Consider the following 57,671-nt stretch of genomic DNA (forward strand, 5'->3'; position numbering starts at 1 on the left):
CGACCATGTTATTCCTTGCTACCCGCGTAAGATCTTTGTTGGGCGTGCCGGCCCCGCGCGCGAGGGGCGATCTCAAGACCAATAATGGATTGACGGCCGAACGATTTCGGGAATTGCGATGCTGCAGGTGAATAAGCGGAAATCGGAGGTCAACCGCGAGTTGAGCGAGTTCGAAAGCTCCGCCTCCCAGCCTCTCACCTCCTATCTCGACATCGTGCGCCGCCAGTTCCCGGCGATGATCGCCATCATTTCGGCCTGCCTCATCCTCGCGTTGCTCTATCTCTTTACCGCCGCGCCGCAATTCACCTCGACCGCCTCGATGGTGATCGACACCCGCAAGGTGCAGCTGTTCCAGCAGCAATCGGTGCTTGGCGATATCGCGATCGACTCTGCAACCGTCGAAACCCAGGTCGAAATCCTGAAGTCCGAAAATATCAGTCTCGCCGTAATCCGTGATTTGCATCTGATCGACGACCCTGAATTCACGGGCAGCGGTGGTGGCCTGCTTGGTGCGATGATCGGCTCGATCGCCGGGATGTTTTCGACTGGCCATCCCTCCTCCGAATTCGAGCTGACACGGAAAGCGCTGCAGCACTTCGAGCGCAGCCGGACGGTCAAGCGGTTGGGTCTCACCTATGTCATGGAGATCGGCTTCACCTCGCGGGATCCGGCCAAAGCTGCACGGATCGCGAATGCGATCGCGGATTCCTACATCGTCGATCAGCTTGAGGCGAAATATCAGGCGACGCGCCGGGCCAGCGTCTGGCTGCAGGACCGTATCAAGGAGCTGCGTACCCAGGCCTCGACGGCGCAAAAGGCTGTAGTGGATTTCAAGCAAGTCAACAACATCGTCGACACCGGCGGCCGGCTGATGAATGAACAGCAACTCGCGGAGGTCAACAGCCAGCTCATACTTGCGCGTGCCGCCACTGCCGAAGCCAAGGCGAGGCTCGATCGCATGAATGACATCGTCAAGCAGGAAATCCCTGACGCCTCTGTTGCGGACGCACTCAAGAACGACACCATCGTCAAACTGCGTGGGCAATATGTCGATATGGCCGCAAAGGAGGCGATCTGGGCGGCGAAATATGGCTCCGATCACCTCGCCGCGGTTAACCTGCGCCGCCAGATGACTGAGATCAAGAAGAACATTACCGACGAGTTGAGGCGGATCCAAGAATCCTACAAGAGCGATTACGACATTGCCGTCACACGTGAAGAGAGCATCAAAACCAGTCTCGCCAGCGTCGTTTCGGAATCGCAGCTCACCAATCAGGCGCAGATCCAGCTGCGCGAGCTTGAGAGCACCGCGCAATCTTATCAGGCGATGTATGACAATTTCCTGCAACGGTACATGGAAAGCGTGCAGCAGCAGTCGTTCCCGATTACCGAGGCGAGGGTGATCAGCGCGGCCACAACACCTTTGGTGAAGAGTTCTCCCAAGAGCATGGTCATACTGAGTTTAACTTTGCTCGGCGGATTGATGCTGAGTTTTGGCGTCGCTATGGCACGCGAGCTCACCGACAAGGTATTCCGGACCACGGGGCAAGTGGAAGAAGTGCTCGGGACGAACTGCATCGCGATTCTGCCGACGCTGGACGACGCTGCAGCGCCTTCTCTCGGTAAGAGATCAGACAACCCGCAGCCCAATCTCCTGCGCTACGTCGTCAACACACCGCTGTCCCGCTTTGCGGAGGCCGTCCGTTCGTTGAAAGTGGCGATGGACCTTAATTCCATTGTTCGGGAGAACCAGGTGCTGGCAGTCACCTCGACCCTGCCGAGCGAGGGCAAGAGTACACTCTCAAGCAATCTCGCGCAGCTGATGGCGCATAGTGGCGCCCGCGTCATCTTGGTCGATGCCGATTTGCGCAATCCGTCGCTGTCGCGCGCGCTGGTGCCGCACGCAGAGATCGGGTTGGTCGATGTCATCGCGCAGAAAGTCCAGTTGGAAGACGCGCTCATAGTCGATCCCGAAACCAAGCTCTCGGTGCTGCCCGCTGGCAAGACTGCGAAACTGCTGCACACCAACGAGATCCTCGCCTCGCAGCCGATGCGCGACCTCGTGACGCTGCTCCGTTCGAAATACGATTACGTCGTGCTCGACATGCCGCCGATGGCTCCGGTGGTGGACGTTCGCGTCACCTCCTCGTTCGTCGATTCCTACGTCTTCGTAATCGAGTGGGGTAAGACCAAGATGGACGTCGTCAAACACAATTTGCGCGGTGCGCCGGAGATTCAGGATAAGCTGCTCGGGGTGGTTCTGAACAAGGCAGATACCAAGCTACTGGCGCGCTACGAATCCTACCACGGTCGCTACTATTACCAGAAGTACTACGCCCGCTATGGATATGTGGAATAGCCGCCGGATCGCGCGGCAAGCGTGGAGGCGCGCGCCGATGCTGCTGCTTGGCATGGTTGGCGTGATCTGGTCGTTGGCCGCGCTGCCGTCGTTCTGGCGGGTGATGCCCGCCCGCGAGCTTTCGACGCGAATTCTGCTGGATGATCGCTTTAAACCCGGTGGGCTGAGCAGGGTGCTCGCACCGATGGAGCAGCAGCCCGCTCCGTTTTTTGTGCCGCATGAACTTGCGCGCGCGGAAGCGCTGATACGGCTTCGACTTGCGGAAGAGGCCATCGAGCGGGCAAGTTCGGAGGACGCTGATCGCGAGGTGGTTTTGACTTTGAAGAGTGTCAGGTCGTCTCTTTCACTCGATCCGACTGACTCCTTTCTTTGGCTGATGCTCTATTCGGTCGAGACCACCCGGAACGGCTTCGACCGCAACAACGTGAGCTATCTCGACCGATCCTACGCACTGGCGCCGCGGGAAGCTTGGATTGCGCTCCGCCGCAACAAGTTAGCGCTCGCAATCTTTCCGGAGCTTAGCGACCTGGTACAGGCAAAGGTTACGTCGGAATTCGCCGGCATGGTTGACGGCGATTTCATTGACGATGCGGCCATGAACTTGAAGACGGGGGGCTGGCTCCATCGGGACCGCCTCCTCGCGAGCTTGGAGCAGGTGAATGTCATTCAGCGCAGGGCGCTGGCAAAAAGATTGGTCGGCGATGGCTTGAAGGTCAGGGTTCCCGGCGTTGAGACGGATGAGAGACTGTGGCGGTGATAGTCAAAATTTCTTCCCGATCCATCTGTGCGGTCGCCATCTATTCCGTTTTTCTACCTGTATTGGGCGCCCATGCGCAAGCGACGGGCCAGAGCCGATCTCGCGTTACGATGCAGGGACCGGCAGAACAGTCTTACCAGTCGGTGGTTCGCGACGCATTGGGACGACCTTGCCTCGACGTTGAAGCTGCGGCTCGAGTCCACGTCATCAATCCGGCCTTGGTCGATCACGTCGTCAGCGTAAAGAATAGCTGCCCGCGATCGATAAACGTCAAAGTCTGCTATTTGAACTCGGACAAGTGCAACGCGTTTGATGTGGCCCCGTACAAGCGAGTCGACACCATTCTTGGAACGATCAGCGGAATAAAGAACTTCAAATACGTCGTTTTGCAGAAGTAGTTTCCTGCAAGGGAATTCCCTCTCTTGCTTCGAACACTTCCTAGCGATGATCAATGGATTCCGCCGTCTGACCGCGGCGCTGCTTCGGCGGATCGAAGGCAGTTCGCCTTGTCAGCGGTGATCACGTCGTCGTTGCGTTACAAGCTGACGAGAATGGCTTTTGCGCGGAAGGGCGGGACTACAATGAAACCAGGAATCAGCACCCGAACCAAACGACGGCGCAACGATCAGAGAAACGGGTGATTTTTGTCATTGCTTTGCTCAGCAAGCAAAGTGCGCACTGCAGGAATCGCCGGATGGGTCGGGCACGATCGCGAGGAACTGTGAGCCGCGGACACCAGCGATTCACGCTGCTTATTCTGGCCGTGGCGGCTGTGGTTGGCGTGGTGATCCTGGCGCTCACACGGGAGCCGTTACCGGTGACGAAACGCATGGAAGGGGCCACGCACCTTAATCTGCTGCTGGATGGCCCATTCGGGGCGCGGTTCGCCGGAGAAATGACCGCCCACAAGCGAGAATACTTCCCTCCGAACGTCACGGTGCGGGCCGATCCGAACGATCCCGATTTTGTCGCGGCAGTTGCGCGTCAACACGCGATCGGCGTGACAAGCGGCCATAAGTTCCTCTTGGCCGCTTGGCGCGGCGTTCCGGTTACCGCATTCGCAGCAAGCTTCCTTGATACGTCGATCGCAATCTTTACGCTGGAGAGTTCCGGATTGCGCCGGCCGGCCGATCTGGTCGGCAAGCGCGTCGGCTACCGCCGAGCCACCGAGGGCGAGGTCATCTTTGATGCCATGATGGCGCAGCTCGGCCTGCCGCGGAGCCAGATTGCCAAGGTAGTCGATCGCGACACCTTCGACGCGCTTCGAGCCCACGAGGTGGAAGCCATCATCGCTCCGATCGATGATCAGCCAAGTCCGTCCCTTACGGGCGGCGACGTCCGGCTAAATGTCATCAAGCCGCAGGATTACGGGATTCACGTTCCGGGGCTGGTCTATTTCGTCAGCAATGATCTTATTCATGACCAGCCATCGCTGATCAAGGACGTGCTCGAGGGTATGATCCGAGGCTGGCATTTCGTCTATACGGACTATGCACGGAGCGTGCCTATTCTTGTCGGATTCGACCCGGAAAGGCTGAACCCAGACCGCGTCAGATTTGAGCTGCAGCAACAGCGGGACCTGATTCTGCCGACAGGTGGGCGGATCGCTGACTATGACCAAAGCCGCTGGAGAACTCTTCGTGACATTCTGATCTTTGCCAAGCTCGGTGAGGAGGTGGTGCCCCTTGCCCAACTGGTCAATTATCAGCTGTTGCGGGACGTCTATCGTCGCTCGCTTGCCAAATCGGGGGGCGTGAGGGGCGAGAACTAGGTCGAACATGCCACAGTTCCGGGCCATTTCGCCTCAGGGGGCGATTTCGTCTAGTGCCCCGGTTGCCTAATGACCCGACGGGTTGATAATCTGCTTTGGCTATGTGAGCCGGGTGGATGGGTCACGGAGCTCGGTGGCTGCTGGGTTCGTCCGCTTTGACAATCAAACGGGCTAGCGGCGAATTCGGCTGGGGCAAGGGAGCTTTACGAATGTTGCAGACGTTCGCGCGGGTGGGTCTTCTGAGCTTGGCTGCATCGTTTGGTGTGGCCAGCGGCGCAAGCGCTGCTATGCAGATGCCTGCGAGTATAGCTCTGCTGACGGGTGACGGCCCGGCAACACCGGCGACCTTCTGGGCACAGCCTTACCCCTATCGCTACGTGCCATCGCGCCGCTGTCCGAGGGTCCGCGTCGAGACACCGTATGGTTGGTACTGGGATCACGTTTGTGCGCCTGTAGGCCCTGTCCTCCGCCGCGCATACTGAGCGTCAAGCCGGCCCCCAATTGGGCCGCCTGATTCAAGAGGCGGCATCGTTCCCGTGGGCGCTGCGCTGACGCATTATCTGTGGCGCCACCGTCCCTAAGGGGTGAAGTGACTCTCGGTTGCTTTGCGGCTGCCTGGATCGGGGCCGAACGTTGGTCGGTCTCCGCCAACGGCCTCGCCAGCACCCGCCCATTTTGCTGCGGGAAAGTCTGGACCTCGATTTCAAATCGGAAATCATCTGCGAGCAATTCTGGCCGCCCGCGATATGCGCAGCTATATAATCCAGCCTTGCTTTAATAACATTTATAATTTAATTTGATTATATCGGTATATTATTTGCGTGCGATCGGCAAGGGGACGCAGACCACAAACTGCCCACAATAGGAATCATACTACGCTGGCGACTTGGGATGGGGCAGGCGACAAAGCGAAAGGCCCGGCATTGAGCGATTTGCCAAATGTGACCACCCTGGCATTGCTGAACCTCATCCGGCTGCTCGCTGCAGAACTGGTTGCGGGAGAGCATCGCGACGACTGCGCCAAGTTGATCGAGGCGATGGACAGGCAGCTAACCGCGACACCCTTGCCAAGAGGCATCGACGTCAACGACGCCCGCGCCGGCATTGCCGAGGCGCGAAAGCTCTTGGGACCCTACATCAAGCATGTTCGAGATCAGGCCCAAGCCGCGCGAGCCCGCGATCAGGCGGCGCAGGTCGAAGGCAATCAAGGCACGAGTTTGCCCAGGTCGAAATATCTCCAATAGTTAGCGCCGCTCGAACGAGCAAATACGATCAAGCGGCGAGAGGCTTGCGCTGCGGTTCGCGTGTGCCGTTGTTCCGTGCGCGCGTTCTTGCAATCGATCGACGATGGAAAACGGCCTCGCTCCAAGTATCCGAAAACAGTATTTTGATTTATCCCCGGTTACACCAGGGAGATTATCGCGGTCAGTCAGGCTGTATATTTTTTCCTGGCGCCATAATCAGGTTGTCGGCAGATGGGAAGCGTCCACCGTTTGCAGGATTGCCTCAAGCACGGGCTCGCTCAGTCCGGCAAGCTCCGTCGAGATCGCGTAACCTCGGGGCAGCATGCCCGCCGAGAAAGCGCGAACGTACGCTAATCGCGAAGCTATTGGGCCGCAGACCGTCTCTCCCAGTTCGCCGAGCGCCTCGACGATTTGCTGGCCTTCCAACGTTCGGGGATCGACCCGATTGGGAACGAGAAAGGTGGGGACGTCGACGTGGCGTTTGCTGCGCGCGAAGGCGATGGCCGAAATCGTTTCCTCCGTGGCACTCAGGTCGAGACCTGATGGTGTACAGGGCAGAACGACAATGTCGGCGACCGCGACCGCAGCGCCAACCGCGTATTCGTGCGGCGGCGTGTCGATGATTGTGACGCTCCCCGGCGATGAGCCGATCAGCTTGGCCCAGCGGGCGGCCTCACCATAACGCAGCGGCACCTCGGAGACCCGAAAGGGAAGCCGTCCAGGCGCGGCCCATTCGGCGGCAGATCGCTGTGGATCGGCATCGATGACATCCACAAAAATGCCGCGCCGATGCAAATCGCCCGCCAAGCTTATGGCAATGGTCGTTTTGCCCGCCCCACCTTTGCGTTGGACGACTGAAATAACCGAGCGCATATGGCTTTTCTCTATCCGAGCAGAGCGCTCTTTCCGCCGATCGTTTCTCATCAATCTAACGAATGATTTTCTCATTCAAGTCCCGGCAAATTGTGCGGGAGTTTTGCCGACTGAGTGTTGCATTCTTGCCTATTCAGACGTTGTAGGCGCGACTCCGGCGCCGTGCGCGATGCCGCATTCCAGCAAACGACTCGCCAAACCCTGAAGCTGCCACTATAACGTGTCCTTAATTTTTTCTTAATCTGGTTACAGGTGAGTCATTCTTGTGGCTGACATTACCGACTTTCGGATGTCCCGCGAAGCCCGGCGTGGGGCCACGGTCTCGGCCCGGCGACTTGGCATTCCCGACTATTTGGTTGGTCCTGCAGTATTTTTCGTCGATCTTTGCCTGCTGGTCGGTGCGAGTCTGGCTTCGGCGGTCGGCTATCATCGCACGATGCTGCAGGAGGTCGGGGACCTCACGACCTTCATCGGTCTGGCCTGCGCCGTAGCTTTCTATCTTTCGATCCTTCTGGCCTACCGCGGCAATTATTCCGTCAGGCGGCTGATGCAGCCAGCCTATCAGTGCCGGGCGGTTACGATGGCGTGGATTGCAGTGTTCCTTATGCTCGTCACGCTGGCGTTTCTGCTGAAGGTCGGTCCGAACCTGTCCCGTGGCGCGACCATCGCGTTCTTTCTGACCGGCTGGATTGCGCTGGTCGGCTGGCGCGCCTTGCTCGGCGCCCAGTTGCGCCATGCTCGCGCCCTGCGTGTGATAGCGCCGCGGCAGGTGGTGGTCGTCAGCGATCGAGCCGTCGAAGAGGCGCGCGGCCATCTGCAGGATCTCGCCTGTCACGATTACGAGGTTGCGCAGTTTCGGATCATCCCGGCGTCAGACGATTTCGACGGATTTGCCCGCGAACTGATCGATGTCGCGCGCCCGGAGCATCGGATCGACAGCTTTTTTCTCCTGATGGATTGGGGCAGGGCCGATCAGATTGACCGTTTGGCGGAAATCCTGCGTGCGGTGCCGCTGCCGGTGCGCCTATTTCCGGATCCCAAAGTTTCGCGCTTTCTTGGTCAGCATGATTTGTCGGTCGGAGGGGTTTGGGCCACCGAGATCCAGCGCGCTCCGCTGAGCCTCGAGGAGCGCCTTGCGAAGCGCGCCCTCGACATCGCGGTCTCCGCCGTACTGCTCCTTGCAGCTTCGCCGCTGATGCTGGCGTCTGCGCTGCTGGTCAAGCTCGGTTCAAGAGGTCCTGTGTTGTTCACGCAGGCCCGCACCGGCTTTAGCGGAGTGCCGTTCAGGATATTCAAGTTTCGTACCCTCACCACGATGGATGACGGCCGGGTGGTGAAGCAGGTCTCGCGCAATGACAATCGCCTGACCCCCGTGGGGCGCTGGCTGCGACGGACCAGCATCGACGAGCTGCCGCAGTTGATCAACATTCTGCGCGGCGAGATGTCGTTGGTGGGACCGCGGCCCCATGCGGCGGCGCATACGGATTATTACGGACAGCTCATCGCCAATTACGCCTATCGGCATCACGTCAAGCCTGGGCTGACCGGGTGGGCGCAGGTCAATGGGTTTCGCGGCGAGACCACGCTCTCGCAGATGAAGGCGCGAGTCGATCACGACCTCTGGTACATCGACAATTGGAGCCTGTGGCTCGACGTCAAAATTCTGCTCAAGACCTGCGTCGTCCTGCTCAGATCCCCCGCCTATTGAATGTGGCTACTTGTCGGTAATTGTAAGGAATTCAACCAAGGGATGCGTTTGCTGCATGGCCGAGGAGTGAAGGTTCCGTAAATCTCCGTGTTCACCATCCGGCGCAAAAGCATGCCCGCAAATCGGGCGAGTCGCCCACTGGGGCAGCATGACATGGCCGAACCTTTACGTAACCAGCTGAAAACAAATAGAAATTTTTTAAATTGCAATGCACAATTATAACAATTGACTCCAATACCTCCAGCCAGCTATCTAACCAATAATTAAGCATAGCTCGTGATCCGCCTTCGTTTTGACCAGGAGGCGCCGGCGAGGACGAGAGGCGACTTTGTGGAAATGAACCGAGGGTTGTTGCAACCCCCGGTCGGAAGGGGCAGTAACATGTCTACTTATGACTATACCGAAACTCAGTTTAACGCGCTCATTGGGCCTCATGTTGATTCCGCGACGCTTACCGAAATTGACAATTATCTGATTTCGAAGGGATTTTTCCCCACCGCAAGCGATACAATTCGAGTTCAGGGGCTGAACGGCTATCAACCCGTCGATCCGACGGCGAATGTCCTCATCGAAGGGGACTCGCCGGCTGGCCTGACGACGGACGCCAATGATGCGCTGATCGTGGTCGAGCCCGGCGGAAGCCTTGCGGTCCACGGGACGCAGGATGTCGGCATTGTGATTGCCGACGGTGGTCCCGCCAAGGTCACGTTGCTCGACAGCGGCAACGATGTGGTGTGGGGCAGCTCAGGCAACGATACGATTACCGCAGGCGCCGGCAACGACACGATCCACGGCGGCGAGGGCAACAACTTCTTGATCGCCGGAACGGGCAATAGCTCCATTTACGGGGGCTCCGGCGATGATGTGTTCTACGACGGCAACGGCGGCAGCAACCATTTCATCGGAGGCGGTGGCAACGACACGTTCTATGGTGGTTCGGGTAACGATACGCTCGAGGCGACCGGGAATGGCCACAACGAGCTCCATGCCGGTAGCGGCAGCCAAACCCTGATCGCGGGCAATGGCGGCGATACCTTGTGGGGCGGTGCCGGCAATGACTCGATGATCGGCGGCACAGGCAACGACCTGATCGTTTCGCTCGGGGCGGGCAGCAACACCCTGATCTCGGGCGGTGGCAACGATACCCTGCAATCGGCTGGCACGGGCAACGATTTGCTGATTGGCGGCTCTGGCAATAGCACCCTGACTGCTGGCGCCGGCAACGACACCCTGACCGGCGGTACGGGCAGCGAGCTGCTGACCTCGTCTGCCGGTGGCAACACGACGATGACCGGTGGCGGCGGCAACGACACGTTCTACGCCTCGGGCTCCGGCAATGTGTCGATGACCGGTGGCAGCGGCAACGATACTATGTATGCGGGTGGTAGCGGCAACGATACGCTGGTGGCCGGCTCTGGCGCCACCTTGATCTATGCTGGTGGCAGCTCGGGTACCGATACGTTTACGCTCAATGGCAACGACACGCTGTTCGGCGGCTCCGGCATTGATATCGTCAACATCAGCGGCTCGGGTAACCAGGCCAACTTGGACGGCGCTTCGGTGGCGATTGCGACCGTCACCGGCGGCGGCGCAAACACACTTTGGGCCGGTTCTGGCAACGATACGATCGATGCCTCTGCGTCCACGGGCAACAACCTCTTCATCACCGGTTCGGGAACGGCTTCGATCGCTGGCGGCTCGGGCAACGATCAGTTCGAGGTTACGTCGCTCACGAACAGCACGATCGATGGCGGCTCGGGCAGCAACGTGGCCTTCATGGATGGTATCAGCAGCGGCAGCGTCACGATCAATACGGTCGCAGGCGTCACCACTGTTACATCTGGCGGTACCACGATGACCTTCACGAATGTGCAGGACATCCTCTTCACCGATACCGACTACAAGCCGTAATTCCGTAGCGAGGAGCGTAGTCAGAAGCGCCCCCGGTTTCGGGGGCGTTTTGTTTTTTTTGCCAATGGGTCGCTGGGTACGGGCTCGCCGGCGATCGCGGGCGCTGGGCGAAACCCGGTGCCTGTTTCGCCTGGCAAATCTTCCGCAGGCCTTACTCGGTGAAGTCGAGCCCGCCGTTGCGCAACTCGCCGAGGATTTGAGCTTTGTCCGCCTGTGGCATCAAAGCCAGGGCATAGAAGTCGTAGCAGTTGCCCTTGATCAACAGCACTTCGTCGAAGCGCGCTTCCAACAGCAATCGTGCCATCCGCTCTTCGGTAAAGCCGGTATTGTGGGCCATGAAATAGTTGCCCCTCTCGATCGATGCGGCGTGCCCGTAAATCATGTCGAGGGCTGTGATGGGACCGAGCGGGGATTCGTAAGCGACTTCCTCGCCGCGCCCCTGGGCAACCAGGGCGGCGATCGGCTCCAGATCGGGCGAGGTGATCAGGGCGAAGCCGTCAGGCTTGAGCACGCGGACGATGCCGCGCAGCGCAGAGCGGACGTCGTGCGGATGAAGGTGTTCAAGGCTATGCGAACAGTAGACCGCGTCAAAGCTCTTGTCGGCGACCTGACTGAGATCCTCGAGCGAGCCGACGATGTCGGGAGCGACTCGCGGATCGACATCCATCCGCACTTCCTGCCAGCCCCCGTTGCGGAAGCTCCGTTGCAGCCGCTCGGGATTGACCGGGCCGCTGCCAGCGTTGAGGACCTTCTTTACCATTGCATCAAACCTACGAAATGAATGACTTCTGCAGCCGCTCGCTTAGTTTCAAACACGTGCGGTTCCTTCCTATCCTGGAATCCTGACGCCGAACCGCAAGGTGCTCGGCGCGGCCGCAAACCCCTGATGCGGCTAGAAAAAATCGCGGTGAATTTCAACGGCATCGTTCAGAACCCGGGGGGGAGTTCAACAGCCGAAGGAGCACGGTTGACGCGAGGGTCTCGGCCTCGCGGCGGCCAGGCCAGCGCCGAAAACGGCACTGCGTCCAGCGAGAGGTTGGGGTTGTAATAGGGGTCCTCGAGGAGATGTTCACCCCATTTGTTACGGAGATTGCGCAGCTCGCGTTCGAAGCGCGCGGCCTTATCGCCGATCTGATCGCGCCCGCGACTCGCCGATTCATGATGGTAAAGTCGTGCAGCTGGCGTCCATACGACGCGCTTGCCTCGGCTGCGTAAGGTCAAGCAGTAGTCGACGTCATTGAAGTTGACGGGAAAGCGCATCTCATCGAGCCCGCCCGCGTCGAGATAGTCGCTGCGCCGGGTCAACAGACAAGCCGCTGTGACCGACCCGCATTCACGCGCAACTCTCAGCATGTCGCCATAACCAGGATCGCTGGCGAGCCGGTCGTTGCCGATATGTTGTGCGGCAAAACTCGCACCTAGCGTTACGCCGGCGTGCTGGATCATGCCGCTTGGCCACAGCAGCAGCGCGCCAACGGCGCCCACGTCGGGCTCTGCCAGTCGGCCCTGCATCTCAGCTAGCCAGACGGTATCCATCGCCCTGATATCGTTGTTCAGCAACAGCACGTCGTCGCTGTCGCACGCCGCCACCGCGAGATTGTTCAGCCGCGCGAAGTTGAAGGCACCCGGGACAGCGAGCACATCCGTTCCGCTGCGTTTCAGTATCTCGAGATAGTCGACCATGTCGGCGTCACTCGAGTCGTTGTCGACGACCAGAACGCGCGCTCGCGCTTTGGTCAATACCGGCGCGATACTGGAAAGGCAGGCTGCCAGCAAGTCCCTGCGGTTACGGACCGGGATGATGACCGTGAGCGTGCGCGGCCTGGATTTCCTGGTCACGCCGGCTGCCGGCAACAGCGCGCCGCGCTGAGCCTTCGTTTCTGCCGCGATGCCACGCGCGGCAAGATGGGTGAGGCTGGCCTTGGCCAGCAGATGGCTGTGCACGATCACGTCCAGCGGCGGCATGCGCCCGAGCGCGACCGGAACATGGATAATTTGTCTGTGACGCGGCGCGCCGTTGTCGAATTGGCTGTTGAAAAGACGATACAGATTCGTCGGCCTTGCCGCGAGCGCGGCCAGTACCGTTGCGCGGTCCATGGCAAAGAGTTGCGCGCAATACCCCTGCTCGAGCATCCGTTCATAGTCGAAGGCGGGGAGAGCCAGCGGCCATGGACGAGCATCCTCGCCAGAGATCTCCAAATCGCAATAGGCTGTTCGAGCCTGCGGGATCGTCGCGAGCCCCTGTGCGAGCCCCTTCAGCGCAAGCTGGTCGAACACGGTGCCGGCAGGGGCGAATACCACGATCTCTGCGTCGCTTCCGTCGTGAGCGAGGAAGTCGCGCAGTTCGTCTGGATCAAAGCTGCCCGGTCCATCCAGCGCCGGAAGAGCGGCCGCGACCCAGTTGTCGTGCTGTTGCTGGTCGAGGCTTTCCAGCGAGATCTCTTCATTGCCGCCTGCGATCAGCACCACGGCCGTCGGACGATCGATGGTCACAATCGGAGAAGGCGATTCATCCCAGCGCTTGCGCCAGTTTTCATAGCTCGCAAAGGGAGCAGATGCCGGCAACAGCCGGTCGAGCATCTGGCCGCGCAGGCGATCAGACTCCGTGTCACTGAAGCTTGCGAAGAACCGTTCGACCGCATCCGGAAAGGCTACGAACGTCACGGGAGCGACCGTCAATTGCCATTCATCCTCCGTGATGAAGTGCACGCGGCGCACCCGCCCATCCGCGTAATCCGTCGGAAGATGAAGGTCGAAGGCTTTGACCAGATCGGCATTGTCGGTGCCGCCAACATGGCTGAAGCCGCTGGCGCGCGCTTCAGCGATTGGCTCGCCGTCGACGACAGCGCGCACCATCGGTGACTCCGTTGCCGGGCAACGTACCCATCCGCGAAACCGCAAGCCGCCCATCCATTCGGCCGCTCCAAGGCCACGGCGGTCTGTCATCACCTCCGCGGCTGCATTGAGCCGAATTGAAGCGCCGATCGGGCCGAGATCGTTGGCGAGGCGAACTTCGGCAAGCCGGCTGTCGCTGACGAGTTCCGGCGTCAGAGCGAACGAGAAGCCGTAGCAGGCATCGCCGATGCCCTTCGCAGCGAGCTCGGCAACGTAACATTCCGCGCGAGCCAGTCGGACCGGCAGCCCATCGAGCAGGAGTTCGACCACGAATCGGCGGGTCAGGTCCTCCGGATCATAGACGAAGCCCCAGAATCCGGTCTCCTCGTCGCGTGCAAATTCGTGGCGCAGTTCCCCGGGAGATGGGGACGACGCGGCGGCACTGACTCGGGCGGAACGGCGCATTTTCACCATTGTCTTGCCATCCAATCCAACAGTTCTCTTGCCGTGGCGGCCGCGTCACTCGCGGGAGCCAGCGGTAAGTCGGCCTCGTGCGCGCCGATATTGCCGAACGACCAGTCGAAGAAGGCCAGCGGGACGGCGACGTCGCTCCACACCGCTTCGATTATCGGGTGACCAAACAGTGGGCCGCGTCGGGCAATCAAGAGCCTGCCCAATCGATGAAGTGCCGCGACATCACGCAACTCGTCGACCGAGATGCGCCCGGTGACCGTCACACCGCCGAGCGCCATCAGTGCCAGGTCATCCAACGTTTCGCCCAAGATGACAATTGTCGCGTCCGGGCGACCCTGCCGCACGCTACGCACAATGCCGCGCAAGAAGCCGAAGTCTCCGGTGCCGTGCCCAATGGGAAGCAGGCCGAGCGCCGTCCCTCGCGAGGCGACAGCTTTCGGCCGGGTAGGGCTGCAGTTGTCTGAACGGCCGACGAGCCGTACCCGGTGGACGAGATTTGAGGGGAGATGGCGACGCAAGAAGGCCTCGGCGGCCATATCGGGCGCGAGAAGGCGGCTCTCGCGCGTCAGCAGATCGAGCCAGCTCTCGATCGTCTTGCCGCTGCAATTGCAGGTCTCGGCACCCAGCAGCGTCGGACAGAGGCGGCCCTTCTCATCAAGACCGCCGCGACTGCAAAGCAATCCGCCATCCGTCACCAAGAGATCGAACGCCGCACGGCCGTCGATCAGATTCCGAACAAATGCTGCCGGTATGTTCGCGGGATCGGCCAATACAATGCGCGAGGGACCAATCGCGGCCAGGGTCTCGGTGAGTGCCGATTGATCGGCCGGAAGCTTGAAATCGAGTGATTGCGGAAAGTCGTCGCCGGGATCGCGCAACGCGAGCGTCGTGCCGTTTTTGTTTGACAGCGCGAGGAGCGCTGGTTCGACGGCATGGCCTGCGAAGTGTTCTGCCACATCCGCTGCGGCGCCCGGGCCGGACAACACGATCGTCTTCGGCTGGCCGGCGATGAGTTCGCGTTCGATGGCGCCGCGGCTTGACTTCAGCGGATCGAGTGCTTTGAAGGTCGCGCTCTCGCTGCGATAGTCGGGGAAGCGCAGGCGCAGCCTCGCGAGGTTGAGCACGACCAGCGCGCGTTTTTCGGCCTTGAAGGACGCCGAGCCGGCATGTCCGACATAGACCGAAGTGGCGCAAACGTTGCGAAAGCCGTGCTGGCGTGCGCGCAAACAAAGATCGACGTCCTCGAGATAGCCGCGATGGTAATGGTCGGATAGTCCCCCGACGGCATCCAGACATTGACGGGTGATATACAGGCTAAAGCCGATGCCATCCGGCATGTCGACAACGCGCCCGGCATTGACGCGGGCAGCGATCGCATCGAGACGCGCAACCTCCTCGATAGAAGGCAATGGATTGGCGGTGAAAGCGAGTGGCAGGCTGGTCGCTTCACCATTGTTCGACAGCGGCGTCACCGTGCCGATGTCGGCAGCTGCGTGGGCCGCCTCGCTTAGGCGCAAGGCAAACCCCTTGGGCACAATCGTGTCGGCATTGAGCAGGATCACGTCACCGCAAGGCGTGGCACGCAGCGCACGATTGACGGCACCGATGAAGCCGAGATTGTGGGCGTTGCGGATCAAGTGCACGTTCGGTGCGGTTGCGAAGGAATCTAGCAACGCAGCGATGCGCTCGTCCGGCGTTGCATCGTCGACCAGCACGACCATGGTCCGATCGTGGTCGTGGACGGACTGCATCAGGCATTCAAGACAACGGCGGGTCGCTTCGAAATCATCGTAGATGGGAACGATGATGGTGATGTCGGCGGATGGGCTTCTCGTCCGGCTGATGAGATTTCCTTTGTCCATCGCCCCATGCGTTGCCCGACCGGTGGCAAGCGGCGCCGGAAACACACTTTGTGCGAGGGCGCGCCGGCCAAGCTTCAGGCTCACGACGCGACGTGTCGTCGACGGCGGAAACACAACGCTGAAACTTGCGGCATGCTCGGCCTTTGCGGCAAGGGCATGCTGCGGATCGCTCTTGATGGAATGGCTGACCGCTCCCGCATCAGTCTCGATCCGCAGGCTCATCTGCCCGCGGCCCTGCCAAACCGCCCAGCCGGTGAGGCCGTCGCCGACACGATGAATCGCACCGAGCGCAGTCTCGCCCTGGCCTTGCAGATGCGTCACCGCTTCGCCGAGCAGGGCCATGTCGCGGTCAAGCTCGATCAGACGGCGCGCAGCAGCGGTGCGATCTTCAACGCCGCCCCATTGCATCAAGCGCCGATTGGCGGCGAGGTCGTCCGGGGCGAGCTCGAGCGCCTTGCTGATGTCCTTGAGTGCAGCGGCCGGAAAGCCGCATCGATGGGCAATCTCGGCGCGCAGCGTGTAGTGGCGGGCCTGGGCAGTGGGAAGGATTCGACAGCGCCGGTCGGCGAGGTGAAAGGCTTCCTCGAGTTCACCGCGGTGAAGGCTTGCAATGGCGGCCCGCTCCAGAGCAGCGGGGTGTTGCTCCGGATCGAGGAGAGCTGCAGCTCGTTCGAGCACGGCGTCCATCGGCTCTAGCGCTTGCGGCTCGCCGCGGCCCTTTTCGCCCGTACGGCGCGGCCAGGGGCTGCGATCCTGTAAAAGTCGATAAGGCGCGGCAGACAAACCCTATCGAGGTCGTAACGACTGACCACGGTCTCCCGTGCGGCACGCCGCATTCCCGCGAAACGGCGCGGATTGGCCAGGGCTTCGATGACGCGCTCGGACAGCTGCGCGATATCGAAGAATGGCACGAGGATGCCGTTGCTGCCGTCGATGATCTCGCGCAGCGGTGTTGTGTCCGAGCCGATCACCAGGCATCCGGCGCTCATCGCTTCCAGCAGCGACCAGGAGAGAACGAAGGGGTAGGTGAAATAGACGTGGGCGCTCGAGATTTGGAACGCCTTGAGAAAGTCCTCGCGGCTCAGGTCGTCGGTGAAATGAATGCGGCTGTGATCGACCTTGCCTTCGATCTCGCGGAAGAAATAGGAGCGCCAGCTATGGCCGTCCGGCGGCGACAGGCCGTAAGGCGTGCCCGAGCCACCAACGATCAAGATCTGGGCCTTCGGCCGAGCCTTCATGATCGCCGGCAGGGCTCGTAAGAAGCAATGGAAGCCGCGCAACGGCTCGTGGCTGCGCGTTGCGAAGGTGACGACTTCATCCGCCTTCGTCAGCACCTTGCCCGAGCGCAGCGTCAGCACTGCGTCATCGCGTGGGCGGATCGCCTCAGTATCCACGCCTTCGTGGATCACTTCGATCTTGCTCTGGAAGACGTCTGGGTAGGTGGAGCGCTGCCAGAGGGTCGGCGAGAGGCCGACGTCCGCATCGTCAAGCGCCAGCAGCGTTGCGGCGTTCTTCAGGTGAATGCGGATATGACCGTCGACGCCCATGTCGGGGAACTCGGGATCGAAACCAACGTCCTGCCCATTCGGCCGGTAGTAGAATTCGCAATAGGCGATGATCCGCGCCTCCGGAAATAGTGGCCGCAGGGGGAGCATTTCGCCCCAGCCGGGATGGGCAATGACGAGGTCCGGAACGAATCCCTGCTGCTTCAGGTTGGAGGCCGAATAGAGCACCTGCTCGGCGCGGCGGCACTCCGCCTCAAAGCGTCGTGCAAACGGATGCGCCGCTGCCAGTTCCCCATCGGGGATCATGTACTTCTTCAAGGAAACACCGGGCAGGGTGCGTGCAGTTGGCGACCCGATCGCCGCCATCTGAATGTCGTCGCGACCGGATAGCGCTTTACACAGCGGTAGAAACTGCGCAGGAAAATTATTATGAACAAAGAGAATTTTCTGCATGGGTCCTTCGCGACGGCGGCCGATCTCTAGTCCTAGCACTGGAATCGCCGCCGTGCAGAGCTGAAACAATTTAACGCTAAAATTCGACAACGTCTGGTCGGTATATTGCCTTAAACGCTGCGCCTTCGCTATGATGTGACTGAATTTCTGGGGGCATATCTCAATGAAATCGACATCGCTGCAGAAGACGCTCGATCTGCAGAAGGGCTTGTTTTTGATCCGCTATGATTCGGCGGAGGACGCGGCGCAACCGCCCAAGGTCAGTCTGTCGGTGGATCCGCAAAGCTCCGGCTCGGTTGAATTCCTTTTGCCTCCCGAGGTTGAGGAGCCGGTGCTCTGGTCGCCGGGCGGCAGCGTCGTCGTTCGGTTATGGGCGCCCGCTCGCCTTCAAGTTGAGCTTGGCGCCCGGTCCGCGGGCGGTTCGCTTGGCGCGCGAATCCAATCGGCTCAGCTGTCGACGGATCCACTCGGCCTTGCGGCTCTGGACGAGGCGCCGCTGGATTTTGCCGGCCTCCGTCTGCTCGGTCATTTGGCCGGGCGTGGCGATACGTTGGTGGGGCTCGGGGAATGGCTTGGGGGACCGATGGCGCCAACCCGCATCGAGGGCCTCGGCATCGACTGGGCGGAGCGTCCCCAGAATTTCGGAGTGCGCCATTCGGTGCGCGTGGGCGGACCGGGTGAGCCGAAGGCCACCAATTTTGTTGAACTCGGAGGATATTCAGGAACCCGGGGGCGGGCGCTGCCACTGGTCGGGGCGACGTTCGAAGTGTTTGGTTCTGCGGCCCAGCATTACGAGATCACGGCTGACGCTATCTTCCTGGGCTCACCGCAGATGAAGGTCACGGGGCAGCGGGTTGTGGTTTCGGGGCCAACCGGCCGGGAGCCGCTCGTGGGCCTGCGGCTGCAGATTGCTTCGACCAGGGCAGCGCAGTCTCCGGCCGCGCGATCGGTGTCCGCGTCGAGCAGTCAAGTTGCCGCCTCCGCAGGCACGACCGAGACGGTCTCGAAAAGTCCGGTCCGGAGTGGCAGCGGGCGCGTCCGGGTATTCCGGAGCAGGGCTGGAGCAAAGGGTTAAAACTCCAAGGAAATTTCTTGCGCTGCAGCATAGCTTGCCGTGGGTCTCGTTTTGCCTATGAATGGGCTCGCCCGAGGGCTCTAGACGAGAAAATTGCCTCTTAATTCAGCTGTTTATCATGTTTCGAGTTATCCTGAAATTGCTCGCTCGCGGAGCGGAAGGATTTGGTTTTCGACACGCAAAAGGTTAAGGTTCAATAGCTGCTTCGCACGTGCACAATGAATGTGCTGAGCGGGGTGGACGGATCCCGGGGCGTTGATCTTCGCGGATTGCACAAGCAGAGGTTTGCATGACTGTTGATGCTTCATCCGCCGACGCAGCGGATGTCTCTCTAGCCACGGTTGAGAATGTCGAGCCCACCGGGCTCGCGGCGCTGGTCATCGTGGCGCGGCAGCACGGGCTTCACCTCACCGCATCCCAGCTCACCCACGACAACGTTCTTGGCGGCGGCGAGGTCACAGCTGCGGAGATCGTCAAGTGCGCCCGCAATTCCGGCATGCGTGCCAAGGTCGTGCGTCTGGACTGGGACGGGCTCAGCCAACTCAAGAAAGCGCTGCCCGCGATCGTTTGCCTCAAGGACGGCAGCAAGATGGTGCTGCTTCGCCTCGAAGGCGACCAAAACAACCCTCGGGTCGTGCTTCGAGATCCGAATGTCGGAGAGGACGCGCTGCTCGTCATCGACCCCATCCGCATGGCGGACGTGTGGACGGGCGAGGTCATCCTCGTCAAGCGCGATTACGAGATTTCGGACGAGACGCAGCCCTTCAGCTTCGGCTTCATCACGGCGCTGATCTTTCGCGAGCGTCGGATCGTCCGGGACGTTGCGGTGGCCGCGCTCGTTCTCGGCCTCCTGGCCCTGGCGCCGATCATGTTCTGGCGGCTGTTGTCGGATAAGGTCATCTATTACAAGGCGTTCAACACGTTCTACGTGTTGTGCCTCGCGATGGCGGTGATCATCGCTTTCGAGGCGGTGTTCTTCTTCCTGCGGCAGTATCTGGTTCATAACCTGACGGCGCGGCTGGATGTGAAGCTGTCGACCTATGTGTTCGACAAGGTGCTCAACCTTCCCATCGATTATTTCGAGCGCAGTCAGGTCGGTCTGATCGCGCGCGACATGCGCGAAATTTTCCGGGTGCGGACGTTCCTGGTCGGGCAGCTGTTCGGCACGATCCTGGATTCGACCACGCTGATCTTCTTCCTGCCCGTGATGTTCTTCTTCAGCCCGCTGCTGACGTTCCTCGTGCTCGGCGTCACTGGCCTGATCCTGGGCTGGCTGCTGCTGATGCTGCCGGCCTACCGCAAGAAGTCCGGTGCGGTAATGGCCGCGGAGGGTGCGCAAGGCGCTTTCATGGTGCAGAATCTCAACGGCATCCGCACGGTGAAGTCGCTGGCGCTGGATGCGCGGCAGAAGCACATGTGGGACGTCCACGTCGCTCGCGTCGCCAAGGCGCGGCTGGCGGAGGGCATGGCCGGGGTCGCGATCCAGGCGGTCGTGAAGCCGCTGGAACGGCTTGCGGTCTGCGCGCCCTATGCCGTCGGCGTCTACCTCGCGATCTCGACCAACGACCCCGTCTATATCGGCGCGCTGTTTGCCTTCCTGATGCTGTCGCAGCGCGTCGCGGCGCCGCTGATGCAGATGGCGCAGCTGGTCAATCAGCTCGACGAAGCGCGCACGGCGGTCACGGTGGTCGGCAATCTGGTCAACCAGCCGCCTGAGGAGGGGCGTTCCGGCCACGGTGTGCGCAACCCGCTGCAGGGCCACGTCGAGTTCTCCGGTGTCACGTTCAAGTACAAGGGCGCGGTGTCGCCGGCGCTGAACAACATCTCATTCGAGATCCCCAAGGGCACGACGCTCGGGGTGATGGGCAAGAGCGGCTCGGGCAAGACCACGATCACGCGCCTATTGCAGCGGCTGCATTCGGATTACGGCGGGCTGATCAAGATCGACGGCATCGACGTGCGCGAATACGACGTCGATCATCTGCGTCGCAACATCGGCGTGGTGCTGCAGGAGAACTTCCTGTTCACGGGCACGATCCGGGACAATATCGCCGCGGCAAAGCCGGACGCGACCTTCGACGAGGTGGTGCGCGCCGCCCGCCTCGCCGGCGCCGAGGAGTTCATCGACAAGCTGCCGCGGGGCTATGAGACCTACATCTACGAGGGCTCGCCGAACCTGTCGGGCGGCCAGCGCCAGCGGCTCGCGATCGCCCGCGCGCTGATCGTCGATCCGCCGATCCTGATCCTGGACGAGGCGACCAGCGCGCTGGATGCGGAGAGCGAGGCGATCGTGAACGCCAACATCTCGCGCATCGCGCATGGCCGCACCATGATCGTCATCTCGCACCGGCTGTCCTCGCTGGTCGATTGCGATGCGATCCTGGTGCTCAACCGCGGCGTGGTCGACGATGTCGGCCGCCACGAGGAGCTGCTGGCCCGCAACGACATCTACGGCGGCCTGTGGCACCAGCAGAACAGCCACGCCATGCCGTCACGCCGCCCGCGCGCCAATCTGGGAGGGCCGACCCTTGTCTCGTAACGCCCCCGCGCTGACGACCGTCCGTCAGTTCCAGTCCGAAACCGACGCCATCCGCGAGGCGCCGGAGCCGATCGTCGCCCGCGCGACGCTGTGGGTTCTGGTCGCCTTCCTCGCCTCGCTCGTCGCCATCATGTTCCTGACGCGGCTCGACCGCGTCGTCTCCAGCGTCGGCGGCAAGATCGTGCCGATCGATTCCATCAACGTGCTCCAGGCGCTGGATCCCTCGATCATCAAGACCATCGACGTGCGCGAGGGCGAGCAGGTCAAGGCCGGCCAGCTGCTGGCGACGCTGGATTCCACCTTCACCTCGGCGGATGTCACCCAGTACAAGCAGCAGGTCGCGAGCCTCGAGGCCCAGGTGCTGCGCGACAAGGCCGAACTCGGCAACGCGCCGCTGGTCTTCCCCGACCGTCCCGACGCCGAGTTCAGGAACTACGCGACCCTGCAGAAGGCGCTCTATGAGCAGCGCAAGGCGCAATATGCCGCGCAGATCGCCAGCTTTGATTCCAAGATCAGCCAGACCGAAGCCACCATCGCCAAGCTGAACAAGGAGGACGAGCGCTTCAGCCAGCGTGCCGAGATCGCCGGCAAGATCGAGGACATGCGCTCCAGCCTCGCCGAGACCGGCAGCGGATCGAAGCTGAACCTCTATATCTCCCAGGATAACCGCCTGGAGGTGCTGCGGCAGATCGACAACACCCACAACAGCCTGATCGAGGCGCAGCACCAGCTGGAATCGCTCAAGGCCGACCGAAGGGCCTTCACCCAGCAGTGGAACGCGCAGCTCAGCCAGGATCTCGTCACCACCCAGAACGCGCTCGACACCGCGCGCGCCTCCTACGACAAGGCGGTACGGCACCAGGACCTGGTGCGGCTGACCGCCGAGGAGCCCTCGGTGGTGCTGACGTTGGCCAAGCTCTCGGTCGGCTCGGTGCTGAAGCCGGGCGATCCCTTCATCACGCTGATGCCGCTGACGACGCGGCTCGACGCCGAGATCAAGATCGCCTCGCGCGACATCGGCTTCCTCCGCCCCGGCGACCGCTGCACCCTGAAGATCGACGCGTTCAATTATGCCGAGCACGGCACCGCCGAAGGCAAGATCCGCTGGGTCAGCGAGGGCGCCTTCACGGTCGATGACAACGGTCAGCCGAGCGAGGCCTATTACAAGGCGCGCTGCTCCGTCGACAGCACCAATTTCGTCGACGTTCCGGCGAGCTTCCGCCTGATCCCGGGCATGACGCTGACCGGCGACGTCCATGTCGGAACCCGCTCGGTCGCGGCCTATCTTATCGGCGACATGCTCAAGGGCCTCGGCCAGGCCATGCGCGAGGCGCAATGAGGGCGGCAGCTCGCATGCGCACGCCGAAGCTCTTGCGCCGCTTCAAGCCGTGGACGTCGCTCGCGCCGGCCGCTTTGGTCCAGCGCGGAATCGCGGCGCATGAGCGCGGCGCCTTCATGGAGGCGTTCGAGGCCTGGCAGATCGCCGCGAAGGGCGGCTCGGCCGAAGCGGCCTATCGCATCGGCCAGCTCTATCTGCAGGGGCAGGGCGTCGTCCGCTCGCTGCCGGATGCGGCCGACTGGTACGAACGCGCCGCCGAGGCCGGCCATGCCGAGGCACAGCTCGTCCTCGGCCGACTGCTGCTGGAAGGCGCGGCCGCCATCGTCGCGCTCAATTCGCCCGAGACCTGGCGCCAGCAAGCCGCCAAGGCCGACGATCAAGTCCCGCTCGCCAAGGTGATCTTCCCGCATGGCCTCGCCGTCGAGAAGCAGCCCGAGCGGGGTTTCGGCTGGATCGCCAAGGCCGCCGAAGCGGGGAATGCCGAAGCCCAGGCGCTGCTCGCCGAGCTGCTGCGGCAGGGCCGCGGCTGCGCGCAGGATTTTGCGGCGGCGCGCCAGTGGTACGAGAAGGCGGCGGCGCAGGGCTTTGCCGGCGGCGAGTTCGGCCTCGGCGATATCCATTTCCAGGGTCTCGGCGTGCCCAAGGACGCCGAGCTCGCAGCGTCCTGGTATCGCAAGGCGGTCGAGAAAGACCACGTCCGCGCCAAGGTGGCGCTGGCCTTCCTGCACCTCAATGGCGCCGGCGTTGCGAAGGACGTGGCGGAGGCGGCACGGCTGTTCGCGGAGGCCGCCCGGCGCGAGGACGTCACCGCGCTGTACAACATCGGCCTGCTGTATCTGCGCGGCGAGGGCGTTGCGAGATCCGTCGACAAGGCCGAGACGGCGCTGCGCAAGGCGGGGCGCCGTGGCCATCTGCCGGCGATCCAGGCGCTCGGCGAGTTCTATTCCAAGGGCGTCGCCACCGAGCCGGACCTGCGCGAGGCCGCGCACTGGTATCTCGAGGCCGCCGAGCGCGGCGACGTGCAGGCCCAGTTCTTCACCGGCCGCTTCTATGCCACCGGCCAGGGCGTGCCGCCGAGCCTGCGCGAGGCTGCGAAATGGTTCCTGAAGGCCGCCGAGAACGGCCACGCCACGGCCGCCTACAATGTCGCGGTGTTCTGTCTCAAGGGCACCGGCATCGCCCAGGACGTGGCGGCCGCGATCAAATGGTTCGAGTTCGCCGCCAATGCCGGCATCCCGGCTGCCCAGGTGCAGCTCGGCCAGCTCTATTCCGCTGGGACCGGCGTCGACCGCGACCATGCCCGCGCGGAGGAATGGCTGGCCAAGGCCGCGAGCGGCGGCGATGCCGAGGCCGGCCTTGCCTATGCGAGCTTCCTCATCCAGTCCGGCAAGGACGAGGCGCGGCTTCTCCGCGCCGCCGAGCTCCTGACGCCGGCCGCCGCGAGCGGCCACGCTGCAGCATACCTGCAACTCGGCCACTTGCGCGCCGGCCGTTTCGGCGGAGCGGCCGATTGGCCGGAGGCGGCGAAATGCTATGCGCGCGCGGCCGAAGCGGGCCTTGCCGACGCCATGCTCGCGCTCGGCGGTCTCTACGTCGATCCCGCAACCGGCCTTGCCGACGCCAAGGCCGCCGCGCACTGGTTCGAGAAGGCGGCTGTATCCGGCAACATGATCGCCCAATTCCAGCTCGGGGTGATGTATTGCACCGGCAACGGCGTCGAGCAGGACCTCGCCAAGGGCGTCGCCTGGTATGAAGCCGCAGCGAAGCAGGGCCATCAGCTCGGCCAGTTCAACCTCGCCGTGATGCTGTCGAAGGGCCAGGGCTGCGAGGCCGATCCGAAGCGGGCATTCGAGTGGTTCGAGCGGGCGGCCGAACAGGGTATGGCGGCGGCACAGGTTTCGGTGGGCGATGCGTTGATGACGGGGAATGGCGTGGCGCAGGATCTTAAGGCGGCGAGGGCCTGGTTTGAGAAGGCGGCTGGCCAGGGGAATGAAATGGCGAAGCAGAGACTGATTGCTCTCGGACCATCGCAAAGCGGTCATACGGCCGACGCAGCGCGGGGGGTGAACAGCGATCCATATTGCGGGCCTGCGAACGATGGATGAATCTTGGAGGCTGCGATACATGGCCGGTCAGGCTGAAGCAGAATGCCGAGCAGCATTAACGTTAGCTTTCACGTGCGTGACAGCAAACGCTGCTCTAATATAGATTGCGAACAAGATCGATATTCGATCAGAGATTGTGCAGAGATGGCTGATTTCCTGTCGAAGCTCGCGCGCGATGCGGGGCAAAGAGAGCCAAAAGAAAAGCGCGCCGGCGCCAGCAAAGTTCAACCTAAAAGCGTTTCGAGACCTGGCAACGCGAACGGAGCCAATTCGGACTTGGCAGCCCAGGCTGAGCCTCTCGTACAGCCGGCGCTGCCGGACGCGCCGGCTGCAGAGAAGTCGGTCGAGGATCTCTTCGCGATCAGGCGTTACCTCGAAGGCTTGGGCCTCTTCGACGAAACGTTTTATTCCGTCACCTATCCCGATGTCGTTGCGGTCGGTGCAAATCCGTTCGAGCACTTCTTTCTCTACGGATTCAAGGAGGGAAGGAAGCCAAATCCCATCTTTGATCCGATGTGGTACGTCACGACCTATCCGGACGTTCAGGATGCTGATATTCAGCCGCTGCTGCACTATGCGAGGCATGGTGAGCCCGAAGGTCGCCGTCCCAGCCCCTACTTTCAGCCCGCGTGGTACCGAGAGAAATACGCCATTCCGGCGACTGAAAGCCCGCTTGCTCACTATCTGAAGAACCGCCTAGGCCCGTTCAGCCCGATCCCCGAGTTCGACGCGCAGTATTATCTCGACACCTACAAGGACGTCGCGGCGGCCAACGTTGATCCTTTCGAGCACTTCATTTTTCACGGCTACAAGGAAGGCCGCAATCCGTCCGCGGAATTCGACACCAAGTTCTATATTCAGCGCTACTTCAAGGGAAAGACCGACCAGAATCCGCTGTTGCACTATTTGGAGCATCGGCACGAAGAGGGCATTTTCCCGTCCCCGCCGGAAAACGAAGCGACCATTCCCGCGGAGATCAAACGCTTCACCAAGCCGAGCGCATTGTTTGAGGAACTGCGCCCGCTGCCGCCGAGCACAAAGCCCCGGGCCAAGGTGCTGGCCTACTATCTCACGCAATTCCACGCCTTCCCCGAGAACGACAAGTGGTGGGGAACGGGCTTCACCGAGTGGACCAACATCAGCCGCGGCGTGCCGCGTTTCAAGGACCATTACCAGCCGCGAGTTCCGCGCGACCTCGGCTTCTATTCGCTGCTCGACATCGAAACGATGCGGAAGCAAGTGAAGCTGGCTCAAGCGGCCGGCATCCATGGCTTCGTCTATTACTACTACTGGTTCAACGGTAAGCGCCTCATGGAGCGGCCGCTCGAGCAGTTCCTTGGGGCGCGCGACATCAACATGCCGTTCTGCCTGATGTGGGCGAACGAGAATTGGACTCGTCGGTGGGACGGCATGGAGAGCGAGGTCCTGATCTCGCAGGACTATCTCGACGATGACGACGAGCGGCTGCTCGGCGATTTCTGCCGGCACTTCAACGACCCCCGCTATATCCGCGTCCAGGGCCGGCCGCTCCTGATGATCTATCGTCCCCGGCTTATCCCGGATACGGCCAACGTCGTCGCGCGCTGGCGGGCCGTCTTCAAGAAGAAGTTCCGCGAGGATCCGATCATCATCATGAGCCAGAGCTTTGATGATTTCGATCCGACCGTGATGGGCCTCGATGGCGCGATCGAATTCCCGCCGCACAAGATCACCAAGTTCACCCCGCAGGTCACGTCGGACGTGAAGATCCTGGACGATACGTTTGCTGGCCAGGTCTACAGCTACGATGATGTGGTCAAATACTCGACTGACGAGCCGCGACCGAGCTTCCCGCTGATCAAGACCGTCGTTCCGAGTTGGGACAATGACGCCCGGCGCCAAGGCACAGGTCTGGTCATCCAGGGCTCGACCCCTCAGAAATATGAAGCCTGGCTGTCGACGCTCGTCGAAGGAGCGCAGCGGCACACCTTCTTCGGCGAGCCCTTTGTCTGCGTCAATGCTTGGAACGAATGGTGCGAGGGTGCCTATCTGGAGCCGGACCTGCATTTCGGCTCGGCCTATCTGAACGCCACGGCGCGCGCCGCGACAGGTCTGACCCGGGATCTTTCGCAGCCCAAGATCCTGCTCATCGGTCATGACGCGTTCCCGAGCGGGGCCCAGCACCTGCTGCTCAACATCGGCAGGACGCTCCGCAGCGCCTTCAACATGGAAACGGAATATCTGCTGCTCGCCGGCGGTGCGATGGAGGCGGAATATCGCGCCTCGGCGCCGCTCACGGTGCTCGGCAAGCTTTCGGATCTCCCGGCTGCGCTGCAGCACTTCAAGGACAAGGGCTTTTCCGCCGCCATCATCAACACCACGGCAAGCGGACGAGCGGTGAAGCTCGCGGCGGAAATGGGCTTTCGGGCCATTTCGCTGGTCCATGAACTGCCGCGAATTCTGCGCGAGAAGAACCTGGAAAACGACGCGCGCATGGCGGTCAGCCATGCGCAGAAGGTGGTCTTCGCGTCCGAATTCGTTCGTGACAAGCTCGCCGACGCGCTCGAACTTGATGAAAGCGACGAGCGCTTCCTGATCCGGGCTCAGGGCAGCTACAAGCAGATTGTGGAAGCCCCCGACGAGGCCGCCGCAATCCGCAAGGAGTTCGGGCTGGTTGCAGGCGACAAGATGGTGCTCGGGGTCGGCTATGCCGACCTGCGCAAGGGCATCGATCTCTTCCTTCAGGTCTGGAATCTCGTTCGGCAGGACCATCCGCATGTCCATTTCTGCTGGGTCGGCGGCATGGACCCCGGCCTCCAGGAATGGCTCGGACCCGAGATCGAGCGCGCCAAGGCGACCGGCCGCTTCCATTTTGCCGGCTTCCGCTCGGACATGCAGGGTCTCTATTCGGCCTCCGACGTCTATGCCCTGACCTCGCGGGAAGATCCGTTCCCGACCGTCGCGCTGGAAGCGCTCAGTGTCGGCGTGCCCGTGGTGGCCTTTGCGGAGTCCGGCGGCATCCCCGGCTTCCTGCAAAAGGAGAAGGTCGGCCAGGTGGTCCCCTATTGCGACGTGCCCGCCATGGCCGATGCCGTTGCGCATCTCCTGGAGTGGCCGCCGTCGGAGCCTGAGCGCGAGCGCATGGCCGATATCATCGAGGTGAACTTCACGTTCTCCGACTACGTCCGTGATCTGCTGCGGCTTGCCGTTCCCTCGCTTCCCACCATCTCGGTGGCGGTGCCGAACTACAATTACGCCCATTGCCTGCCCGAGCGGCTCTACACGATCTTCGATCAGAACCATCCGATCGAGGAACTCATCGTGCTTGACGATTGCTCGAAGGACGAGAGCATCTCCGTCATCATGAAGGTGGCAGAGGAACGCCAGCGCGATCTGACGCTGGTGGTCAACGAGCAGAATTCCGGCTCGGTCTTCGCGCAATGGACCAGGGCCGCCGAAATGGCCAAGGGCGAGTTCCTGTGGATCGCCGAGGCCGACGATCTCTCCGAGCCGACCTTCCTGTCGAGCCTCCTGGCGTTGATGAAGGCCGACCCGAACATCGCCTTCGGCTTCACCGACTCCAAGTCGATCGATGCCGAGGGCCACCACGTCTACGAGAGCTACAAGCCCTATTACGCCAGCATCGAGCCCGGCGCGCTGTCGAAGACCGAGGTGTTCGAGGGGCGAGAATTTGTGGCCCGTTTCCTCGGTGTGAAGAACACGATTTTGAACGTGTCCTCGGTGCTGTGGCGGCGCGAGGCGTTGCTGCGGGCGCTTGAGGCCTGCCGGCGCGATCTGAAAAATCTGCGCATGGCCGGCGACTGGCGCATCTATCTGGAGTGCCTGGCCGCGCCCGGCGCGAAGATTGCCTATGTCGCCGATCCCCTCAACGTTCACCGTCGCCATGCAGCGAGCGTCACGCATTCGCTCAAGGCGCAGAAGCACATCGAGGAGATCGAAAGCATGCACCGCGTCGCGCGGGAGAGGTTCGCTTTCTCGAAGCGGGAGACCGGGGCGCAAGGAGCCTATCTTGAGGAGGTGACAGCGCAACTCCTTGGGACTGCTGCCGAGCCAGAGAATACAAAGAAGCCGACCAAATCGGCCGCTCGCGCTGGCTAGAATCTAATCTCACTCTCAAAACAAATCTGGGGTAAATATGTTTGTACCTTCTGCTGAATCTCTCACGTCCGCACTGAAAATCGACAGGTCGGTGCTCGATGGAAGTGGTCAGGTCAAGGTGCCGGCGCGCCTTTTCAAGATGCTCTTGCAAATCGCGCTCGCGTCCGCCGAATTCGATGAGGACAGGTATTTGCAAGAAAATCCGGATGTCGCTAAAGCTATCTCTCGTGGAGAAATCGAGAGTGCGCACCTCCACTATATCGGTTTTGGTTATTTCGAGGGGAGGCGTGGAGGCGGTCCCTCCGTCGATGCCGATTGGTATCTCAGCAAGTATGCCGATGTCGCGGCTGCAGTACGTGACGGCAAGATCAAGTCGGCCGAGGCTCATTTCCATGCAATTGGTGGCGGGGAAGGCCGGTGCCCGGCTCCGGAATATGAAGGCGACGCTGCGCAGTGGAAGTCGGCCATTAAGGGGACTTAGTTGTGGGGGCTACGATTGCTGAGCACGATGCTTTTTGATGATGAACAGCATGCTGCGGCGGGAATAAAGCTGGTAACCTCCGGTTTGAGAATTAAAGCCGCTGGAGGAGACCTGTGAATATTTTCCTGCTCGGAGCGACGCCAAGCATTTCGACGGAGTCGGGAGAGGATCCGATCTCCAAGCTCGCGAAAACGGGCGGCAACACGGGAAACCAACTGATTGCACATGGCCTGCTGAGCCAGATCGCATACCAGAATATCTCGTGGGACTATCGGATTGATCCGAAGGAGGTGCACGAGCGCTATGACATGATCGTCATTGCGGCTGCCAATTTCCTGTTTCCGAAATTCGATTTTGGTGGGATGGCTGACTACATCGAACGCGCAGATCTGCCCGTAGCTATCGTCGGCCTCGGTGCGCAGTCGAACAACTACGACCCCAAAATCGATCTGATGCCGGGGACCGAAAGGTTCGTGAAAGTCATTGCCGAGCGCGCGGTCAGCATTGGTGTCAGAGGCCCCTACACGAGGGACGTACTGGCGCTTCGCGGTGTTCACAACGTTACCGTAACCGGTTGTCCCTCGTACTATATGAGCGGCTCGACGGGGCCCCAGGTTGCTAACCGGCCGGTCGATGAGTTCAAGCGGATTTCTGTGAATGCGTCTCGTGACGTCATCGGTCATGCCTTTGACAAGGAAAGAATGCGGCGCGTCGTTTTGGACATCTACAAAGTGGGTGTCGCCTGGCAGGCCGACTTTATTGCCCAAAGCGAACAACCGGAGATCAGGCTTGCCGATCAGGAAGCAAAAAATGGCACCGACGAATCGCTGAATGCGATCTGCGCGTTCATGAAGGAAGCTGTTTCTGACGAGGAGGCGCGGGCCTGGGCCAAGGCACACATGCGTGTCTTTTTCGACGTCGATGAATGGCTCAGGACGATTGAGAGCTACGATTTCGTTTTTGGAACCCGATTCCATGGGTGCATGATCGCGCTTCAGCGCGGCGTACCTGCCGTCGTAATTTGTCACGACACTCGAACTGAGGACATGTGTCGATTTCTCGGTATGCCTTGGGTCTCTATTATGGACGTGGATCAAGTCGACGTAAGGTCGCTGCACGAGAGGGTCGATCGGGCTAAACTACTTGACCGCTACAATGAGTTGTATCCGGCGTATGTGGAATTTCTCACGTCAAATGGATTGAAGTTGAAGAGTTAGGAATCGGATATGTCGCTTGACGCGCCTGGATCTAAGATTGCGCTTATTACCGGAGCTACGGGCCAGGATGGCGCGTACCTTGCAGAATACCTGCTGGGATTGGGATATACGGTCCATGGCATTAAGCGGCGGTCTTCATCGTTCAATACGGCGCGGATAGATCACCTTTATCACGACAGGCATGAGGCCGATACGCGGTTCAGGCTGCACTACGGTGACATGACGGATTCAACGAACCTGATTCGCTTGGTTCAACAAATACAGCCTACTGAGATCTACAACCTCGCCGCGCAGAGCCACGTTGCGGTGAGTTTCGAAAGTCCGGAATACACGGCGAATGCGGACGCTGTTGGGGTTCTCCGTCTGCTGGAGGCCATTCGCATCCTCAGCATGGAGAAGAGAACCCGGTTCTACCAGGCGTCGACTTCGGAACTGTATGGGCTCGTGCAGGAAATCCCGCAGAAGGAAACGACACCATTCTATCCGCGCTCGCCGTATGCCGTAGCAAAGCTCTACGGCTATTGGATCACCGTCAACTATCGTGAAGCCTACGGCATGTTTGCCTCGAACGGCATCTTGTTCAACCACGAGAGCCCTATTCGCGGCGAGACGTTTGTTACCCGCAAGATCACCCGCAGTGTCGCCAGAATCAGCGTCGGATTGGAGGATTGTCTCTTTCTCGGAAATCTCGATGCGAAACGTGATTGGGGGCATGCTCGGGACTATGTCGTGGGTATGCACAAAATTCTCCAGACAGACCGCCCGGATGATTTCGTCCTGGCGACCGGTGAAACTCGTTCCGTTCGCGAGTTTGTCGAGGTCGCTTTCGCTGAACTCGGCCGCGAGATTGAGTGGTCCGGCAGCGGCGTAGATGAAATTGGTCGCGACAAGCGATCCAGGAAAGTGGTTGTCCGTGTTGACCCCGCGTACTTCCGCCCGACGGAGGTGGACTTGTTAATCGGCGATGCGACTAAGGCGCGCCAGCGCCTCGGCTGGAGTCCTAACGTCGGATTTGTGCAGCTTGTCAAAGAGATGGTTGCGAGTGACCTCGAAGCTGCAAAGAAGGAGGTCGGGCCCGGTGCAAGAGTCGCTGTTTGACCTTGAAGGGAGGAGCGTTTTTGTCGCTGGACACCGCGGCATGGTCGGCCAAGCCCTAGTCCGACGACTTGCGAGTGAGAAGGTAAAGCTACTGGCCGTACAGAAGAATGAGGTGGATTTGCGTAGACAGTCTTTGGTTGATGACTGGTTTGCTCAAATGCGCCCGGATGTAGTTTTTCTGGCTGCTGCGAAGGTTGGAGGAATCGTAGCAAACGACACGCTAAGGGGTGACTTTATCTACGACAACTTGATGATCGCGACAAACGTGATTCATGCTGCTTATGCCAATGCAGCAAAGAAGTTGGTATTCCTTGGCTCGTCGTGCATCTATCCGAAGTTCGCCCCTCAGCCTATCGGTGAGGATACCCTGCTAACTGGTTCGCTTGAGCCCACCAATGAACCCTATGCAATTGCGAAGATCGCGGGCATCAAGTTGGTCGAGGCATATCGCAGGCAGTACGGCGCTGACTTTATCAGCGTAATGCCGACAAATTTGTTCGGGCCCGGCGATAACTTTCACCCGGAACATAGTCACGTGGTGGCTGCGCTGATTCGACGTTTTCACGAGGCGAAGACACAGGGTTTGCCTGAAGTCATCGTATGGGGAACCGGGAGGCCGCGTAGAGAATTCTTATATGTTGATGACCTCGCGGACGCCTGCGTGCATCTTGTAAAGCGTTACTCTGGCGAAGCAGCAGTTAATATCGGAACGGGTGAAGACATGACCATTGCCGATCTTGCCGAAAGGGTAGCGCAAACCGTTGGATACGCGGGTACTATAAAGTTTGATCCTTCCCGTCCAGACGGCACTCCGCGCAAGCTCCTCGATGTCGGTCGGCTGACGAGCCTGGGCTGGAGCTACAAAACCCCGTTCAGCGAAGGACTCGCACGTGCCTACCAAGCGTACTTGAATCGCGAAATTGATCGTTGATGCGCAATACTGCTCAATCTCTGCGCCGGCGAACCCGACCAATGAGGCGGCATGCGATTCCTACCGAACTTTGTAGAAAGGGAACCTGATCCTCGGTTTTCAGCGATGAGCTCGACGCGACGGGATTTTATTGGCGCGCTGCTAGCTGCTTCTGTCATTCCTTGCGATAATCGTGCCAAGGCAGAGAAGCTCGTGATGCCTGTCATAAAGGGAGCGATACGATGGGACGCTTGGTATGATCGGGCGGGAGCATCAGCATATGCTCAAAGATCTTTAGGGCCGGAGAAGTTTCAAGGACGTGCGCCCGCGCATTGCCGATCGCTATCACGTTCGCAGGTAGAATGTGTGGGGACATCGGATGTCATGGCGGCCGAACTCGAAGCTGCAAAGGATGCTGGAATAGATTATTGGGCTTTTGTTTGGTACCCAGAGCACGAGCCTGATACTCGCAGCTTGCGAGTGGCCTGGAAACTCTATCAAGCGAGCGCTATTCGCAGACTTGTAAATTGGTGCATGATCACACCCATTTCCGAGTTTGGTGCTTACCCATTTTCGATTGATCGCTCCAACCACAATATTGACGGGATTCTGGATCTCCTGGCTCAGGACGAGTATCAGCGCGTCCTTCAGAACCGTCCACTCTTGTACGTGCTTTGGAACGATCGCGACGTCGAAAAATACTTTGATGCTTCGTTGAAAAATGTAGCCGATGCGTTGGAGCGCTTTCGCGAGGGGGCAGCGAGGCGTCAAATGCCGGACCCTTATATTGTGATCATGGGAGGCGCGCCAGATGTGTCTGCGACCTTGGCGCATACGATTAAAGCAGATGCGATAAGCAACTATATTTCGTCGTTTTCCAAGATCGGTGCGCAACCCTTCTCCGAGTTGGAGCCTCAAGTCGAGTCCTTCTGGCGAAAGCTCGTTACGACCGGGGTCGCATCAATCCCGATCGCCATGATTGGCTGGGATACGAGGCCTAGGCTTGAACAGCCGGTGCCTTGGCAACATTCGGATCCCGTCGCGAATCCGAGCGATCAAAAATATTACGTTGATGCGAATCCGGAGGAATTTGCGAGGCATATTCAACGGGCTGTCGATTTTGTGAGGCTGCATCCCAGGGAGTGCCCTGCGAAATCTATCCTGATTTATTCATGGGACGAGTGTGACGAAGGCGGCTGCATTCTTCCCACTCTTGGGGATCCCCGCGGAGTCTATCTACGTGCGCTGAGATCGGTGCGTTAGCCCGAAATTAGCAAGAGTTGGCGTCGGGTCCGATTCGCTGATGATCTGAGGGGAGATCCAATGTCTGACAGGTTGTTCTATGTTTCCGCGGAGGCTGGAAAAACTCCGCCCTTCCTCAGATTTGCCGGAGAGCGCTTAAGAAATTTCTTGGTGCCAAAGCCCCAAGACGTTGTGACTGCGGAAGTATCATACGTCTTCGTGTTGCCGGTAAGCGACACTCGAGTCTTCTTTGATGAAGCCGCAATGGATGAGACCTCGGAAAGATTCTTTCTCTCGCACGTTCCTATGTCAGTACGTGACGATGTTGCCGTCGGCCGATCCATTCTCATAATCGATATTTCGAATGAAGGAATCTACTACTCGAAGAAACTTTTCGACAGCATTTGTCGTTGGCTGAGCTCGCATCGAATGGAAGAGCGCCGCATTCTGATTCTCAATCAGAACAGATCGTTGGGGAAGCTTTTTGCTCGAGACTTCCCCGAATCTCGACTTGTCTTCCTTGACTATGACTATTTCATCAGATCCGTTTCGTGCTTATTCGATCCGGTTAGATTCGAGCCGTTCCTTATTCAGACGCTGCGCAATCAAGATTTGACGTTGGAACAGTATCGCCGACCGTTGTCGCCAAAGACTTCGAGCGCATTCTTGTGCTTAAACGCGACGCCGCGTCCACATAGAATGTTGTTTGTGGCGCTACTTAAGGAGGCGGGGCTTCTTTCCAGCACTCTGTATACGTTCCACGGTCTCAGCAATCAAAAGGGAGCGCAATTCGGGCCAGAAACGGCCGTTCGCTTGGCGCAGAAGCTGGGTTTCACGTCAGTGACCGAGGCTGTTGAGAGCTTCTATGGATGGGTTTCTTCCTTTGAAGATAGATTTTCCGAGCGGGGTAACGATCTCGCAATGAGAATCGATACCGATGTCTACGACAGGTCATTTGCTTCCCTGGTCACCGAAACAGAGATTTCTGATGGCGATATGACTCGCGTGACCGAGAAAACCTTGAAGCCGCTGTTCATGGAACATCCGTTGCTCGTATTTGGAAATGTCGGGTCGCTCCGAATCGTTCGAGACTTGGGATTTCAAACGTTTTCACCTTATATCGATGAAAGTTACGACGAGCTGCCCTCGGCGGCTCAGCGAACAGCGGCCTTGTTACGGTCGATTAGTCGCTTGAGGGATTCAATTGAATCTGCAGATTCAGCCGTACTAGGGCCCCTACAGGAAATAGCGCGGCACAACTCCCGTTTTGCTCGGGAGTGCTTCTCTTCCGAGTACGAAATTAAGTACGAGTTTCCAATAGTGCGCTTTCTTAGGGAAATCTCGCTGCAATGACATCACGAATTCTCTTGAACCGAGAGTTGCGAGCGGAACGGGCTCCACAACAGGCCGCGAGACGATTCTCGCAGCTTAGACTTGCGTGCGTGGACGCAGGAATTTTGCCTGTCTAGGTCCTTACATACCAATCACCTGGAGACGCCTTCAACCACCCGCATGTTCGTCTCGGGCAGGCGCGTGTTGTGAACGGGAATTCTGACCTGGTGCGCGACCGCTTCGTCCAGATTGCCGGTCTTCAATGCGAGATCGATATCCTCGAAAACTCCCATGGACCATGCGCTCCGGATATGTCGCTGCGTCAGCGCGATTCAGGCGTTACGGAATTATGGGATGATAGACGTTTAGCATCGATTTGCCCGACGGGTCAAGCGGATTTTCGGAATATCGAAAAAACTGACGCTGCGGCTACTGTGCATGGGGTTGTTTTCGCGCTTTTCGTGTCGACCACCCCAGGCTGAGCCGATAGCCGCCTACTTGCTCAACCCCACCCGCTTCGTCTGATACCCCCGCTCGATGATCGCCTGCCACCAGGGCTTCTGTTCGAGATACCAGCGCACCGTCTTCTCGATGCCGGTCTCGAAGTTTTCTTCGGCGCGCCAGCCGAGCTCGGTCTCCAGCTTGGTGGCGTCGATGGCGTAGCGGTGGTCGTGGCCGGGGCGGTCGGTGACGAAGGAGATGAGGCGGCGGTGCGGGCCGGCCTCGCCCGGGGCGAGGTCGTCGAGCAGGTCGCAGATGGTCTCCACCACGTGCAGATTGGTGCGCTCGTTGCGGCCGCCGACATTGTAGGTCTGCCCCGGCTGCCCGCGCTCCAGCACGAGGCTCAGCGCCTTGGCGTGGTCCTCGACGAACAGCCAGTCGCGGATGTTGCTGCCGTCGCCATAGACCGGCAGCTTCTCGCCGGCGAGGCCCTTGATGATCATGTGCGGGATCAGCTTCTCCGGGAAGTGATAGGGCCCGTAATTGTTGGAGCAGTTGGTCACCAGCGTCGGCAGCTCATAGGTCTCCCGCCAGGCGCGCACCAGATGGTCGGACGAGGCCTTGCTGGCCGAATAGGGCGAGTTCGGGGAGTAGGGGCTGGTCTCGGTGAACAGGCCCTCAGCGCCCAGCGAGCCGAACACCTCGTCGGTCGAGATGTGCAGGAAGCGGAAGCGCTCGCGCTTCTCACTGGGAAGCGAGCGCCAGTGCCGCAGCGCCTCCTGCAGCATGGTGAAGGTGCCGACGATGTTGGTCTGGATGAACTCGCCGGGGCCGTCGATCGAGCGGTCGACATGGCTCTCGGCGGCGAGGTTCATCACCGCGTCGGGCTGGTACTTCTCGAACAGCTGTCGCAGGCCCGCGCCGTCGCAGATGCATTGCTGCTCGAAGGCGTAGTGCGGATTGCCCTGGGCGCCCGGCAGCGAGTCCAGATTGGCGGCATAGGTCAGCTTGTCGATGTTGACGACCCGCGCATGCGTGTCGCGCAACAGGTGCCGCACCACCGCCGAGCCGATGAAGCCGGCGCCGCCGGTCACGAAGATCGTCGAACCCTTGAACCGCATGGCCCCGTACTCCAATGGCGGGTCAGCGCGCGAAGCTGCGCGCGACCGATTGCAAATATTCGCCGTAGCTGCTCTTGGCGGACTTTTCGGCGGCGATCTCGAATTGCTGCAGCGAAATGTAGCCTTGCCGAAGCGCGATCTCCTCGGGGCAGGCGATGCGCAGGCCCTGGCGCTGCTCCAGGATCTGCACGAAATGGCTGGCCTCGACCAGCGAGGCATGGGTGCCGGTGTCGAGCCAGGCAAAGCCGCGGCCGAGCACCTCGACATAGAGGTCGCCGCGCTCGAGATAGGCCTTGTTGACGTCGGTGATCTCGATCTCGCCGCGCGCCGACGGCTTGACGTTGGCGGCGATGTCCAAAACGTCGTTGTCGTAGAAATAGAGCCCGGTCACCGCGACGTTGGATTTCGGCTGCTTCGGCTTCTCCTCGATCGAGAGTGCGCGGCCGGTGCCGTCGAGCTCGACCACGCCATAGGCCTGCGGCTCGTTGACGACATAGCCGAACACGGTCGCGCCCTTCTTGCGGAACGAGGCGCTCGACAGCATGCTCGGCAGGCCGTGGCCGTAGAAGATGTTGTCGCCGAGGATCAGCGCCACCGAATCCGAGCCGACGAACTCGCGTCCGACGATGAAGGCGTCGGCAAGGCCCCGCGGCGTCTCCTGCGTCGCGTATTCAAACCGCAGGCCGATGTCCGATCCGGTGCCGAGCAGGCGCTGAAACAGCGGCTTGTCCTGCGGAGTGGAGATGATGAGGACGTCCCGGATCCCCGCCAGCATCAGCGTCGAGAGCGGGTAGTAGATCATCGGCTTGTCGAACACCGGCAACAGCTGCTTCGACACCACCGTCGTCACCGGATAAAGGCGCGAGCCGGTGCCGCCGGCGAGAATGATCCCCTTCATAGCCCCTCACAGAATTTACCTTTTAGAAAGTTAGCAGATGGCGTGCGGTGCACAAGTTTGTTATAAACCTAAGGTAAACTCTAACACGCCGGGTATCTAGGCGCGAAATATGAATGTTATTGCGACTGAGCTTCCAGAAGTCCTGATTATCGAACCAAAGCTGTTCGGTGACCAGCGTGGTTTCTTTTTGGAAACCTACCAATTTCAACGTTACGTAGAAGTGGGAATACAACGTCCTTTCGTTCAGGACAACATGTCCCGCTCGGCCCGCGGCGTGCTGCGCGGGTTGCATCTGCAAAACCCCAACACCCAGGGCAAGCTGGTCAGCGCCATGCGCGGGCGCGTGCTCGACGTTGCCGTCGACGTCCGCGTCGGCAGCCCGAATTTTGGGCGGCATGTTGCCGTGGAATTGAGCGAGGAGAACCGCCGGCAGCTATGGGTGCCCCGCGGCTTCGCGCACGGCTTCGTCGTGCTTTCCGAGACGGCCGACTTCTTCTACAAGTGCGACGACCTCTATAGCCCGAAAGACGAGGTCTCCATTCGCTGGAACGATCCCGCCATCGGGATCAAATGGGGTGTCGATAATCCCTCGCTCTCTCCCAAGGACGCGGACGCCCCGTTGCTCGCGGAGGTCAAGAACCTTCCAGTTTACGGGCAAATCTGATGCGGGTGCTGTTGACGGGAACATCAGGGCAGGTGGGTGCGGCGCTGCGTCCCCTGCTCCAGGAGCAGCATACGGTGCTCACGCCAGGCCGTGACGCGTTCGACTTGTCGAGGCCCGAGACTCTGTCTGCGAGGCTTGATGCACTCGCGCCCGATCTCATCATCAATCCGGCGGCCTATACCGCGGTCGATAAAGCCGAAGACGAAGCAGCGCTCGCTTTCGTGATCAACGGCGATGCGCCGGCCGCCATGGCCCGCTGGGCCGCCGCGCGCGGCGTCCCCATGGTTCATATCTCGACCGACTATGTGTTCGACGGCAGCGGCGACCGCGCCTGGCGCGAGGACGACCCCACCGGTCCGCTGTCGGTCTATGGCCGCAGCAAGCTGGCAGGCGAGAGCGCCGTTCGGAGCGCCGGCGGGCCGCATCTCGTGGTGCGAACCGCCTGGGTCTATGCCGCGAAAGGCGCAAATTTCATGCGCACCATGATACGGCTCGCCAGCGAGCGCGACTCGCTGCGCGTGGTCTCGGATCAGTGGGGAACGCCCACGACGGCACGCACCATCGCGTCGGTCTTGGTCGAAATCCTGGCGCGACGCGAGGCAGACCTGTCCGATGTTTTCGCCCGCGCGAACGGACTGATCCATCTCACCAATTCAGGCTCGACCAGCTGGCATGGGTTTGCGAGCGCAATTGTGGAAGGGCTGCGGAGGAGGGGCGTGCCGCTGAAGGCGGCCGAGGTCCTCCCGATCGCTACCAAGGACTATCCGACCAAAGCCACGCGCCCGGCCAATTCGCGACTGGATCTGACGCGCCTGAACGAAGCCTACGGGCTTGTGCCTCCAGCCTGGGAGCGCGCGCTGGCCGAGGAGCTGGACGCGCATCTCGAGGTGGTTGGGGCGGCGCTTCGTCAATAGCACGTGCGGCTGACGAACTCGTGAAGTCAGCGTACGATAGATATCGCCCCGATCACGATAGCGGCTGGGTGGCGATCCCGTCGGCATGGAGCAGGCCCGCCCCTGGCGGGCTGATCCTGGCCCCTTGCAGGCCGTCCGGAGCTATTCAACAATTGACCATTGTGGGTTGCGTCTATTGGGGCATTACTGATGTCGTCAGCTTATTCATTCATCTCTCTTGATCCCTTGCTGCCCGCCATCAGCAGCGTCAACGGGCTCAACAATTCCGGTCAACTCGTCGGCACTTTCACGGACTCGGGAAGCGTCGCTCACGGCTACAGCTGGAAGAATGGCATTCTCACCCCTGTCGACGGCATTTCGAACCCCTTCTATGTGAACCTTCTGAGGGGCATCAATGATGCTGGTGACGTCACCGGATATGCTTTTGTGCCGTCAAGCGGACTCCCGCATGCCTTTGTGGTACGCACAGACGGCACGGTGATCACAACGCAGGTCCTGGGAGACACTTATCCGGTTGGAATCGATAATAGCGGTCAGATCATCGGCAACGGGGATGATGCCCTCCATGCTGTCAATATCGCTTTCATTGCCAATCCACCCTATGTCGCCATCAGCCAGCTGTTGGCCGATCCGCAGCAGGTACGCGCCGGCGCAACCTTCGTGGAAGGCATCAACGCAACCGGTACCGCCGTCGTCGGCTTTTACTACGGCACGACGCACGAGCAGGCTTTCATCTACGACGGGACGAACTACGCGGACGTTCCGGCGCCAGCCGGCTCAGACAGCGTCGCCTATGGCGTCAACGACCGCAGCCAGGTCGTCGGCCAATATTCCGATCAGAACGGCACGCATGGATTTATTTACGACGGCACCACGTTTCTAACCGTAGACAATCCGCTTGCTATCTACGGTACGAGACTGTGGGGGATCGACGATTTCGGCCAGATCATCGGCACTTATGTTGACGGCTCGAACCAAACGCACAAGTTCCTGACCACGCCCGACCAACTCACGCAAGCGCAGGTGGTCGGCATCCTGACGCCAATGACGGGCGGTGCGACCGGCCAAATCATCGATTATCTCCATGCCCGGGGCTTGCTGCTGAATGGCGCGACGATCACAACCGGGAGCGGGAATTTTGCCCCGGTGCTCCCCGGCGCCCAGTTCGCGATCCTCGCCGGTGCGCAGGAAACCATCACCAGCGGCGGCACGTTGAAATTCGTTGTCAATTGGATCGCCAATTCAAATCTCGTCGTGCACGGCTCGGCCGATATCGGCGTGTCCGCAGCAATCGGCAACAATCAGATATCGCTGCAGGATTCCGGCAACGACACGGTGTTCCTGGCGGGTGGCAACAACACGGTTTCGGCAGGAGCGGGGGACGACACTGTCTACGGTGGTGGCGGCAATGACGTGCTCATCGCCGGCAGCGGTGCGAACTCGCAGTTTTGCGGCGGCTACGGCAATGATGTCTTCGTTGGTGGCGCGTCCAACAGCTACGTCGACGGCGGCGCTGGCGACGATACGATCTATGGCGGTAGTGGCACCGACGCGCTGCACGGCGGGAGCGGCCACGACGTCATCTACGCGGGCGATGGCAGCAGCTATCTGTTCGCTGACGCCGGCAACTCCACGCTCTATGGCGGGTCGGGTTCGGACACGATGTATGCAGGTTCAGGCGATGCGCGGCTGGTCGCGCTCGGCAGCAACTACAACGAACTGTATGGCGGTCCCGGCAACAGCGTGCTGATCGCGGCGGGGAGCGGCAACACCCTGATGGTCGCCGGCAGCGGCAACAATTACCTCCAGGGTGGTGGCGGCGACGATACAATGTACGGCGGCGCCGGGCGCGATACGCTGCAAGCCGGCAGCGGCCATGATCATCTCATCTCGCGCAGCGTGGCGGGGCCAGCCGGGCAGGGCAATCTCCTGCAGGGCGGCTCGGGCGACTCCGTGCTGTGGGCCGGCGCCGGCAGCGATACGCTGTTTGCCGGGTCGGGCCACGACATTCTCATCAGTGGCACCGGCTCATCGCAGATGACCGGCAGCAACAACGGCAACACGATCTTCGAGATCGTGTTTCACACTGGCAACGACACGGTCACTGCGAGCGGCACCGGCAACGTGGCCTTTATCGATGGACGGGCATCAACTGACGGGATCATCGTGACTTCCGGGGCGATTACGACGATTACCTTCGCCGACACCGGTCAGGCCCTGAGCTTCACGGGCGTGCAGCAACTGTACTTCACTGACGGGCCATATTCGACTTGATCTGGTTCACAGCACTGGCTGGCTCCAGAGCGGCGCGCTGCCCGCCGGCCATGCCGCGGGCGTTGTGTCCTTTGTTGTGGTTGAACCTTGGCGCGTCGATATCATGGTAATTTTATCACGGTGTACGGATCGGCGGCCACTTCGCCCATGCCCCGTGCACGCTGCGCGTTTGACGAACTCGTGACGTTCACCATTGAACTTGGCAGAAAGTCGTACAGACGTATTCGTCAGACAGGGGGATTGTTGGAAGCGTCCGGGTTTGTCGTTTTCTGCGAGACTTTTGAAGCGTTCATTCTCATGGCGTGACTGGGGACTTTTCGAATACGGAATCCTTTTCTGATCAGACGGGGCCTTTGGGAACCATCAGCTTAATTTGATCTAGATGACAGCACGTGTGCTTTGCGCCTGTCACAACCATGTTGCTGCCATCAAGTTATTGAGGAGTTGGCGTGAGCTTTGCTGTGTTGGGCAACGCCGGCCTTTGAGTCGTTAGGGGGTGTCTTAATGAGTGGCAGAACTGTGCCAGAACGGATCAACGAATTCCTCGTCCGCTGTGCCGGGCGCGCCTATTGCGATCATTGCATTCAGGAGCGGCTGGGGCTCCGCTGGCGCCAGCAGGTGCAGCTGGTCACCGCCACCCTTGGCGTTACTTCAGGTTACAGCCGCAGCACCGCGATCTGCTCGACGTGCGCGGAAAGCAAACAGGTCATCACCTATGTCACGCCATCGCAGATCGCAAAGCCGATGCTGAAGCTGCCGACGTCTGCTGTGAGATCTCCAACGAAGGCGAAGGGCGACACGCTCTATAGTGAGACCGATCGTAGCGGCGAAGCCGCCGCTGTCCCAAGGTGCCGGCGAACAGCAGAACAAGGGGAAAGACCAACGACGCCGATCGAGCGGCTGCTCAACGATGTCGCGATCAACCGCAGGTGACCTTCGGGAGTTCCGCCGCTGTACAGGCGGTGGACGCTGCTAGGTGCAGCCGGCACCACGCGCGATATCCAGCCCGATGGAATGAGGCGGCCGCTTGGCCGAGCGGGACTGCCGCCGGTCAAACCTCGCCCTCGACCCTCCGCGGCGCGGCGGCCTGGAGCACGGCTCCGGTCGGAAAAGGCGCGACAGCGTCTGACACATCGGCATGTTTGGACTGGCCAACCCGCGCGGCGACCCACCGCGCGCGCAAGCGGTTGGACGGCACGTCCACGAGCTTCCAAATGAGCCAGCTCAAGACGGTGATTGCCGCCACCGCGACCGCGACGTGGGTCAGGCGTGTCGCCATCGACCCGCTCGCCACGTCAATGAGGTGCAGCACGGGCCAGTGGACGAGATAGATGATGTAGGACAGGTCGCCCAACATGCGGTCCAGCGCTGGGGTCTGCTGCTGGGTCGTGTAGATCGTCCACGGCAGAATTGCCCCCGTGACTGCAATGTTGAGATATTCGTTGAACCTGAACAATGGGCCAGGATGCGCGCCACCCAGGAGGATGTCGCGATAGGGACATATCGCGAGCACCAGCAGCGCCGCACTGACCAACGCGCCGCTGCCGAGAGCCAGGGATCGTGACGGATGCCATTGCGCCGCGAATGCGGCAGCGCCGGCAGAAAAGAAGATCAAATAGCGCAGCACCAGGCCGGACGGCGTGGCGAGGCACGCGGCGACGGAGAGGCAGAGGCTGGCGACGATGGTCACGCGCCAACCATAGACCACGCAGATTGCCATCAAAGGGGCGACGAGATAGAATTGCATCTCAATGTCAAGCGACCAGGCGGGTACATTCGGCTGGATCGGCAGGCTTGCGTAGCCGAGAATGAAGATACTCGAAAACGCTTCGGCCAAGGAGGCCACAGGCCCAATGACCGGAGCGTCATTGGGCACCGCGATCAGCCAGGCCCCGACAGAGCAGATCGCAAACACCGGCCCGAGCCGCCAGAACCGCGAGATCAGGAACGTTACATAGGGTCGTCGACAGGCCGCGTACTTGGCGTGCCACATCGAGCACACCCAATAACCGCTGAGAGAGAAGAAGCTATAGACGGCGGCGTGCCCGAGATTGAAGCGCGAGACATGGGTGACGACGACGATCAGCGCGAGCAGCAATCGGTATTGCCCGGGACCTGCCCAATTCATCAGTTCAAATCCTTTCGTCGCCTATCCGAGATGCGTTTCGGAAGCAATCGTCAATCGATAGCGTCCTGGCGCGGCGCGAGCGAGCAGTCCCGAGGCTCACGGTTAAAATCGCATGCAGCATAAAGGAGCCTTGCTGCGGCCGAAAGAGCACGCAGCGGCACACGCAGAAAAGGTGCGAACAACCGCCGTGGCGCCTCGCATCTCATCGAGCGGTGCGGCCTAATTGCGATCCCCCCGAGACGCGCCAGGTGAGCTTCAGGTGCAGGCCGATACCTGCGCATTGCCAACCGCCGACCAAAAGTAGGAACCCTGGGCGACGGGATCCGCACGAGGGCCTTCGACCACGGCTTGATCTCCCTCGCCACACTGCGGTCCTTCCATGGGCAGCCAGGCGCCCTCAGGCCCGGGCGCGGTTGGCGACAACCGGCTGTCGTCCCCACAGGATCCGCTCGATGAAGTAAGCGAAGACAAGTGGACCGACACAGAACAAAAAGAAGTCAAGAATTTTATGGCTGCCGTCGCGCGCCCACTGCAACAGCAGGCTGACCATCCAAAAATAGGCAAGGTAAAAATAAACCGAAATCGACGGCCGACAAAAGCGTTTGAAGATGGCGCCGAAAAATGCCCCGCATAGTCCCATGGTGATGACCACGCCAGCATAGCCGAAGCTGATCCAACCATCGCCGACGAGGGAGGTGGTCCTGGAGGTGAAGCGTCCATAAGCGTCGAGGTTCACCCATTGCACGGGTGAGCCGACGGGTTTGTCGGGCCACAACACGCGAGGGATCGGCTGGGTGAAAATACCAAGGTACTGCGTGAAGTAGGAGTAAGTCTGGCTGACGTCTGGAACCTTCGCGATCACATAGCTGAGGAAGTCGAAATTGGCGAAGTCTGGATGGGCGCCAAAAGAGGATTTCGCAATGTCGAAGCTGAATTCAAACTCCCCGGTGGTCAGGAATTTGACCAGGCTGTCGCGGTTTTGGCCAATCGCCACGAATAACCCCAAAACGATGGCCATACCGACGTAGTGGTTCCAGGCGAATGTGTGCCGCTTGTGGATGTACAGCGTCATCATGCTTGCGACCAAAGTCGAGATCACAATCTCCCATCTCTCGCCAAGCTGCAGAGCAACAAATGCGCAGAAGAAGATGGGAAGAAAGGACCACCAGCGAGCGCGGGTCACGTGAATGAGCAGGGCAGCGAAGGGGAACGCGAACTCGCGAGCATTGACGATATACGCCGTGGTGTCATTAAAAAGCTTTTGGCCTGTCGCCGGATCGACCGTCATATTGATCTTTCCCAGTTCCAGAAACACTTCCACGCCGTACGTCTGACGCATGGTGAGAGCGAGGAGAAACGAATAGGCGATCAGAGGAAACAGCAAAAGGAATGCGAGCTGAAACGAGCGCACCTGTGTGCGCGTGAGCTCGATGGAGTTGAACGTCGGCTCTATCGATCTAAAACCAAGCACCGCCAAGTAGGCAAGAATGAAGCTGAGCAATCCGAGGTCGGCAACGAACAGCGTCTTTAGAAAGATGCCATCGTCGGGCATGTACATCATGAATTCAAATTCGGAGCGAATATCAAAAAGATACACCACTACCGGGCGTTGCACAAATACGATGAAATGGAATGCGAGGTAGATAAATAGTCCGGAATAGATGTTTAGAAAGCCGCGCGAGTGCAGGCCGACGACGACGCCTATAAAGAAGATGACGTGAATGATGAGCGCGATTTCGATCATCCGAACCGTCGTGGACTTGGTCGCATAGGGCGACGTAAAGGACCTTTGTTGATCATGGTAGTCGGATATCACCTCCGAAATAATTAAAATTGCCGATTTGCCCTAGTTTTGTGATCGGAAATTCCAGTTCTTTCTGGCCAATCACTCGGCCATCCTCCCGAATTTGGATTGCAACTGGTCCCTCTGCAAGTTCAAACCGGTGGTGCTGGATACCTGGGGGAAGCGTTGCGGATTGACGCCTTTCACCGACGGCGACTTCCACCGTCAACGTTCGGGGCAGGAATGCCGTCACGTAGATTCCGTCGACGAGGCTCTCCCATCCCTTAGGGCGTCCCTGTTCGCCCGTTTCAGCGGAAGCGATGCCATGGGCGAACTTGGAATGAAGCCGATAGAAGTAGTAAATCGCAGGATGTTGGATCACCGGGGGGGCGGACGATTTGAACCATGCGATAAAGTAACGGCTAGCCGAAAGGAAAGCTTCATGACTGAGCAGCGGGCCCCAATGATAATTCCACAGGTCTTGCTGCCGGATGTCGCCGAACGGCGCAACATACGTCGATTCACCCCAATCGTTCCAGGTCACGATTTCAACCAGGTTTGCTCCGCTCTCAATGGCAGCGGTCCATTGGGCGGCCATGCCTTCGAAGCCTCCGCTTTCGAACACACGGTAGTTGTGACTCAGGCCACGATAATAGGGGGAGATGCCGATCATTGAGATCTTGCCGGCAATTCGGCTGCGTTGGGCGACCAGACGGCCGTCGCTGGGCGGAGACGCATGACCAAGATCAGGCCCAAAGTTGAAGTAGCCATCCATCTCGGGGTGTTCTCGGTACAGCCGGTCAAGAAATTCCGCAGTAGGATGGCTGTAGTTTCTCGCCCAGGACGCTCCGGAGAGATATTGATAATTGGGCACGAGAAAGGGCTTCAGCCCCAACGACGACAGCCTTTGTGAGAGGGAGGAGCCCCACTCCGGTACCCCCGAAAATGTACTGACGACGGGACGGTTGTCGATCCGCAGGTATGCAGGGCTGCGCGATAGTTCGGTAAGCATCGAAACAGTGTCTTCAACCGAGACATCGTCAAAGGATACGAAGAGCTTGAAGGATAGAGGGCTTGCCTCGGCGGCTGCAAAAATCCGTTGGCTGATGGCGCGGTAGATCGGCTCGCGCAGCCAACTCGGCATGTTAAGCACAAATCCGTCGATGCCATAGGATTGGGCGGTCTGGATCTCCCGCTTGAAATCGTCAACCGTTGCACCCAAACCGCTTGCTGGACAGCAGACCATGTAGTGCGCGAAGACCATACGAGGCACCGGCGACACTTCGGCATGGACGACCGTACCGAACATTCCGCAACCCAAGAGGAGGGAAACGATCATGAGAGCCGTTCGCAGCACTGCTGTCTCTCCGACGTCTATTGACAGACTTGCACTAGGGGTCCCCGGCCACTACCCCCTTTGATGGCTCGAGCCGAATCCTCTAGTTTGGTTTTCTCGCATGGGTAGGACGACCGCAGCGGCGAATTGGGCATGATGGGCGAAAAGCGTAACATCGTCATTGCCGCGGCCTTTCCCCCGCCGTTGCACGGACTGGCAAAGATATCCGAGTCGATTGCATCGGATCTTGCCGAGTTCGCACACGTCCATCGTTGCGATTTGTCATCCCGCTCTCTGCGACGTTCATGGGGCTACCATTGGCGGCGGGTTTCGTCAGTCCTCATGGCAGCAGTCGGAGTCCTGCGCAACGGGCTGCGTCCGAACCCTTGCCTTTACATTCCTGCGGACGGCGGCTTGGGTTTAGTTTACACGATCCTCCTAACAGGACTGGCGCGCCTGTCGCAACAGGCGATTGTCATTCATCACCACAGCTTCTCCGCTATCGACCAGCGGCGCTGGCTGATGTCCGCTCTGGTTTCAATTGCCGGGAATGGCGCCGTCCACGTCTTTCTCTGCCGGATGATGCAGCTGCGATTTCGGAAAAACTATCGAGGGGAGTGGAGGGGGCTTATCTCGTCAAATGCCGTACATCTCTCCGCCGCCCCCGACAGGCGCTTGCGGGAACGTGATGAGATCAGGATTGGGCTCCTAAGCAACCTTACCACGGAAAAGGGACTTTATCTTTTTCTCGACCTCCTGCGAGCGTGCGTACAATGCGGCCTTCCGATCACGGGGATGCTTGCGGGCCCGATCCAGTTCGAAGAAGACCGCGCCGCAGTGGAGTCCGCCCAGCGCCAGCTTGGAGCGCGACTGATCCATGTCGGTGCGCTTTACGGTCCCGACAAGGACGAGTTTCTGGCGGAGCTCGATGTATTTGTGTTTCCAACAGGGTACCGCAACGAAGCCCAGCCGAATGTGGTGTTCGAAGCCATGTCGGCGGGGACGGCAGTGATCACATTTGCCAGAGGCTGTCTGAGCGAGGATGTGAGCGAAGACTGCGGTCCCATCATCGATCCGTCCGATGATTTCGTGTCGGCCGCTTGCGCGCAGATCAAGAGTTGGAGCGATGATCGTAAGTCGCTCGCGGCCGCGAAGGCCGCTGCGAAGAGGCGGTTCGTCGCGCTTCGGGCAACGGCCGCTGCAGATTACGGTAATCTGCTCTGCGCTATTGCCGACTTGGAGTTACCAGGCTCGTAAGCCTTGTGTCGGGGGCTCTCGGGCCGTCGAAGCGCGCAGCATAGGTCCGACGATAGGCTGCGGTGATCCGCTCTGCCGTTTCGGTCATAGTCGGGAACGCGTCGCGGCTTGCAATGGCGCCTTCGCGCAAGCTTTGCCGCAGTGATCGAGATGCGTGGATCTTGGCTATGGTATCGGCAAGCGCTTCAGGTGTTCGGGGCGGAACGACAAATCCGTTCACGCCTGCTCTGATGACGTCGCGGGCGCCGACATGCTCAGTAACGATCGCCGGCAGGCCGCAGGCGAGCGCTTCGGTTACCACAAAGCCGAATCCATCCTGAACCGACGGTAGGACAAGGAGCGAGCTGCTCTGGTAGAGCCGCACGAGATCCCTGCGGCCAAGTGGTCCGAGATAGCGGAATAGTCCCTCGTAGGGCTGGAGCGCTCGTTTCATCTCGCGTCTCATTGTGCCCACGAAGATCAGTTCCGAGTGCGGTAAGTTCAGGCGTTTCCAGGCCTCCAGCAGATAGACGTGGCCCTTGATTGGATTGAGTTCGGCAACGCAAAGCACCCGAAAGGGCAAGTCAACGGCAGGGGTGCCTGCGGGCACGAACGTCTCGAGGTCGGTCGGCAGTTGAATTATGTCGATGGCGTCGGCCGAAAAGCCGGCGTCAACGAAGCTGTCGCGAACGAGAGTCGAGAGGCAGTAGATCCTATCGCAGAGTTCGATTTCGGCGAGGCTATTGCTGACATCAGCGACGTAAGGGGCAGGCGCGATTGACAAGCGCTCAAGTTCAATGCGCATTTCGCGTTCAAAGAACGCAGGATGGCAAACGATCGGATGTCCAAGGATGGCGGCGCCCTCGCGCTTGGCTCTTTGCAAGAGGCCGACGGCCTTGCCCTGAATCACGGCATGCAGCACGTCGCAGGGCCGCCAAGCGGCATGGGCGGCCGCAAGCCATAGCGAATCGTAGAGAGGATAGATCGTATCCGCGAAGGCGTGATTCAGGTATCGGGCATGAAATTGAAGAAGGTATTCCTTCAAGAACAGATTCCGAGCCTGGGATCGCTCGATTTGTAATCGCGCGGCGTTGCTCGATAGCCGCGCGGCGTAATAGACGCGGCCCAAATCCGCGACCCTGTTCAATTCGGGAATGAGCTGAAGCTGCTTGAAATCACCACAGACCGCAACATTGACCGTTGGCCTCGCGATGTCAGCCATGCATGCGCCCGCGGTTGGCGATTTCGACAAGTCTGGCCTCGAACTCGCTCAGAATGATTTGCTTGTCCCAGCGCGTGCACGCCAGCGTGCGTCCATGCGCGCCCATGCGCATCCGCAAACCGGGATCTTTGGCAAGTTTCAGTATCGCCTTCGATAGAGCCTCCCGGTCAGATGGTGGCACCGCAATGCCGGCACCATCGATTTCGATCGCGAGCTGGGTGCCGGGGTTTGCCATCGCGACCGCTGGTCTGGCGGAAGCTAAAATCGGAGCAAGCTTGGAGGGCAGCATGAGATCGGAGATCTGGGCGCGTTGGGGAATCAAGTGGATATCGGCAGTCGCAAGCAATTCCCGCATTCTCTCGTCTGGTTGCAGATCAAGGAACTTCACATTCGAGAGGGGAGCCGTGATCTTGACCAGATGCTTCAACATAGCCCCGGCACCGCAAAACACGAACACGACCTCAGGCGCCTTGGCCTGGAGCTCAGCTGCGGCGTCTGCAAGGCTCTCGATGCCTTGTTTGGCCGCGATACTTCCTGCATAAAGAGCAACGATATGGCGATCGGACAGACCGAGCTGTTCTCGGAATCGAGTCATTCGATTCGCCGGACTGATTGCTTCCGTGTCGACCCAATTGCGGAATTTTACCGTGCTTGCGGGTGGAGCGCCCTTGGTATGCAGCCGATCCATCATCCGAGGTGAAATTGTCGATATGCGATCAAACTTGCTCAAGATGATCGACTCGACGGAGGTCGCCGCACGGCGAAGATTGTTGCCTGCGAGCATGCCAAGTTCAAAGGCGGCATCCAGCTCGAAATCCTGAACGTGGAGCCAGCTCGGAGTCGCAAACATTCTGGAAACGGCCAGAGCCATGGGCGCGATCAGGAAGGACGGTGTTACGGCCAGCAGGACATCCGGCCGGAGTTGGCGCACCGAGGCCAGCAGCTTGGGGACGCTGGAAATTGCAAAGGAGGCGTGACTCAAGATCCGACCACGCTTGCCGGTGGGCACAACCCGGGGCAAATAGAGCGGGCAACGGCGGACCTTGACCCGATTTCTGATTTCGTGCTGGTAGGATCGGTTGTCGTAACCTTCGGCAAGTACCCAATCGGGATAATAGGGGTGAGCCGTTACGACCTCGACCGTGTGGCCGCGGGATGCCAACCACTCGCACAGCTCGCTAGAATATTTCCCGATTCCCGTAAGTTCGGGAGCGTAATTGAGGCCGTACGCCAAAATTTTCATGAAAAAGTCAAGTTGGGCAGCGCCATCTGCACAGTAATACCCTCGGCCTTAGGCTGTGTGACCAGGATACCACGCGCTCAACGTGTGCTACCAGGATTTTGTATGGCCCCACCTGCCGATGACCAAAGGGTCAGCGTAAAGCACATCTTTAGATGGTATGGTGCATGAGCGAAAGGCCCATTTTACAGCATTCTGAACGATTTGGACGAATGGTTTACCAGCCGCAAGAGCGTTCCAAGATGCCAGAAGCAGACCGCGTTCGCGTTCAGGATCTTTCCAGGTATGCAAATCCCAAGGGGCTCCGCGGCCGGCCCGCCCCGTTTGTCCAATTGTGGTGGATCGTCGAGGCGCTGCTGGTCCGGCCGACCCCGCAGATCTTCTTTGCTTGGCGAAGACTTATTCTGCGGCTTTTTGGCGCCAAGATCGGCCCGGGCGTACTGATCCGGCCATCGGTGCGGATCGTCTATCCCTGGAAAGTGTCAATCGGAGCGAATTCCTGGATCGGGGACGACGTGAATCTCTACAGCCTTGGCGAAATCGAGATCGGCCATGACGTGGTCGTGTCGCAAGGGACCTATGTGTGTACCGGTTCGCACGATCACCGGACCCCTGACTTTCCAATCTTCGTCCGTCCCATCGTTATTGAGCCCGAGGCTTGGGTTGCGGCACAATGCTTCATCGCTCCAGGGGTCAGGATCGGCCGTGGCGCTGTGGTGCAGGCTCGCGCCGTCGTGATGCGCGACGTTGCTGCCGGAACAATCGTGGGCGGTCATCCCGCTGCCGTGATTGGCTCGCGGCTTTCGGGTCAGCCCACGTAGATCGCAGCCAACGTCGACTACTCATTTCGACTGCTGCGCGATCCGACCAAGGATCTGGTTGCCGGAGAGTGCGCCGCCGATTTCGGGCAGAAGGAGACAGATCCCAACTATTACTAGTCGGCCGGTCCATGGCAGCAGGACCGCAGCGGCTACGATGCCGATAAGAAGTCCCAGTGCGTAGCCAAGCGCGATCAGCCCGACTTGGTTGAGGGCGCTTGCTGCGAGCAGTGTGCCGTCGAAATAGCATCCTAGCAGCGCGACGAGCGCAAGTGCGATCATGAGTTCCCAGTCCAGCGGGACATGTCCTCCGGTCCACCGCGGGACAATTGTGGGTGCCAGAACCAATTCTGCAACTAGCAACGCTGCAGCCAGGAGCGTCGCCTTGCGGAGCATTCCACGAACCAGACGACGAACATTTTTGGTTTCGCCGCTTGCCCACAAACGACCGATTTCTACCTGGGTGGCTTGCGAGGTCATGGTGGCGAGATTCCGTGCCGTCTTCGTATAAGTGGCCAGAACGCTAAAGGTCGCCAGCGCCACCGGTCCGAGGCTGTGTGATACCAACAGCCGCGGCAGATAGATGCCCAGAATGTTGACGCAGACGAAGATCAGGAAGAAACCCGCCGCCGAACGCCAGGTGCGAGTCAGAAACTCAAGATCAAAATTTGCCAGCGAAAATGAAAGCCATGACACGCGGTAATAGGCCCAGACCAGGTGAAATGCGACATTAAGAGCAGCTCCAGCGAGCATGATTCCGGCGACAGCGAGAGGACCAGCTCCAACGCGAAGTGCGATCGCGATGCAGACGAGCTCGATGGTCTTGGATATTGCAGCAATTGCATTCGGCACGGCGGCGCCGTGCGCTGCCGAAAGGGTGCCGGCGAGGGGCTCGCTCAGAAACGTGACGAGGGTGGCTCCTGCGAGCATCACGACTAGGAGCGCGGGCATAGGCATATCATCGAGCCCTATCCCGACGAGGGCTCGCAGATCCGCAACGGCAACGATCACTCCCAGGCCGACAAGGCTGATAGTGATACTCGCCACAATGGTGACGAGCGATGTAACGATGACGCGCGATGCCTTGCTGAATTCGTTGCGCGTTGATTGCAGGATGACTTCGGCGGCGGCTACTTGCCCAACTCCGAGATTCGCCATTGCCGCAAAGCCGGCCAGGGCCGCGACGGCAAGCCATTCCCCATACGATTGGGCGCCCCAGCTGGACAGAAACAAAGGCACGAGAATGATTTGCTCGGCTACCCGAATGGTTCGCGCGAACAAATAGGCCACGAATGCGCTACGGATCCGTCGCCGAACAGCGGCGAAGTTAATGGCGACGGTTGTCACTGCAGTTGTCCCCGCAACTTGTTACGGCGTTAATACAAATTGGCAAACTCGAAGAAACCACCGCGCGAGTCTGATAGGGTGGCCACATTATCGCTCGGAGCATGTCTCTAACAGATCGCATTGGTGAACGGGAAATCTTACCGCGATGGTTAATTTGGTTCCGCCTCGTCTGCTCTCGCTTACCAAGAACTTGATGGTCCCCGAAGGCCGCAGCCCGCGACGCGTTAGATCCGGTCTGTACAAGGATATTGTGCTCGATCTCAACCTGCATTCGCAGACCCAGATGATGCTCGGACTTTGGGAGAGGGAGACCTACGCTTTCGTGCAAGCTGCGGGGGCCAATGTCCAATGGCTGCTCGATATTGGAGCAGGTAGCGGAGAAATGACGCTCTACTTCCTGCGCCAGGGCAATTCGATCAAGGCGATCGCAGCCGAGCCGGATCCGGCGGAGGTGGATGCGCTGCGACGCCACCTGCAGCTCAACGGATTTTCGAAGGATGCCTGCGACATTATTAACAGCCCTGTCGGCAGGGGCGAGGGGATGATCCCTCTGGCGGACCTGCTTCGCCCCCTGCAGGGGCGGGGCTTCATCAAAATCGATGTCGATGGTGCCGAGATGGAGGTTCTCAGGAGTGCGGCAGATCTTCTCGACCAGGCAGATGTTGCCCTCTTGATCGAAACCCACTCGCGTGACTTGGAAGCCGAATGCACAGCATGGCTCATCGAGCGCAACTACAGGACATCAATCATCAAAAATGCCTGGTGGCGACGCATTGTGCCGGACGGGCGGGTGATTGCGCATAATCGATGGCTGTCGGCTGTCAGATAGACGATCCGCCAGGATACGTCGAAAGGGGGCTGCACGGCGCTCTCCGCTGCTGGCTGTGGTTGGCTGAGAAGATCAACCTGGATCGCGAGCACCAGTCCGGCGACCGCCAGCTGTTGCTCCAAGTGCTGAGTCAGCGTCAGAACGACTTGGTCGTGCGGGCAGCTCGCTTGAAAGGCCCGCAGTTTAGCCCAGAGCTCGCAAAACAGCTGCAACGCGTCCTGTTAGGGCTCAGGAGCATCGGAGGAGGGGTCGAGATGGACGATGTCGAAGTGTGGCTGCATCGGCAGAGCCTCCGAAATGAGCTCGCGCTTTAAGCGGCGGGCTCGCGATTGAGCTTGCGCACATGGGCGCATAGCTTTGGCGGTGGGGTGGAGCGGTGTCGATGTCCAGCGTATGATCAGGGAGCAAGTCTAGGTTGAGACGTTCTTGACTCTCGCTGAGATCTACGGAAACATCGCGATATTTCAACCAGGTTTTTTTTGGAGCATTCGCCATGGCAACATTTCACATGGACTCTTCGGTTACTCAATCGGTGACGCGAGCTGTACCTAAAGCCGCTGTCCTAACTTGCACGGCAACTAGCGTCCCCGATGTCTATGCGCACGCCATTTGGGTTGTCGTCGGTGATATAAGACAGTTCACGCTACACGCGGGGGACAGCATGGTTGTTCCTGACGCGGCAACCCTGACAATCTGGATCTTTCGGAAGAATCCGGGGAAAAGCACCTGGAGCGCCGATTTCGATCTCACTTAGCGGGTGCGGAGAGGGCCCGGTTTATCTCGCGTGAACGTCAACGACGATCACGGAGGTTCCGCGCTGCCTTCGATTCTCGCCTGATATTTCCAGCGTTAACATGTCGTTGATCGGCGCGCCGGCCGGCTCGCTGTAGCGAAACGAGGGGCCAGCGATCGTGACGCCGCCGGCGCTTGGCGGCGACGTCAATTTGACGCCATCGAGCAGCATCGTTTTTCCGACGCCACCCTTGGAGGCATTCGCCTCCGCTACGCATGTCGAAACTCCAGCGCGCAGTATCGGACGTCACTTCAAAGCGGGCGGGATGGGAAATGCACTCTCCCGCTTCGGCTTCACAAGCGATGAAAGCCCAATTGAGCCCGCTCAGTACTAACGCCAAAGTCGGGCTAAGGCGCGATCAAGGGTGCGATCGGGCCATCGGCTCTCGCAACGCGGCACAGAGGCAAACTAACTCAACGCTCGCTTTGCGGCGGATCTGGGCGCGGCTTGGCTCGGTTATCCCGCGTTTCCGTGAAACGATGGCGAAGCCGAAAATGGGCTCCAACGGACGCATCTCTCAGCAAGGTGCCAGCAAAGGCCGCCGCAACCAGCGTCCTGGGTTAAATGATGTGCGTCGAAGGGAACGCTTGCGAACCATCCAGGGCTGCCTCGACGAGATCACGCCGGAGACCGACCCGACAGGAACTATCGCCACTTCCGCGCGGTTGACCTGCTTTACATCGGGAGAAGGTCAATGAACCGAAGATCTCTTTGTCTTGCTGCTGCGTTGTCTCTCGCCGTCGTTACGCCGGTCCTTGCACAAGGAGGTGGCGGTGGGGGCGGAGGTGGTGCCGGCGGCGGCGCGGGTGGGGGGGCCGGGTCATCCGCCAGTTCAGGCGCAGCGAACGGCGGCCCTTCGGCACCTTCGGGGATGGGCACGAATGCGACCACGACAGGCGCGCATACCAACAACTCCCCCATCAATCCGAATGTCCAGCCGCCAACGCCAAATGGGACGGCGCCCGCGACCGGCTCCAGTCAGACCACGCAAAGCGGCACTAATCGATCTGGCATTACAGCAACAAACGGCTCGAATGGCGTCAACGGCCAACAGATGAGCCCCGCTGAGGAGGCAAGGACGGGGGTCAAGACGCTTCCCCAAGACCAAACTCCGGGTGCTGTCAGCGCACCAGGCGTTGGCGTCGGACACGCGGCGAACGGCTTGCCGATCGGCACCCCCGGCTCCGGGACCAGCAATGTGGATCAGAAGTAAACCAAGACTGTTCTCTCGACCGAGGGGCCCGCTACGGCGGGTCCAGTAAGGGCAGCCACTATGTGCAGTCGCGCAGGCTTCGGCGTCGCCTCGATGCAGCGGCGGTGATCCTTCAGACACACGGATATTTCCTTGATTAAAGTGCCTGGCTCCTTCCTGGCCGGCACCGGTGCGAGGCGAAGCCGACATCAATGCCGAGTTCGCTGGACTGGTCTGTTGGGCGCCGCCGCCAGCATCTCTGGCTTCTGCAGGCACGGAGCCTGTAGTCTGCAGCCAGCCGTCCAAGCAAGGTGACTGCGTCCGGCCGCAGGAAGGGTTTTGAATAGCTTCAAGTTATCGAAACTAAAGAGGCCGCCATCCAAGGCGGCCTCTAAAATTGCGAGCTACTCGGGGAAGGCGAACTCAGAAGGGCGGCTGCCCCGGCCCTGAGCCCGGGCCAAACGGGCCGCGCAGGTTGCCTGGACCCTGCAAGCCGCCAAGGATAAACCCGCCGACCCACTCCACGGCATCCTTGATGGCGCCGCCGATGGCACGGAAGGCGTCTCCGAGCCAGTTGCCGCCGACAACCGCCTCGAGTTCTGCATCATTCAGTTCGATGATTTCCGGTTTCGCACGTTCCAGATTCAGCATGTTAGTCGCTCCTTTTCAAATGATGGATGTGATGAATTGTTCGAAGGCGCAGGTCTCAGCGATGGAAGATGCCGCCAGGCAACCAGGGGTTCGGACCCATGGGCTGGTGGGTCGTGATCTTCCCATCCACGATCCAGGGCCCGATGCAGCCACCGTCATTGATGAAGCCGCCGCACACGGAGCTCAGTTCGCGCTCGTCCAACTCTTTACGGTCTCGATTGCTACGCTCGGTCATTTGTGTCTCCCGCTGTTGTGGAGGGGTCCATTCCCTCTCATCTCGTGACCACAGGAGTATCGCGGCCCGTGCGCTTAGACCGTGAGACGGGTCACAGAGGCGCTGCTGGCTGAACTTTGGGGAACCGTCGCATCCGGCCTCGGAGAAGCCTTGCCACTCGCCGGTCAAAGCCGGGCGCGAATGGAATTCAGAACCCCGGTCGTCGCGTCAACAACCTGGAGGGCCTGCTGGGATTTTGCCAACGCTACAGCCGACCTGGTGCATTGATCGGGAAGTTGCGCGATCTTTTTGCGCTGGCTGGAAAGAATATTGGTCGACTGCTCGATGGCAAACTTCACCACATCCCGAGTGGGGTCATTTTCGCCGACGCTCGTCAACTCCTTCTCGATCGTAATCAGATATTCGTAACTGGAAAGCTCTTGGGAAATCTCGACAAGATTTTGCACGGTGGCTTTGACGCAATCTGCGTCCACGGCAGGAATATCGGTTCGTTTGGAGGTTTGGACGAGGTCCGCCATCAAGCCGGCGAACATTGGCCTGAGATCTTCGACGCGCTTCAAGTCGGCAGGACTCAAGACACCCGCCACGCACATTTTCGTTGCGACCAGCAACCCCAAGCATTGCCCCGCCAGTCGACTGGCAACCAGACCAACTGCCCCGGCGCGTTTCACACTGTGCGCTTGCCATCTCATTAAGACGCTCGAATTCTCTGCGTCAAAATCCCATCGCCCTCAAAGGCAGACAATAGCGCTGCACAATGGAACCCTCAATGGCATTCTTTCTCCAAGCTGCATGAGGGCGAGGAGAATTGGAACCGTTGTAGGGAAATCGGCTCCTATGTATCATCGGCAGTTGCGCCGGTCTTTTCAGGCCCATCTTGAAACTGAAAGTTATTGCGCCGAGATCGTTTGCGAGGGATTTGAACCGTGGCTGACGGTCCCGAACATATTTTCCGTGCGAGCGCGCTGCAACGCGCGGCATCTCCGGACGAACTCGACCATCTCGTCGCGATTACCAAGCCGGCCGACTGGATCCTTGCCGTCGTCGTAACGGTCGCACTGATTGCTGCCCTTGTCTGGGGGATCTACGGCCGCATTCCATCGCGCGTGTCAGGACAGGGAATCCTGGTCGGCAGCGGCCGCGTCGTCGACGCAGTCTCTGCTGCGGAGGGACGGCTCGCTTCGCTCAGCATTTCCGTCGGCGACCATGTCGAGCGCGGTCAGATCATCGCTCAGATCTCGCAGACCGACATCGAGCAAAAATACGCAAACGCTGTTGAGGCCTACAAGGAGCGCCAGCGTGAGCATGACGACATGGCGGCGAAGGTGAGGTCGGAGCTCGCAGTCAAGGCCGCCAATCTC

At 60.0% G+C, this 57,671-nt stretch carries 44 protein-coding genes (1 of these 44 running past the window's edge); 27 read left to right on the forward strand and 17 right to left on the reverse strand.

The window, feature by feature from the left end; all coding sequences use genetic code 11:
* Positions 1 to 118 precede the first annotated feature (118 nt).
* From XH98_RS37920 to XH98_RS37940, 5 genes are all read left to right on the forward strand, one after another.
* The gene (locus tag XH98_RS37920; protein ID WP_271621597.1) at positions 119 to 2,359 is read left to right on the forward strand and encodes a polysaccharide biosynthesis tyrosine autokinase; all 2,241 of its coding nucleotides are present in this window, start codon (positions 119 to 121) and stop codon (positions 2,357 to 2,359) included.
* Positions 2,360 to 2,396: 37 nt separating this feature from the next.
* Entirely contained in the window at positions 2,397 to 3,116 is a 720-nt protein-coding gene (locus tag XH98_RS37925) for a hypothetical protein (protein WP_271621598.1), read from the forward strand.
* The gene (locus XH98_RS37930; protein WP_271621599.1) at positions 3,107 to 3,514 is read left to right on the forward strand and encodes a hypothetical protein; all 408 of its coding nucleotides are present in this window, start codon (positions 3,107 to 3,109) and stop codon (positions 3,512 to 3,514) included. Before XH98_RS37925 ends, XH98_RS37930 begins: the two co-directional genes overlap by 10 nt.
* Positions 3,515 to 3,837: 323 nt before the next feature.
* Complete coding sequence (locus tag XH98_RS37935) at positions 3,838 to 4,887, forward strand: ABC transporter substrate-binding protein (protein WP_271621600.1); 1,050 nt, start codon at positions 3,838 to 3,840, stop codon at positions 4,885 to 4,887.
* 923 nt (positions 4,888 to 5,810) lie between these two features.
* Positions 5,811 to 6,131, forward strand: a complete 321-nt coding sequence (locus XH98_RS37940) for a hypothetical protein (protein WP_220001558.1) — start codon at positions 5,811 to 5,813, stop codon at positions 6,129 to 6,131.
* A 216-nt stretch (positions 6,132 to 6,347) separates the two neighbouring features.
* Here XH98_RS37940 and XH98_RS37945 read toward each other — a convergent pair whose 3' ends face one another.
* Positions 6,348 to 7,004: a ParA family protein gene (locus XH98_RS37945; RefSeq protein WP_220001557.1), complete on the reverse strand. Its 657-nt coding sequence runs from the start codon at positions 7,002 to 7,004 to the stop codon at positions 6,348 to 6,350.
* A 289-nt stretch (positions 7,005 to 7,293) separates the two neighbouring features.
* On the opposite strand from XH98_RS37945, the gene XH98_RS37950 reads away from it, so the two are divergent.
* On the forward strand, positions 7,294 to 8,712 hold the full coding sequence (locus XH98_RS37950) for an exopolysaccharide biosynthesis polyprenyl glycosylphosphotransferase (RefSeq protein ID WP_271621601.1): 1,419 nt from the start codon (positions 7,294 to 7,296) through the stop codon (positions 8,710 to 8,712).
* A 381-nt stretch (positions 8,713 to 9,093) separates the two neighbouring features.
* Positions 9,094 to 10,623, forward strand: a complete 1,530-nt coding sequence (locus XH98_RS37955; protein WP_271621602.1) for a calcium-binding protein — start codon at positions 9,094 to 9,096, stop codon at positions 10,621 to 10,623.
* A 151-nt stretch (positions 10,624 to 10,774) separates the two neighbouring features.
* On the opposite strand, the gene XH98_RS37960 is transcribed toward XH98_RS37955, so the two are convergent.
* The 3 genes from XH98_RS37960 to XH98_RS37970 form a co-directional block, all read right to left on the reverse strand.
* Positions 10,775 to 11,383: a class I SAM-dependent methyltransferase gene (locus XH98_RS37960; RefSeq protein ID WP_220001554.1), complete on the reverse strand. Its 609-nt coding sequence runs from the start codon at positions 11,381 to 11,383 to the stop codon at positions 10,775 to 10,777.
* 167 nt (positions 11,384 to 11,550) lie between these two features.
* Positions 11,551 to 13,947 carry a glycosyltransferase family 2 protein gene (locus tag XH98_RS37965; protein ID WP_271621603.1) on the reverse strand — a complete coding sequence of 799 codons (2,397 nt, stop codon included), beginning with the start codon at positions 13,945 to 13,947 and terminating at the stop codon, positions 11,551 to 11,553.
* The gene (locus XH98_RS37970; protein WP_271621604.1) at positions 13,926 to 16,016 is read right to left on the reverse strand and encodes a glycosyltransferase family 2 protein; all 2,091 of its coding nucleotides are present in this window, start codon (positions 16,014 to 16,016) and stop codon (positions 13,926 to 13,928) included. The genes XH98_RS37965 and XH98_RS37970 overlap by 22 nt, the downstream gene beginning before the upstream one ends.
* On the opposite strand from XH98_RS37970, the gene XH98_RS37975 reads away from it, so the two are divergent.
* Entirely contained in the window at positions 15,975 to 16,490 is a 516-nt protein-coding gene (locus XH98_RS37975) for a hypothetical protein (protein ID WP_271621605.1), read from the forward strand. The genes XH98_RS37970 and XH98_RS37975 overlap by 42 nt on opposite strands.
* On the opposite strand, the gene XH98_RS37980 is transcribed toward XH98_RS37975, so the two are convergent.
* The gene (locus tag XH98_RS37980) at positions 16,487 to 17,821 is read right to left on the reverse strand and encodes a glycosyltransferase (RefSeq protein ID WP_271621606.1); all 1,335 of its coding nucleotides are present in this window, start codon (positions 17,819 to 17,821) and stop codon (positions 16,487 to 16,489) included. The two genes, XH98_RS37975 and XH98_RS37980, sit on opposite strands and share 4 nt — an antisense overlap.
* A 94-nt stretch (positions 17,822 to 17,915) precedes the next feature.
* Between XH98_RS37980 and XH98_RS37985 the strand changes: the two genes are divergently transcribed.
* From XH98_RS37985 to XH98_RS38035, 11 genes are all read left to right on the forward strand, one after another.
* Entirely contained in the window at positions 17,916 to 18,827 is a 912-nt protein-coding gene (locus XH98_RS37985; RefSeq protein WP_271621607.1) for a hypothetical protein, read from the forward strand.
* Positions 18,828 to 19,116: 289 nt separating this feature from the next.
* The gene (locus tag XH98_RS37990) at positions 19,117 to 21,366 is read left to right on the forward strand and encodes a peptidase domain-containing ABC transporter (protein ID WP_271621608.1); all 2,250 of its coding nucleotides are present in this window, start codon (positions 19,117 to 19,119) and stop codon (positions 21,364 to 21,366) included.
* Complete coding sequence (locus tag XH98_RS37995; RefSeq protein ID WP_271621609.1) at positions 21,356 to 22,705, forward strand: HlyD family type I secretion periplasmic adaptor subunit; 1,350 nt, start codon at positions 21,356 to 21,358, stop codon at positions 22,703 to 22,705. Before XH98_RS37990 ends, XH98_RS37995 begins: the two co-directional genes overlap by 11 nt.
* A gap of 14 nt (positions 22,706 to 22,719) precedes the next feature.
* A complete protein-coding gene (locus XH98_RS38000; protein ID WP_271621610.1) occupies positions 22,720 to 24,810 on the forward strand; it encodes a tetratricopeptide repeat protein in 2,091 nt (696 codons plus the stop codon).
* A gap of 276 nt (positions 24,811 to 25,086) precedes the next feature.
* Positions 25,087 to 28,908, forward strand: a complete 3,822-nt coding sequence (locus XH98_RS38005) for a glycoside hydrolase family 99-like domain-containing protein (protein ID WP_271621611.1) — start codon at positions 25,087 to 25,089, stop codon at positions 28,906 to 28,908.
* Positions 28,909 to 28,945: 37 nt separating this feature from the next.
* The gene (locus tag XH98_RS38010) at positions 28,946 to 29,389 is read left to right on the forward strand and encodes a hypothetical protein (protein ID WP_271621612.1); all 444 of its coding nucleotides are present in this window, start codon (positions 28,946 to 28,948) and stop codon (positions 29,387 to 29,389) included.
* Between the two features lie 113 nt (positions 29,390 to 29,502).
* Positions 29,503 to 30,606 (forward strand): polysaccharide pyruvyl transferase family protein, encoded by a 1,104-nt coding sequence (locus tag XH98_RS38015; RefSeq protein WP_271621613.1) that lies wholly within the window; start codon positions 29,503 to 29,505, stop codon positions 30,604 to 30,606.
* A gap of 9 nt (positions 30,607 to 30,615) precedes the next feature.
* On the forward strand, positions 30,616 to 31,704 hold the full coding sequence (gmd, locus tag XH98_RS38020; RefSeq protein ID WP_271621614.1) for a GDP-mannose 4,6-dehydratase: 1,089 nt from the start codon (positions 30,616 to 30,618) through the stop codon (positions 31,702 to 31,704).
* Positions 31,685 to 32,635: a GDP-L-fucose synthase gene (gene fcl, locus XH98_RS38025; RefSeq protein ID WP_271621615.1), complete on the forward strand. Its 951-nt coding sequence runs from the start codon at positions 31,685 to 31,687 to the stop codon at positions 32,633 to 32,635. Before gmd ends, fcl begins: the two co-directional genes overlap by 20 nt.
* Positions 32,636 to 32,998: 363 nt before the next feature.
* Positions 32,999 to 33,877, forward strand: a complete 879-nt coding sequence (locus XH98_RS38030) for a hypothetical protein (protein WP_271621616.1) — start codon at positions 32,999 to 33,001, stop codon at positions 33,875 to 33,877.
* A 60-nt stretch (positions 33,878 to 33,937) separates the two neighbouring features.
* Positions 33,938 to 35,209, forward strand: a complete 1,272-nt coding sequence (locus tag XH98_RS38035) for a hypothetical protein (RefSeq protein ID WP_271621617.1) — start codon at positions 33,938 to 33,940, stop codon at positions 35,207 to 35,209.
* 131 nt (positions 35,210 to 35,340) lie between these two features.
* Here the strand turns inward: XH98_RS38035 and XH98_RS38040 are convergent, their stop codons facing one another.
* From XH98_RS38040 to rfbA, 3 genes are all read right to left on the reverse strand, one after another.
* A complete protein-coding gene (locus XH98_RS38040; protein WP_271621618.1) occupies positions 35,341 to 35,481 on the reverse strand; it encodes a hypothetical protein in 141 nt (46 codons plus the stop codon).
* A 201-nt stretch (positions 35,482 to 35,682) separates the two neighbouring features.
* A complete protein-coding gene (rfbB, locus tag XH98_RS38045; protein WP_271621619.1) occupies positions 35,683 to 36,750 on the reverse strand; it encodes a dTDP-glucose 4,6-dehydratase in 1,068 nt (355 codons plus the stop codon).
* Between the two features lie 22 nt (positions 36,751 to 36,772).
* The gene (gene rfbA / locus XH98_RS38050) at positions 36,773 to 37,648 is read right to left on the reverse strand and encodes a glucose-1-phosphate thymidylyltransferase RfbA (RefSeq protein WP_220001536.1); all 876 of its coding nucleotides are present in this window, start codon (positions 37,646 to 37,648) and stop codon (positions 36,773 to 36,775) included.
* A 109-nt stretch (positions 37,649 to 37,757) separates the two neighbouring features.
* Between rfbA and rfbC the strand changes: the two genes are divergently transcribed.
* The 4 genes from rfbC (at position 37,758) to XH98_RS38070 (ending at position 42,433) form a co-directional block, all read left to right on the forward strand.
* Positions 37,758 to 38,312: a dTDP-4-dehydrorhamnose 3,5-epimerase gene (gene rfbC, locus XH98_RS38055; protein WP_271621620.1), complete on the forward strand. Its 555-nt coding sequence runs from the start codon at positions 37,758 to 37,760 to the stop codon at positions 38,310 to 38,312.
* Positions 38,312 to 39,226: a dTDP-4-dehydrorhamnose reductase gene (gene rfbD / locus XH98_RS38060; protein ID WP_271621621.1), complete on the forward strand. Its 915-nt coding sequence runs from the start codon at positions 38,312 to 38,314 to the stop codon at positions 39,224 to 39,226. Before rfbC ends, rfbD begins: the two co-directional genes overlap by 1 nt.
* Positions 39,227 to 39,415: 189 nt before the next feature.
* The gene (locus XH98_RS38065; protein WP_271621622.1) at positions 39,416 to 41,500 is read left to right on the forward strand and encodes a hypothetical protein; all 2,085 of its coding nucleotides are present in this window, start codon (positions 39,416 to 39,418) and stop codon (positions 41,498 to 41,500) included.
* Positions 41,501 to 42,004: 504 nt separating this feature from the next.
* A complete protein-coding gene (locus tag XH98_RS38070) occupies positions 42,005 to 42,433 on the forward strand; it encodes a hypothetical protein (protein ID WP_271621623.1) in 429 nt (142 codons plus the stop codon).
* Between the two features lie 118 nt (positions 42,434 to 42,551).
* Here the strand turns inward: XH98_RS38070 and XH98_RS38075 are convergent, their stop codons facing one another.
* From XH98_RS38075 to XH98_RS38085, 3 genes are all read right to left on the reverse strand, one after another.
* Complete coding sequence (locus XH98_RS38075; RefSeq protein ID WP_271621624.1) at positions 42,552 to 43,628, reverse strand: acyltransferase family protein; 1,077 nt, start codon at positions 43,626 to 43,628, stop codon at positions 42,552 to 42,554.
* 397 nt (positions 43,629 to 44,025) lie between these two features.
* Positions 44,026 to 45,372: an oligosaccharide repeat unit polymerase gene (locus XH98_RS38080; protein ID WP_220001530.1), complete on the reverse strand. Its 1,347-nt coding sequence runs from the start codon at positions 45,370 to 45,372 to the stop codon at positions 44,026 to 44,028.
* Between the two features lie 52 nt (positions 45,373 to 45,424).
* On the reverse strand, positions 45,425 to 46,750 hold the full coding sequence (locus XH98_RS38085; RefSeq protein WP_271621625.1) for an endo-1,3-alpha-glucanase family glycosylhydrolase: 1,326 nt from the start codon (positions 46,748 to 46,750) through the stop codon (positions 45,425 to 45,427).
* 150 nt (positions 46,751 to 46,900) lie between these two features.
* On the opposite strand from XH98_RS38085, the gene XH98_RS38090 reads away from it, so the two are divergent.
* On the forward strand, positions 46,901 to 48,004 hold the full coding sequence (locus XH98_RS38090; RefSeq protein WP_271621626.1) for a glycosyltransferase family 4 protein: 1,104 nt from the start codon (positions 46,901 to 46,903) through the stop codon (positions 48,002 to 48,004).
* On the opposite strand, the gene XH98_RS38095 is transcribed toward XH98_RS38090, so the two are convergent.
* Positions 47,973 to 49,205 carry a glycosyltransferase family 4 protein gene (locus XH98_RS38095; protein ID WP_220001527.1) on the reverse strand — a complete coding sequence of 411 codons (1,233 nt, stop codon included), beginning with the start codon at positions 49,203 to 49,205 and terminating at the stop codon, positions 47,973 to 47,975. The genes XH98_RS38090 and XH98_RS38095 overlap by 32 nt on opposite strands.
* On the reverse strand, positions 49,198 to 50,448 hold the full coding sequence (locus tag XH98_RS38100; protein WP_271621627.1) for a WcaI family glycosyltransferase: 1,251 nt from the start codon (positions 50,446 to 50,448) through the stop codon (positions 49,198 to 49,200). Before XH98_RS38100 ends, XH98_RS38095 begins: the two co-directional genes overlap by 8 nt.
* Positions 50,449 to 50,657: 209 nt before the next feature.
* Here XH98_RS38100 and XH98_RS38105 point away from each other — a divergent pair, with 209 nt between their 5' ends.
* Positions 50,658 to 51,266 carry a WcaF family extracellular polysaccharide biosynthesis acetyltransferase gene (locus tag XH98_RS38105; protein WP_271621628.1) on the forward strand — a complete coding sequence of 203 codons (609 nt, stop codon included), beginning with the start codon at positions 50,658 to 50,660 and terminating at the stop codon, positions 51,264 to 51,266.
* 21 nt (positions 51,267 to 51,287) lie between these two features.
* Here XH98_RS38105 and XH98_RS38110 read toward each other — a convergent pair whose 3' ends face one another.
* Entirely contained in the window at positions 51,288 to 52,610 is a 1,323-nt protein-coding gene (locus XH98_RS38110) for a hypothetical protein (protein ID WP_271621629.1), read from the reverse strand.
* A gap of 145 nt (positions 52,611 to 52,755) precedes the next feature.
* On the opposite strand from XH98_RS38110, the gene XH98_RS38115 reads away from it, so the two are divergent.
* Positions 52,756 to 53,439, forward strand: a complete 684-nt coding sequence (locus tag XH98_RS38115) for an FkbM family methyltransferase (protein WP_271621630.1) — start codon at positions 52,756 to 52,758, stop codon at positions 53,437 to 53,439.
* A gap of 2,408 nt (positions 53,440 to 55,847) precedes the next feature.
* Here the strand turns inward: XH98_RS38115 and XH98_RS38120 are convergent.
* The 3 genes from XH98_RS38120 to XH98_RS38130 form a co-directional block, all read right to left on the reverse strand.
* Positions 55,848 to 56,075 carry a hypothetical protein gene (locus XH98_RS38120; RefSeq protein WP_271621631.1) on the reverse strand — a complete coding sequence of 76 codons (228 nt, stop codon included), beginning with the start codon at positions 56,073 to 56,075 and terminating at the stop codon, positions 55,848 to 55,850.
* Between the two features lie 55 nt (positions 56,076 to 56,130).
* Positions 56,131 to 56,310 (reverse strand): hypothetical protein, encoded by a 180-nt coding sequence (locus XH98_RS38125; protein ID WP_157083336.1) that lies wholly within the window; start codon positions 56,308 to 56,310, stop codon positions 56,131 to 56,133.
* A gap of 164 nt (positions 56,311 to 56,474) precedes the next feature.
* The gene (locus XH98_RS38130) at positions 56,475 to 57,002 is read right to left on the reverse strand and encodes a hypothetical protein (RefSeq protein WP_271621632.1); all 528 of its coding nucleotides are present in this window, start codon (positions 57,000 to 57,002) and stop codon (positions 56,475 to 56,477) included.
* A 234-nt stretch (positions 57,003 to 57,236) separates the two neighbouring features.
* Between XH98_RS38130 and XH98_RS38135 the strand changes: the two genes are divergently transcribed.
* Positions 57,237 to 57,671 carry the beginning of an NHLP bacteriocin system secretion protein gene (locus XH98_RS38135; RefSeq protein ID WP_271621633.1) on the forward strand. Its footprint extends 831 nt past the window's final position, so only the first 435 of its 1,266 coding nucleotides appear in the window; the start codon lies at positions 57,237 to 57,239; its stop codon lies beyond the right edge, outside the window.

The organism is Bradyrhizobium sp. CCBAU 51745, assembly GCF_028128715.1.
Lineage (GTDB): Bacteria > Pseudomonadota > Alphaproteobacteria > Rhizobiales > Xanthobacteraceae > Bradyrhizobium > Bradyrhizobium manausense.

Excerpts from the sequence above, each read along its gene's own strand:
- XH98_RS37970 (WP_271621604.1), bottom strand. The coding sequence starts at position 16,016 with ATGAGCCTGCGGATCGAGACTGATGCGGGAGCGGTCAGCCATTCCATC.
- XH98_RS38000 (WP_271621610.1), top strand. The coding sequence starts at position 22,720 with ATGCGCACGCCGAAGCTCTTGCGCCGCTTCAAGCCGTGGACGTCGCTC.
- rfbC (WP_271621620.1), top strand. The coding sequence starts at position 37,758 with ATGAATGTTATTGCGACTGAGCTTCCAGAAGTCCTGATTATCGAACCA.
- XH98_RS37925 (WP_271621598.1), top strand. The coding sequence starts at position 2,397 with ATGCTGCTGCTTGGCATGGTTGGCGTGATCTGGTCGTTGGCCGCGCTG.
- XH98_RS38130 (WP_271621632.1), bottom strand. The coding sequence starts at position 57,002 with ATGAGATGGCAAGCGCACAGTGTGAAACGCGCCGGGGCAGTTGGTCTG.
- gmd (WP_271621614.1), top strand. The coding sequence starts at position 30,616 with ATGTCGCTTGACGCGCCTGGATCTAAGATTGCGCTTATTACCGGAGCT.
- XH98_RS37975 (WP_271621605.1), top strand. The coding sequence starts at position 15,975 with ATGGCTGACCGCTCCCGCATCAGTCTCGATCCGCAGGCTCATCTGCCC.
- XH98_RS38105 (WP_271621628.1), top strand. The coding sequence starts at position 50,658 with ATGGTTTACCAGCCGCAAGAGCGTTCCAAGATGCCAGAAGCAGACCGC.
- XH98_RS37950 (WP_271621601.1), top strand. The coding sequence starts at position 7,294 with ATGTCCCGCGAAGCCCGGCGTGGGGCCACGGTCTCGGCCCGGCGACTT.
- rfbD (WP_271621621.1), top strand. The coding sequence starts at position 38,312 with ATGCGGGTGCTGTTGACGGGAACATCAGGGCAGGTGGGTGCGGCGCTG.
- XH98_RS38125 (WP_157083336.1), bottom strand. The coding sequence starts at position 56,310 with ATGACCGAGCGTAGCAATCGAGACCGTAAAGAGTTGGACGAGCGCGAA.
- XH98_RS38100 (WP_271621627.1), bottom strand. The coding sequence starts at position 50,448 with ATGAAAATTTTGGCGTACGGCCTCAATTACGCTCCCGAACTTACGGGA.
- XH98_RS38030 (WP_271621616.1), top strand. The coding sequence starts at position 32,999 with ATGGCGGCCGAACTCGAAGCTGCAAAGGATGCTGGAATAGATTATTGG.
- rfbB (WP_271621619.1), bottom strand. The coding sequence starts at position 36,750 with ATGCGGTTCAAGGGTTCGACGATCTTCGTGACCGGCGGCGCCGGCTTC.
- XH98_RS37990 (WP_271621608.1), top strand. The coding sequence starts at position 19,117 with ATGACTGTTGATGCTTCATCCGCCGACGCAGCGGATGTCTCTCTAGCC.
- XH98_RS38115 (WP_271621630.1), top strand. The coding sequence starts at position 52,756 with ATGGTTAATTTGGTTCCGCCTCGTCTGCTCTCGCTTACCAAGAACTTG.
- XH98_RS37920 (WP_271621597.1), top strand. The coding sequence starts at position 119 with ATGCTGCAGGTGAATAAGCGGAAATCGGAGGTCAACCGCGAGTTGAGC.
- XH98_RS38010 (WP_271621612.1), top strand. The coding sequence starts at position 28,946 with ATGTTTGTACCTTCTGCTGAATCTCTCACGTCCGCACTGAAAATCGAC.
- XH98_RS38120 (WP_271621631.1), bottom strand. The coding sequence starts at position 56,075 with ATGCTGAATCTGGAACGTGCGAAACCGGAAATCATCGAACTGAATGAT.
- XH98_RS38095 (WP_220001527.1), bottom strand. The coding sequence starts at position 49,205 with ATGGCTGACATCGCGAGGCCAACGGTCAATGTTGCGGTCTGTGGTGAT.
- XH98_RS38085 (WP_271621625.1), bottom strand. The coding sequence starts at position 46,750 with ATGATCGTTTCCCTCCTCTTGGGTTGCGGAATGTTCGGTACGGTCGTC.
- XH98_RS38035 (WP_271621617.1), top strand. The coding sequence starts at position 33,938 with ATGTCTGACAGGTTGTTCTATGTTTCCGCGGAGGCTGGAAAAACTCCG.
- XH98_RS38080 (WP_220001530.1), bottom strand. The coding sequence starts at position 45,372 with ATGATCGAAATCGCGCTCATCATTCACGTCATCTTCTTTATAGGCGTC.
- XH98_RS37960 (WP_220001554.1), bottom strand. The coding sequence starts at position 11,383 with ATGGTAAAGAAGGTCCTCAACGCTGGCAGCGGCCCGGTCAATCCCGAG.
- XH98_RS37985 (WP_271621607.1), top strand. The coding sequence starts at position 17,916 with ATGAAATCGACATCGCTGCAGAAGACGCTCGATCTGCAGAAGGGCTTG.
- XH98_RS38070 (WP_271621623.1), top strand. The coding sequence starts at position 42,005 with ATGAGTGGCAGAACTGTGCCAGAACGGATCAACGAATTCCTCGTCCGC.
- XH98_RS38075 (WP_271621624.1), bottom strand. The coding sequence starts at position 43,628 with ATGAATTGGGCAGGTCCCGGGCAATACCGATTGCTGCTCGCGCTGATC.
- XH98_RS37945 (WP_220001557.1), bottom strand. The coding sequence starts at position 7,004 with ATGCGCTCGGTTATTTCAGTCGTCCAACGCAAAGGTGGGGCGGGCAAA.
- XH98_RS38040 (WP_271621618.1), bottom strand. The coding sequence starts at position 35,481 with ATGGGAGTTTTCGAGGATATCGATCTCGCATTGAAGACCGGCAATCTG.
- XH98_RS38065 (WP_271621622.1), top strand. The coding sequence starts at position 39,416 with ATGTCGTCAGCTTATTCATTCATCTCTCTTGATCCCTTGCTGCCCGCC.
- rfbA (WP_220001536.1), bottom strand. The coding sequence starts at position 37,648 with ATGAAGGGGATCATTCTCGCCGGCGGCACCGGCTCGCGCCTTTATCCG.
- XH98_RS37955 (WP_271621602.1), top strand. The coding sequence starts at position 9,094 with ATGTCTACTTATGACTATACCGAAACTCAGTTTAACGCGCTCATTGGG.
- XH98_RS38090 (WP_271621626.1), top strand. The coding sequence starts at position 46,901 with ATGATGGGCGAAAAGCGTAACATCGTCATTGCCGCGGCCTTTCCCCCG.